At 66.4% G+C, this 55,670-nt stretch carries 50 protein-coding genes and 1 pseudogene (1 of these 51 running past the window's edge); 18 read left to right on the forward strand and 33 right to left on the reverse strand.

All coding sequences use genetic code 11. From position 1 onward, the window contains the following. The coding region (locus DN824_RS22725) for a hypothetical protein (RefSeq protein ID WP_241666722.1) at positions 1 to 113 on the forward strand (113 nt) is incomplete at its 5' end. A gap of 96 nt (positions 114 to 209) precedes the next feature. Here the strand turns inward: DN824_RS22725 and DN824_RS16565 are convergent. Continuing rightward, entirely contained in the window at positions 210 to 1,610 is a 1,401-nt protein-coding gene (locus DN824_RS16565) for an alpha/beta hydrolase (protein ID WP_138409517.1), read from the reverse strand. Between the two features lie 332 nt (positions 1,611 to 1,942). On the opposite strand from DN824_RS16565, the gene DN824_RS16570 reads away from it, so the two are divergent. Together DN824_RS16570 and DN824_RS16575 are read left to right on the forward strand one after the other, a co-directional pair. After that, complete coding sequence (locus DN824_RS16570; RefSeq protein WP_138409518.1) at positions 1,943 to 3,067, forward strand: DUF3182 family protein; 1,125 nt, start codon at positions 1,943 to 1,945, stop codon at positions 3,065 to 3,067. Beyond that, on the forward strand, positions 3,054 to 3,866 hold the full coding sequence (locus tag DN824_RS16575; protein ID WP_138409519.1) for an alpha/beta hydrolase family protein: 813 nt from the start codon (positions 3,054 to 3,056) through the stop codon (positions 3,864 to 3,866). Before DN824_RS16570 ends, DN824_RS16575 begins: the two co-directional genes overlap by 14 nt. Here the strand turns inward: DN824_RS16575 and DN824_RS16580 are convergent, their stop codons facing one another. From DN824_RS16580 to DN824_RS16600, 5 genes and pseudogenes are all read right to left on the reverse strand, one after another. Then, positions 3,867 to 4,898: an ion transporter gene (locus DN824_RS16580; protein ID WP_174236532.1), complete on the reverse strand. Its 1,032-nt coding sequence runs from the start codon at positions 4,896 to 4,898 to the stop codon at positions 3,867 to 3,869. It abuts the gene before it with no gap. Next, the gene (locus DN824_RS16585) at positions 4,891 to 5,481 is read right to left on the reverse strand and encodes a cob(I)yrinic acid a,c-diamide adenosyltransferase (protein WP_138409520.1); all 591 of its coding nucleotides are present in this window, start codon (positions 5,479 to 5,481) and stop codon (positions 4,891 to 4,893) included. The genes DN824_RS16580 and DN824_RS16585 overlap by 8 nt, the downstream gene beginning before the upstream one ends. A gap of 1 nt (position 5,482) precedes the next feature. Further along, entirely contained in the window at positions 5,483 to 7,507 is a 2,025-nt protein-coding gene (locus DN824_RS16590; protein WP_138409521.1) for a sensor histidine kinase, read from the reverse strand. Between the two features lie 41 nt (positions 7,508 to 7,548). Beyond that, positions 7,549 to 8,460 carry a putative 2-dehydropantoate 2-reductase gene (locus DN824_RS16595; RefSeq protein ID WP_138409522.1) on the reverse strand — a complete coding sequence of 304 codons (912 nt, stop codon included), beginning with the start codon at positions 8,458 to 8,460 and terminating at the stop codon, positions 7,549 to 7,551. Positions 8,461 to 8,462: 2 nt separating this feature from the next. Beyond that, a pseudogene (locus DN824_RS16600) lies at positions 8,463 to 9,446 on the reverse strand (GGDEF domain-containing response regulator); the annotation flags it as partial. 147 nt (positions 9,447 to 9,593) lie between these two features. Here DN824_RS16600 and DN824_RS16605 point away from each other — a divergent pair. After that, positions 9,594 to 10,073 (forward strand): YajQ family cyclic di-GMP-binding protein, encoded by a 480-nt coding sequence (locus DN824_RS16605; protein WP_138409524.1) that lies wholly within the window; start codon positions 9,594 to 9,596, stop codon positions 10,071 to 10,073. Positions 10,074 to 10,164: 91 nt separating this feature from the next. After that, positions 10,165 to 10,986: a mechanosensitive ion channel family protein gene (locus tag DN824_RS16610; RefSeq protein ID WP_138409525.1), complete on the forward strand. Its 822-nt coding sequence runs from the start codon at positions 10,165 to 10,167 to the stop codon at positions 10,984 to 10,986. Between the two features lie 44 nt (positions 10,987 to 11,030). On the opposite strand, the gene DN824_RS16615 is transcribed toward DN824_RS16610, so the two are convergent. Together DN824_RS16615 and DN824_RS16620 are read right to left on the reverse strand one after the other, a co-directional pair. Further along, positions 11,031 to 12,731: an AmpG family muropeptide MFS transporter gene (locus DN824_RS16615; protein WP_138409526.1), complete on the reverse strand. Its 1,701-nt coding sequence runs from the start codon at positions 12,729 to 12,731 to the stop codon at positions 11,031 to 11,033. Between the two features lie 42 nt (positions 12,732 to 12,773). Next, a complete protein-coding gene (locus tag DN824_RS16620; RefSeq protein ID WP_138409527.1) occupies positions 12,774 to 13,178 on the reverse strand; it encodes an MGMT family protein in 405 nt (134 codons plus the stop codon). A gap of 82 nt (positions 13,179 to 13,260) precedes the next feature. On the opposite strand from DN824_RS16620, the gene DN824_RS16625 reads away from it, so the two are divergent. The 6 genes from DN824_RS16625 to DN824_RS16650 all read left to right on the forward strand — a co-directional run bounded on the left by DN824_RS16625 (position 13,261) and on the right by DN824_RS16650 (position 18,375). Next, on the forward strand, positions 13,261 to 14,265 hold the full coding sequence (locus tag DN824_RS16625; protein ID WP_138409528.1) for a DUF481 domain-containing protein: 1,005 nt from the start codon (positions 13,261 to 13,263) through the stop codon (positions 14,263 to 14,265). Positions 14,266 to 14,423: 158 nt separating this feature from the next. Beyond that, positions 14,424 to 15,134, forward strand: coding sequence for a HugZ family pyridoxamine 5'-phosphate oxidase (locus DN824_RS16630; RefSeq protein WP_138409529.1), 711 nt, complete (start codon positions 14,424 to 14,426; stop codon positions 15,132 to 15,134). Between the two features lie 116 nt (positions 15,135 to 15,250). Continuing rightward, entirely contained in the window at positions 15,251 to 15,703 is a 453-nt protein-coding gene (locus DN824_RS16635; RefSeq protein WP_138409530.1) for an FxsA family protein, read from the forward strand. A gap of 251 nt (positions 15,704 to 15,954) precedes the next feature. Further along, a complete protein-coding gene (locus DN824_RS16640) occupies positions 15,955 to 16,248 on the forward strand; it encodes a co-chaperone GroES (protein ID WP_138409531.1) in 294 nt (97 codons plus the stop codon). A gap of 48 nt (positions 16,249 to 16,296) precedes the next feature. Then, a complete protein-coding gene (gene groL / locus DN824_RS16645; protein ID WP_138409532.1) occupies positions 16,297 to 17,937 on the forward strand; it encodes a chaperonin GroEL in 1,641 nt (546 codons plus the stop codon). 207 nt (positions 17,938 to 18,144) lie between these two features. After that, the gene (locus tag DN824_RS16650) at positions 18,145 to 18,375 is read left to right on the forward strand and encodes a hypothetical protein (RefSeq protein ID WP_138409533.1); all 231 of its coding nucleotides are present in this window, start codon (positions 18,145 to 18,147) and stop codon (positions 18,373 to 18,375) included. Positions 18,376 to 18,433: 58 nt separating this feature from the next. Here DN824_RS16650 and DN824_RS16655 read toward each other — a convergent pair whose 3' ends face one another. The 10 genes from DN824_RS16655 to DN824_RS16700 form a co-directional block, all read right to left on the reverse strand. Beyond that, positions 18,434 to 21,484 carry a multidrug efflux RND transporter permease subunit gene (locus DN824_RS16655; protein WP_138409534.1) on the reverse strand — a complete coding sequence of 1,017 codons (3,051 nt, stop codon included), beginning with the start codon at positions 21,482 to 21,484 and terminating at the stop codon, positions 18,434 to 18,436. A gap of 18 nt (positions 21,485 to 21,502) precedes the next feature. Next, on the reverse strand, positions 21,503 to 22,630 hold the full coding sequence (locus tag DN824_RS16660; protein WP_138409535.1) for an efflux RND transporter periplasmic adaptor subunit: 1,128 nt from the start codon (positions 22,628 to 22,630) through the stop codon (positions 21,503 to 21,505). A gap of 259 nt (positions 22,631 to 22,889) precedes the next feature. Then, positions 22,890 to 24,515 (reverse strand): methyl-accepting chemotaxis protein, encoded by a 1,626-nt coding sequence (locus tag DN824_RS16665; RefSeq protein WP_138409536.1) that lies wholly within the window; start codon positions 24,513 to 24,515, stop codon positions 22,890 to 22,892. A gap of 128 nt (positions 24,516 to 24,643) precedes the next feature. Next, positions 24,644 to 25,738 (reverse strand): DUF1513 domain-containing protein, encoded by a 1,095-nt coding sequence (locus DN824_RS16670; protein ID WP_138409537.1) that lies wholly within the window; start codon positions 25,736 to 25,738, stop codon positions 24,644 to 24,646. 2 nt (positions 25,739 to 25,740) lie between these two features. After that, complete coding sequence (locus tag DN824_RS16675; protein ID WP_138409538.1) at positions 25,741 to 26,817, reverse strand: imelysin family protein; 1,077 nt, start codon at positions 26,815 to 26,817, stop codon at positions 25,741 to 25,743. 46 nt (positions 26,818 to 26,863) lie between these two features. Continuing rightward, positions 26,864 to 28,279, reverse strand: coding sequence for a di-heme oxidoreductase family protein (locus DN824_RS16680; protein WP_138409539.1), 1,416 nt, complete (start codon positions 28,277 to 28,279; stop codon positions 26,864 to 26,866). 186 nt (positions 28,280 to 28,465) lie between these two features. Beyond that, entirely contained in the window at positions 28,466 to 29,800 is a 1,335-nt protein-coding gene (locus DN824_RS16685; protein WP_138409540.1) for an imelysin family protein, read from the reverse strand. A gap of 250 nt (positions 29,801 to 30,050) precedes the next feature. Next, positions 30,051 to 32,114, reverse strand: a complete 2,064-nt coding sequence (locus tag DN824_RS16690; RefSeq protein ID WP_138409541.1) for a putative bifunctional diguanylate cyclase/phosphodiesterase — start codon at positions 32,112 to 32,114, stop codon at positions 30,051 to 30,053. Between the two features lie 313 nt (positions 32,115 to 32,427). Beyond that, positions 32,428 to 33,009 carry a superoxide dismutase gene (locus DN824_RS16695; RefSeq protein WP_138409542.1) on the reverse strand — a complete coding sequence of 194 codons (582 nt, stop codon included), beginning with the start codon at positions 33,007 to 33,009 and terminating at the stop codon, positions 32,428 to 32,430. A 351-nt stretch (positions 33,010 to 33,360) separates the two neighbouring features. Beyond that, positions 33,361 to 33,966: a LysE/ArgO family amino acid transporter gene (locus DN824_RS16700; protein WP_138409543.1), complete on the reverse strand. Its 606-nt coding sequence runs from the start codon at positions 33,964 to 33,966 to the stop codon at positions 33,361 to 33,363. A gap of 224 nt (positions 33,967 to 34,190) precedes the next feature. On the opposite strand from DN824_RS16700, the gene DN824_RS16705 reads away from it, so the two are divergent. After that, on the forward strand, positions 34,191 to 35,084 hold the full coding sequence (locus DN824_RS16705) for a LysR family transcriptional regulator ArgP (RefSeq protein ID WP_138409544.1): 894 nt from the start codon (positions 34,191 to 34,193) through the stop codon (positions 35,082 to 35,084). 106 nt (positions 35,085 to 35,190) lie between these two features. Continuing rightward, positions 35,191 to 36,087, forward strand: a complete 897-nt coding sequence (locus DN824_RS16710; protein WP_138409545.1) for an ATPase — start codon at positions 35,191 to 35,193, stop codon at positions 36,085 to 36,087. A 131-nt stretch (positions 36,088 to 36,218) separates the two neighbouring features. On the opposite strand, the gene pncB is transcribed toward DN824_RS16710, so the two are convergent. The 3 genes from pncB to DN824_RS16730 all read right to left on the reverse strand — a co-directional run bounded on the left by pncB (position 36,219) and on the right by DN824_RS16730 (position 38,166). After that, complete coding sequence (pncB, locus tag DN824_RS16715) at positions 36,219 to 37,418, reverse strand: nicotinate phosphoribosyltransferase (RefSeq protein ID WP_138409546.1); 1,200 nt, start codon at positions 37,416 to 37,418, stop codon at positions 36,219 to 36,221. Positions 37,419 to 37,767: 349 nt separating this feature from the next. After that, a complete protein-coding gene (locus tag DN824_RS16725; RefSeq protein ID WP_003290130.1) occupies positions 37,768 to 37,938 on the reverse strand; it encodes a con-10 family general stress protein in 171 nt (56 codons plus the stop codon). 57 nt (positions 37,939 to 37,995) lie between these two features. Then, positions 37,996 to 38,166, reverse strand: coding sequence for a con-10 family general stress protein (locus tag DN824_RS16730; RefSeq protein WP_138409548.1), 171 nt, complete (start codon positions 38,164 to 38,166; stop codon positions 37,996 to 37,998). Positions 38,167 to 38,506: 340 nt separating this feature from the next. On the opposite strand from DN824_RS16730, the gene DN824_RS16735 reads away from it, so the two are divergent. Further along, complete coding sequence (locus DN824_RS16735) at positions 38,507 to 38,731, forward strand: DUF2188 domain-containing protein (RefSeq protein ID WP_138409549.1); 225 nt, start codon at positions 38,507 to 38,509, stop codon at positions 38,729 to 38,731. Between the two features lie 15 nt (positions 38,732 to 38,746). Here the strand turns inward: DN824_RS16735 and DN824_RS16740 are convergent, their stop codons facing one another. Further along, positions 38,747 to 40,012: a glycerate kinase type-2 family protein gene (locus tag DN824_RS16740; RefSeq protein ID WP_138409550.1), complete on the reverse strand. Its 1,266-nt coding sequence runs from the start codon at positions 40,010 to 40,012 to the stop codon at positions 38,747 to 38,749. A gap of 248 nt (positions 40,013 to 40,260) precedes the next feature. Here DN824_RS16740 and DN824_RS16745 point away from each other — a divergent pair, with 248 nt between their 5' ends. Next, a complete protein-coding gene (locus tag DN824_RS16745) occupies positions 40,261 to 42,135 on the forward strand; it encodes a type IV pilus assembly protein FimV (RefSeq protein ID WP_138409551.1) in 1,875 nt (624 codons plus the stop codon). Positions 42,136 to 42,164: 29 nt separating this feature from the next. On the opposite strand, the gene DN824_RS16750 is transcribed toward DN824_RS16745, so the two are convergent. Then, on the reverse strand, positions 42,165 to 42,815 hold the full coding sequence (locus tag DN824_RS16750) for a TetR/AcrR family transcriptional regulator (protein ID WP_138409552.1): 651 nt from the start codon (positions 42,813 to 42,815) through the stop codon (positions 42,165 to 42,167). Positions 42,816 to 43,015: 200 nt separating this feature from the next. On the opposite strand from DN824_RS16750, the gene DN824_RS16755 reads away from it, so the two are divergent. Beyond that, positions 43,016 to 43,468, forward strand: a complete 453-nt coding sequence (locus DN824_RS16755; protein ID WP_138409553.1) for a PA2169 family four-helix-bundle protein — start codon at positions 43,016 to 43,018, stop codon at positions 43,466 to 43,468. Between the two features lie 102 nt (positions 43,469 to 43,570). Here DN824_RS16755 and DN824_RS16760 read toward each other — a convergent pair whose 3' ends face one another. The 5 genes from DN824_RS16760 to puuE form a co-directional block, all read right to left on the reverse strand. Further along, positions 43,571 to 44,803 carry a urate hydroxylase PuuD gene (locus tag DN824_RS16760; protein WP_138409554.1) on the reverse strand — a complete coding sequence of 411 codons (1,233 nt, stop codon included), beginning with the start codon at positions 44,801 to 44,803 and terminating at the stop codon, positions 43,571 to 43,573. 50 nt (positions 44,804 to 44,853) lie between these two features. Further along, positions 44,854 to 45,369: an ureidoglycolate lyase gene (locus DN824_RS16765; protein ID WP_138409555.1), complete on the reverse strand. Its 516-nt coding sequence runs from the start codon at positions 45,367 to 45,369 to the stop codon at positions 44,854 to 44,856. Positions 45,370 to 45,449: 80 nt separating this feature from the next. Then, positions 45,450 to 46,445, reverse strand: a complete 996-nt coding sequence (gene alc, locus DN824_RS16770; RefSeq protein WP_138409556.1) for an allantoicase — start codon at positions 46,443 to 46,445, stop codon at positions 45,450 to 45,452. Positions 46,446 to 46,482: 37 nt separating this feature from the next. After that, positions 46,483 to 46,998: a 2-oxo-4-hydroxy-4-carboxy-5-ureidoimidazoline decarboxylase gene (gene uraD / locus DN824_RS16775; RefSeq protein ID WP_138409557.1), complete on the reverse strand. Its 516-nt coding sequence runs from the start codon at positions 46,996 to 46,998 to the stop codon at positions 46,483 to 46,485. Continuing rightward, positions 46,995 to 47,924, reverse strand: a complete 930-nt coding sequence (gene puuE / locus DN824_RS16780; protein ID WP_138409558.1) for an allantoinase PuuE — start codon at positions 47,922 to 47,924, stop codon at positions 46,995 to 46,997. Before puuE ends, uraD begins: the two co-directional genes overlap by 4 nt. 269 nt (positions 47,925 to 48,193) lie before the next feature. On the opposite strand from puuE, the gene uraH reads away from it, so the two are divergent. Further along, entirely contained in the window at positions 48,194 to 48,547 is a 354-nt protein-coding gene (gene uraH / locus DN824_RS16785) for a hydroxyisourate hydrolase (protein ID WP_138409571.1), read from the forward strand. On the opposite strand, the gene DN824_RS16790 is transcribed toward uraH, so the two are convergent. Further along, complete coding sequence (locus DN824_RS16790; protein ID WP_138409559.1) at positions 48,544 to 49,170, reverse strand: LysE family translocator; 627 nt, start codon at positions 49,168 to 49,170, stop codon at positions 48,544 to 48,546. The two genes, uraH and DN824_RS16790, sit on opposite strands and share 4 nt — an antisense overlap. Positions 49,171 to 49,297: 127 nt before the next feature. On the opposite strand from DN824_RS16790, the gene DN824_RS16795 reads away from it, so the two are divergent. After that, a complete protein-coding gene (locus tag DN824_RS16795; RefSeq protein ID WP_138409560.1) occupies positions 49,298 to 50,038 on the forward strand; it encodes a GntR family transcriptional regulator in 741 nt (246 codons plus the stop codon). Positions 50,039 to 50,043: 5 nt separating this feature from the next. Here the strand turns inward: DN824_RS16795 and guaD are convergent, their stop codons facing one another. From guaD to xdhA, 4 genes are all read right to left on the reverse strand, one after another. Next, positions 50,044 to 51,345, reverse strand: coding sequence for a guanine deaminase (gene guaD, locus DN824_RS16800; protein WP_138409561.1), 1,302 nt, complete (start codon positions 51,343 to 51,345; stop codon positions 50,044 to 50,046). A gap of 114 nt (positions 51,346 to 51,459) precedes the next feature. Further along, the gene (gene xdhC / locus DN824_RS16805) at positions 51,460 to 52,293 is read right to left on the reverse strand and encodes a xanthine dehydrogenase accessory protein XdhC (protein ID WP_138409562.1); all 834 of its coding nucleotides are present in this window, start codon (positions 52,291 to 52,293) and stop codon (positions 51,460 to 51,462) included. 179 nt (positions 52,294 to 52,472) lie between these two features. Then, the gene (gene xdhB / locus DN824_RS16810) at positions 52,473 to 54,863 is read right to left on the reverse strand and encodes a xanthine dehydrogenase molybdopterin binding subunit (protein ID WP_138409563.1); all 2,391 of its coding nucleotides are present in this window, start codon (positions 54,861 to 54,863) and stop codon (positions 52,473 to 52,475) included. After that, positions 54,856 to 55,670, reverse strand: partial view of a xanthine dehydrogenase small subunit gene (gene xdhA, locus DN824_RS16815; RefSeq protein ID WP_138409564.1) — the 3' portion only. 640 nt of this gene lie beyond the right edge of the window; the window shows 815 of its 1,455 coding nt (coding positions 641-1,455); its start codon lies off the right edge, out of view; the stop codon is at positions 54,856 to 54,858. Before xdhA ends, xdhB begins: the two co-directional genes overlap by 8 nt.

Raw genomic sequence — 55,670 nt, forward strand, 5'->3', positions numbered from 1 at the left:
CGGGCGACGTCACCACGGTGCCGTACAAGCAGATCGTGATCGCCGTGGGCGAGGGCGCCAAGGCCTCGCTGGGGGCCTTCGATCACCTGATCCGCAGCTCGGTACCGGCCTGACCGGACGCTGCCTGGCAAGGCGCCGGGCGGGATGAAAAGGAAAGGGGCAGACCAGGGTCTGCCCCTTTTTCGTTTCTACGCGGTCGTCAGGCGCCGTCAGCGCGCGTCCTCGCAGGTCGGCAAGCCGGCCCGCATGGCGCCCTCGTTGCGGGTGAAGCGGCAGCCGTAGGCCGGATCGGCCAGGGTCCGGGCGTCGAGCACCTCGTCCCCGGCCGGCTTGACGCCGGTCTGTTCCCAGGTCGTCATCGCCGAGAACGCCTCGACCTGTTCCTGATAGCTGAAGTCGCAATGGCCGGGCGCGCGGATGGCCCGCTGCACCAGAAGCCCGCCGTTGCCATTGGCTTCGGCGCGCTTGCGGTGCAGCTGCATGTGCTTGAACGGCACGTACAGGTCGCCGAGGGTATGGATGCTCACCACCGGCACGTTGAACTCGCCACGGACCACCGGGATCCAGCGCAGGCCGTCGGGCCGCAGGTTGTTGGCCATCGGCAGGCCCAGCACACGCGGAATCGACTTGTTGAAGGCGCGCTCCTCGGCCGACAGCCGCTTGTCGTCGTCGAACTGGTAGATCGTGCCGAGGTTGCCGGTCAGCGAGTCGGCGAGGATGCCGTTGATGGTGCCGTCGCCACCGCCGGTACTCATGACCACGTCCTGATAGGCGGTCCTGAAGCCCTCGGCGAAGATCGGCCGTTCGCCGCCGCTCAACTCCCGTACGATGCCCTCGAGCTTGCGGCCCTGCTCGTTGGGTACGGTCGGATACTGCGTCCACAGATTGGCGATAATCTGCGGCAGCTTCTGCTGGAAGTCGGTGGCCGGGTATCCGCTCGGGCCAAGGCCGGCCAGGTGCTGCGCGGCCCAGGTGAAGTGGAACAGGTATTCGAACTCATAGACGTCGCCGGTCACGCCGCACATCGGCACCGACCCGTCGTAGCGCACGCGGTTGTTGGCGGTGGCGAGGGTTTCGGCTTCCACGGCCGCGGCGGCGACGTGGCCGCCCATGGAGTGGCCGGTAACGTAGCGTTTGCGGGGTTCCGGCTTGCCGGTGAGGGAGGAGAACGCCAGGGCCAGCGCGTTGGTGTCCTCCACCCCGGCGCGCGCATCGTAGTAGTTGGCGCTGTAGCTCGAGGCCGCCCAGGCATATCCGTGCTGCAGCAGCCAGGGGCGCAGCGACGGGTTGGTCACCGTCAGTTCCGCTCCGGTACCCCGGTAGCCGTGGGCATACATCACCAGTATCCCGTTCCAGTTCGGCGGCACCTCGATACGGTACGACGCGCCCTGATGGACACCGTACCAGCGCTCGCTGGGAAGCCCCGGCAGGGCATCGAAGGGCGTGGACACCGGGACGTAGATACGGCTGTCCTGCTCGCGCGTCTCGCTGTGGGCGTAGCGCGGGATGGCCGGCTTGCCCTGGGCCAGGGCCAGCGTCGTGGCGCCGCCCTGCAGCAGCAGACCGGCCAGCGCCAGGGCGCCCGCCTTTGCATGGGTGATCGGTTTCATCTGCAACCTCTCCTGCACTTTTTGTTGTTGTGGTCAGTGCACGCCATGGCGTTCGCCATGCGCTGCCGGCGGGCCAGGGGCGGCCCGTTCCGGTGTCAGCCCGTTAACCGTGGCACAGGGTGGAGGGGCGTCAAGCGGCGAGGCGCCGTACGGCAGCGCTATCACTCGCAACGATGACGCGGGTGCTGCCCAGCCTTAACCAGCGGGTCCGAAAGGGCTGAGCGGATCGTCGCCGGACCGCAGTGGTCTATCGATTATCGCGGCCTTAACGCCTGAGCGATCCGCAGCGCCCGTTGCCCCTGGGCCGAGCCGTTTTTCCGGAGCTAACGACGATGACCCGCGCAGAGACCGCTGGACGTTCACGAGTGGTACGGACCTACACCAATCGCAGCCGTGAGCCAGGCCACGAGCGTTGCGTGCATCAGGCGCTGGCCCGCCGCCTGGCCGATCTGCTGGGCCTCGTCTATGACGGCGACTGCGATCCCGGTCGCGCGGTCGCCGGGGAGGTGTACCTGGTGCCTTCGGGCACGGTGGTGGGCTGTTCCCATGCCGAGCAGCTCGGCCTGCGCGGCGAGCAGGATCTGTTCGGCGGAGTGGTGCCCTGGCCATTCGTGGCGACCAAGGCGATCACCCATCCCCTGGTCTGCCCCGATGCGCAGGCTCCGGACGGCTGGGCGACGGCCTTCGCCGAGCAGGTGCGTGGCGCCACGCTGGAGGGCTTCAGCGTATTCAGCCGTGCCGATGCGCGGCGTGCGGCCGAGCGGCTGCTGGCGCGCGGTCCGCTGCGCAGCAAGCCGGTACGGGCGACCGGTGGGCGGGGGCAGCGGCTGATCGAGTCGCTCCAGGCGCTGGATCAGGTCCTGGCCGAACTCGACGAGCGGGAACTGAACGAGTGCGGACTGGTGCTGGAGGAAAACCTGCAGCAGGTGGCGACCTTCAGCGTCGGTCAGGTGCGGGTCGGCGGCCATGTCGCGAGCTACTACGGCACCCAGCGGCTGACCCCGGACAACACCGGCGAAAGCGTCTATGGCGGCTCCGATCTGGTGGTGGTCGCCGGCCGCTTCGAGGCGCTGCGCGCGCTCGACCTGCTGCCTGAGGTGCGCCTGGCCATCGAGCAGGCGCAGCGATACGACGCCGCGGCATCCGCCTGCTACCCCGGCTTCTTCGCCTCGCGGCGCAACTACGACATCGCCGTCGGCGTCGACGCTCAGGGCCGGCCGCGCTCGGGCGTGCTCGAGCAGTCATGGCGCATCGGCGGCGCCAGCAGCGCCGAGATCGCGGCGTTGGAGGTCTTCGCGCGACCAGGCGGTCCGGCAGCTGTGCGCGCCCGTTCGGTGGAAGTCTTCGGGGAAGGCGCGCAGGTACCGAGCGCCGCGCAGGTGTTGTACCAGGGGCATGACGATGACGTCGGCTTCATCACGAAGTACGTTCTGGTGGAAGAGCATGGCAACCAATAGCGAAACGATTCAAATCGACGTAGACGACCAAACCATCGCCGGGACCTTTCTGACCCTGCCGAACAAGCTGCCCGGCATGCTTTTCGTGCATGGCTGGGGCGGCAGCCAGGAGCGTGACCTGGCGCGGGCCAGGGGCATCGCCGGCCTCGGTTGCATCTGCCTGTCGTTCGACCTGCGTGGCCATGGCCTGACGCTGGAGCAGCAGCAGAGCGTGACCCGCGAGCAGAACCTGGCCGATGTGCTGGCCGCCTATGACCGCCTGGCCGAGCATCCCGCCGTCGACCGCTCCTCGATCGCCGTGGTGGGAACCAGCTACGGAGGCTATCTGGCGGCCATTCTCACGGCCCTGCGGCCGGTCAAGTGGCTGGGCCTGCGGGTGCCGGCGCTCTACCGCGACGAAAACTGGCATACCCCCAAGCGCAAGCTGGACAAGGTCGACCTCGACCGTTACCGGCGCTCGCGCGTGACGCCCGAGGAGAACCGGGCCCTGGCGGCCTGCGCGAATTTTCGGGGCGACGTGCTGATCGTCGAGTCCGAGCACGACGACATCGTGCCCCACGAGACGATCATGAGTTACCGCGCGGCGCTGCGTAACACCCACTCGCTGACGCACCGGATCATCAATGGCGCCGACCATGGCCTGAGCGGGGACGCCTGCCAGCAGGCCTACACCTCGATCCTGGTCAACTGGGCGACCGAGATGCTGATCGGCGGTCGCCTGGGGGGCGCCCAGACCGCCGTGGATGACGTACTCAGCACCCGTAAGCAGAATGCCTCGGCGGACAGCCGGCGGGCCTGATCAGGCTGGTGGCGTCGAAGGCGGGTTGGGCCCCACGAAGCGGCTCCAGCGGCGATCGAAGATCTGCTGCTTGAGGACCTCGATGATGTCCACCAGCAGCTCTTCGAGCGCCATGTCGGTGTTCTCGTCCTGATACAGCCAGGCGTCGAAGAACTGCTCCGACAGCCCGCGGGCCAGCGCCTGGAACTGTGCGCTCTGCATGCCACCGACGGCGCCCTGCAGGAGCCGCGCGGCGATGTCGCTCAGCGCGCCGTCCAGCGTATCGGCCACCTTCCCGCCCATGGGCAGGCGACGCAGGTTGCGCATCTCCGCGTTGTCGGCCAGCGCCTGGTGGATCAGCGTGCTGACATACCCCTCGATCGCGCCACGGTGGTCCCGGTAGCCGGCCTCGACCATGCCTTGCAGGCGCCGCGACAGATCGTCGAGCAGGCGCTCGCGCCGCGGCTTGACCACGTCCCGCAGCAGCCGCTCGGCCAGGTCGTCGCTGGTGCCGATTTCCTGCTGCAGGCGGGTGAAGAGCTTGACCATCACCCGGTCCGACAGCTCCTCGAGCAGCAGCTGATAGTAGCGATTGAAGAACCCGTAGAGCGCCCAGCGGCGCATGTCGATCAGGCCGAGTCGCTGCAGACGGATCGCCAGGATGACGATGCGCAAGGCCCGCAGCCAGCGGAAGCCGCTCAGCGGGATGCAGCCCAGCACGTCGTACCAGTGGGCGAACGGGTAGTAATACCAGCGCGCATAGCGTCGCTCGCCGATCGCGACTGCCCAGCCGAGCAGGACGTCGAGGATGAAGAGGGCGACGAATGCCAGGTCGATGGCGATGAAGCGGGCATGGATCTGGGTGTCGTAGAAGCGGTGCGCGCCCGGCGCCAGGGTGGCGAGCGCGTCGTTGATCGGCGCCAGGGCGAACAGGCTGTCGAACAGGATCAGCCCCAGGTTGATGCACACCAGCAGGACGATGAAGGCTTCCCAGGCCGCATGGAGTCCCTCGCGCTTGCGCATCCTGCGGTCGATCGAGGGGGCTTCAGCCATCCGTGCGCTCCGGTGCGGGCGCCGCCTGCCAGAGCACTTCGGCCAGGTTCTGGCGGCGACCGATCAGCCGTGCGGCGACGAAGAACAGGTCCGAAAGGCGATTGAGGTAGGCGCTCAGCACGGGCCGCAGCGGTTCGCGGGCGTTGAGCAATTGGCAGCGGCGCTCGGCGGTTCGTGCCTGGCAGCGGCACACATGGGCCAGGGCGACCAGCCGCGAACCGGCCGGCAGGATGAAGTTCTCGAGCGGGCCGAGCTCCCGGTTCCAGCGGTCGACGGCCGCTTCCAGGCGGGCGATCTCGGGCTCGCCGAGGGCCTGGTACTCGGGCATCGCCAGTTCGCCTCCGAGGTCGAACAGACGGTGCTGGCAAGGCTCGAGTGCCTCGATCAGCTCGCCGAGGCCCGGCCAGCGATCCCGGCCATCGGCCAGTTCGGCCAGCAGCAGGCCGAGCTGACTGTTCAGCGTGTCCACTTCGCCGATGGCCTCGATGCGCGGGTGATCCTTGCCGACGCGGCGGCCGTCGGCCAGGCCGGTTTCGCCGCCGTCGCCGGTGCGGGTGTAGATCTTCGACAGACGATTGCCCATTTCAGCTTCCTGGTGGTGTTTGCGCCGCGTCGCTGGCCGGGCCGAGCGGCAGGCGCAGGGTGAAGGTGGTGCCTTGTCCCGGGCGGGATTGCACCTCCATCTGGCCCTTGTGATTGTTGGTGATGATGAAATACGAAACGGAAAGCCCCAGCCCGGTTCCCTGGCCGACTTCCTTGGTGGTGAAAAACGGCTCGAAGATCCGCTTGCGGATGTGCTCGGGCATGCCGTTGCCGTTGTCTTCGACCTGGATTTCGGCCCAGGACCCGGCGAGGCGGGTCCGCAGGACGATCTGGCCGTGCTTGCCGTCTTTCTGGTGGATGGCCTGCGCGGCGTTCTTCAGCAGGTTGAGCAGCACCTGCTCCAGTTCGTTGGCGATGCAGCGCACCCGGCCGAGCTCGGGGTCGAAGTCGCGGATGATCTCGATGGAGCGAAAGTCGAAGCCCTCGGCCAGGTCGAAGTCGTTGCCGGCGATCTCCAGTGCCTGGTCGATCAGTGTCGGGAGCGGGCAGTCGGCCAGCTCGCGGTTGCTCATGCGGCTGAAGCTGAGCATGTGGGTGACGATCTTGGCGGCGCGTGCGCCGGCCTGCTGGATGCCGTCGAGCAATTCGGGCACCTCGCGGCGTTCGAGGTAGCGGTTGATCGCCTCGAGCTGTACGCCGGTTTCCTCGGCCGCCTCGCGGTTGCGCTCGAGCTCGGGGGACAGCCGCCTGCGGATGTTCTGGGCGTTGTGCAGGATCGCCCCGAGGGGGTTGTTGATTTCGTGGGCCATGCCGGCCGCCAGGCCGCCGACCGAGAGCATCTTCTCCGACTGCACCATCATTTCTTCCATGCCGATGCGCTCGGTGATGTCGTCGATGCGGATGACCACGCCCCGACCGGCGCCGCCGCTCAGCGGGTAGAAGGTGAGGGCGTAGTGGTGGGGTTCCTCGCCGCGCATCCAGGTGACGCGCTCGACCTTCTCGACCTGGTGCTGCTCGGCGGTGCGGCGGATCTGCGCGAGAAACGGCTTGAGCGGCTCGAAGGCGAGGAACACCGGCAGGTTCAGCGCCTCGGCCAGCGGGGTGCCGGAGAGCACGCTGGCTTCCTTGTTCCACTGGGTGACGTAGAGCTGGTCGTCCAGCGCGATGAGCGCCGATGGCATCGAGTCGATGATGCTGTTGAGGTAGTTCTGGAAGCCGGTGAGCTTGCGCTCGATCTTGCTGCGGACCTGGACCTCCAGTTCCAGCTTGCGGTTGGAAGCGCGTGTCTCCTCGGCGAGCCCCTGGGCATGGTCGAAGGCGGCCTGGGCGTCGTCGCGGGCACGCTTGAGCTGCTGCTCGCGGGCTTCCATGCGCGAGAGCATGGTGTTGAAGGCATCGGCCAGGCGGCCGATCTCGTCGTGGTTCTTCGGCGAGGCGCGCAGCGAGTAGTTCTCTTCGCGGGTCACCTGGCGCGACAGCCGCTCCAGCTCGCGGATCGGCCGGGTGATCAGGCCGCGGATCTGGCGGGCGACGAAGAACCACAGTGCGACGCTGAGCAGCAGGATCACCAGGCTCGCGCTCAGGGTGCCGGTGTAGAAGGCCCCCGGAAGTTCGCTGCTGGCCACCATCAGCAGATGGCCTGGCGGGCCGTCGGGCTGGGGCAGTTCGGTCAGCAGGTTGGCGCGGAACTCGCCGAGCCGCCAGCGATTGAGCTCGTCGAGGTGCTCGGGCAGGCGCAGGCGCTCACCGCGGTGCAGTTGCGCCAGGGCGGTTCCGTCGGGGCTGTAGATCATCGCCGCGCGCAGCGGCTCGTAGCTGTCCAGGCGTTGCAGCAGTTCGCTGGCCGATTGCGGAGAGGCCAGCGCCGTGCGGCTCAGTTCGGGTGAGGAAAACAGGCCGCCCAGGGTATGCATGGCCTGGGGCGCGACGCTTTGCTGCGAAATCCAGTAGGCGGCGCTGATGAAGGCGAGGTTGGCGACCAGCAACACGGCCATCAGCAGGACGAGCAGGGCGACCAGCAGCTTGCGGCCAACCGGGAGATTTTCGAGACGCTGGCGCAGGGTCATGGCATCGGATCGGCAGGGCGTCCCTGCAGGTTAGCGGCGCTTCAGTCCTGGGGCAATCCGCGCGCGGCCAGGTGCTGGCGCAGGCGTCGATGCAGATCGTGCAGCCGGGGCAGCGCGAGACCAAGGCGATCGGCGCTGGCGCAGGCGTGGCCGAGCAGGTAGCCGACTTCCGTACGCCGGTGCTGACGCACGTCCTGATGCATCGAGGAGTAGTTGGCGGCCGTGGCGTCCACCACCTGCCAGACCTGTTCGCGCAGGCCTGTGGCGGCTTCGTTCAGCCCGTTGGCCTGCAGCAGCTGGACGAGCTCGGCGCAGAGCGCGTCGACCTCGGCGTGGTGGTTGCCCAGCTCGCCGTTGCGGCAGTCGTGCAGCACCGTGAGCGGGTTGATGGCGCAATTGAGGGCGAGCTTGCGCCACAATCGCGCCGTGATGTCGGGGGACCAGCAATGGGGAATGCCCGCGTCGTCGAGGTGTTGCAGCCAGTCCGGCTCGGCGCCGCCCTGTGGATCGCCCAGCCAGTTCTGGCCCCGGCCGGCGAACACCACGCGCCAGTCCGCCTCGCGATAGGCGCCCTCGGTGCTGGACGCGAACAGGCAGCGGGCCTGCGGCCAGCGGGCGGCGATCGCCTGTTGCGCACCGAGGCCGTTTTGCAGGAGCACCAGCTCGGCACCCGGTTGCAGCCGATGGGCGACCTGGGCGACCGCCTCTTCGGCGTCGTACGCCTTGCAGGCGACCAGCAGGCGCCGGATCGGCGTGGCGGCGGTGGGCAGCTGGGCGGCGATCGGGTAGACGCTGGCCTGGCCATCCTCGATGAGCGTCAGGCCGCTCGCGGCGCGATAGGCCGCCAGGCGTTCGCTGCTGCGCAGGATCAGTTGCACCGGGACGCCGGCACGTGCCAGGCGAGTGGCCCAGAGACTGCCCAGGCTGCCGGCGCCGAGGACGTGCCAGCTCATGCTCAGGCCGGCTGCGGTTGTGGCAGGCGCTGGGGTGCGATGCGGCCGGTCACGTAGGCGTCGGGCAGCAGGGCGGCGGCGCGGTCCATGATGGCCTGCGGCTCGATCGGCAGGGCCTTGGCGTCGAGCCCGACCAGGCTGATGCCGGCCTTGAGGCTGATGAAGCCTTCGCTGGTCTTGAACGCCTTGAGGTTGAGCCCTTCATGCAGGCGACGGAAGCTGCTCGGCGAGCATTCGTGCAGGTCGTCGAGCAGGGTGATCAGGCCGAAGTGGCTGTCGTCCAGGCGGGTCAGCACGTCCAGTGGCCGTACCAGCTGCTGCAGGCGCCGGGCGACGCCGTGCAGCAGTTCGTTGAAGAAGGCCTCGCCGTAGCGATGGCGCAGCGCGGCGGCTTCCGGCAGGCCGATCATCAGATAGCAGACGGCGCTACCGCGGTATTCGATCTGGCGCAGGCTGTCGTACATCTTCTGGCGCAGGTAGCGGGCGTTGCCGAGGCCGGTCAGCGGGTCGACCAGGTTGCGCTGCTCGAGGCTGGCGATGTTCTCGGTGAGCATGCGCTTTTCCTGCAGCAGGCGCTGCAGCGTGTTGCACAGGCGGTCGGCGGCGAGCACGCGGGGCACCAGTTGCTCGTTCATCGCCGACTTGCTGATGAAGTCATCGACCCCATGGTCGAAGGCCTGGCCGAGCACGTTTTCGCCTTCGCGGCCGGTCAGCAGGATGATGTAGCTGTAGTGATCGGTCATCTCGTCGAGCTGGCGGATGCGGCCGGTCAGTTCGAGCCCGTCGATCTCGGGCATCAGCCAGTCGGCGAGGATCACGCTGGCGGGGCGCTCCTCGAGTTGTTCCAGCGCCCCGAGGGCACTGCTGGCGAAGCGGATATCCTGATAGCCGGCCTGGGTCAGGGCGCGGCCGATCATGGCGCTGGAGAACTTAGCGTCATCGACCACCAGGATGCTGAGTTGAGCGTTGGGCATGGGCAGACTCGAATGGGAAGGGTAAAAGTGACGCAATCGTTTTGCCCGGGCAGCCAGGCGCTGTCATGGCGACCAGTTATAATGACCGCCCATTTGAAACGTCAAGCTGCGCGCCAACCCTTGTTCCAAGGCTGCGCGCCTTTTCTCTGGAGGAACCCCATGCCCTCGTTCGACGTGGTGTCCGAACTGGACAAACATGAAGTGACCAACGCCGTCGATAACGCCGTCAAGGAGCTCGAACGTCGTTACGATCTGCGCGGTAAAGGCAGCTTCGAATTCAAGGAACTCACCGTGCACATGACCGCGGAGGCCGAGTTCCAGTTGGAGCAGATGGTCGAGATCCTCAAGCTCAGCCTGGCCAAGCGCAAGATCGACGTGCAGTGCCTCGAGTTCAAGGATGCCTATCCCTCGGGTAAGACCGTCAAGCAGGACGTAGTACTCCGCGAAGGGATCGACAAGGAACTGGCGAAGAAGATCGTCGGCCACGTCAAGGACACCAAGCTCAAGGTGCAGGCCGCCATCCAGGGCGAGCAGGTGCGCATCACCGGCAAGAAGCGCGATGACCTGCAGGAGGCCATCGCCGCGCTGCGGGCCAAGGATTTCGGCATGCCGCTGCAGTTCAACAACTTCCGCGACTGATTGGCGGGCGCTGCCCGCGCCCGTCCCGCCTCACCGCCGCCGCTCGGCCGATGCCGCCGCGGCGCACGCCTGACTGGAGCGTTTCCCTGCAATGGACATGACTTACCTGATCGACCTTTCCGAAACCTGGTTTCCCCTCGCGCTGCAGTACGGCGCCCAGGTGACCCTGGCGCTGCTGACGCTGGTGATCGGCTGGTGGCTGATCAACGCGCTCAACACCCGGATCGGCGGTTTGCTGCAACGGCGCAGCGTGGACCCGACCCTGCACGGGTTCATCGGCAGCCTCGCCGGCATCCTGCTCAAGGGACTGCTGCTGATCAGCGTGGCCTCGATGGTCGGGGTCGAGACCACCTCCTTCATCGCGATGATCGGTGCCGCCGGCCTGGCGGTCGGCCTGGCGTTGCAGGGCAGCCTGGCGAACTTCGCCGGTGGCGTGCTGATCCTGCTGTTCCGTCCGTTCAAGGTCGGCGACTGGATCGAAGCCCAGGGCGTGGCGGGCACCGTCACCTCGATCCAGATCTTCCACACCACCCTCAGGACGGGCGATGCCAAGACGGTGATCGTGCCCAACGGCAGCCTTTCCAACAGCAACATCACCAATTTTTCCCGGGAGCCGCGGCGGCGCGCGGAGATCAACCTAGGGATCGACTACGGCAGCGACATCAAGCTCGCCCGCCAGGTGTTGCTGGAGATCGCCAGCGAAGACGAGCGGGTGCTCGACGATCCGGCGCCGGCGGTGTTCGTGACCGGGCTGGGCGACAGCGCGGTGAACCTGTCGTTGCGGGTCTGGGTGGCGACACCCGACTTCTGGCCGGTGACCTTCGCCTTCACCGAACTGGCCAAGGAGCGTCTCACCGCCGCGGGCGTGGGCATTCCGTTCCCGCAGCGGGTGGTGCACCTGGTTCAGAGCTAGGCGTTGCGCCTATGAAAAAGCCGGCGCAAGCCGGCTTTTTCATGTCAGACGCGCTCGCTGGCCGGGTCGGCGCCGTTCGGTTCGGCGCCGAGGCGGCTGCGCTTCCACTGCCAGGCGATCAGGATCAGGGTCGGCACGCCCAGCAGGGCGGTGACCAGGAAGAAATCGCTGTAGCCGAGGGTCTCGACCATGACCCCGGAGTAGCCGCCGATCAGCCGCGGCAGCAGCATCATCAGCGAGCTGAGCAGCGCGTACTGGGTGGCCGAGAACTTCAGGTTGGTCAGGCTCGACAGGTAGGCGACGAACGCCGTGGAGGCGAGGCCGGCACTGAAGTTGTCGCAGGAGATGGTGATCACCAGCATCTGCAGGTTGGCGCCCATCCCCGCCAGCACCACGAACATCAGGTTGGTGGCGGCGGAGGCCAGGCCGCCGATGAACAGGATCGGCAGGATGCTGAAGCGCACGATGAGCAGGCCGCCGAAAGCCGCGCCGAGCAGGGTCATCACCAGCCCGAACAGTTTGCTGACGCTGGCGATCTGGTCCTTGGTGAAGCCCTGGTCGATGTAGAAGACGTTGGCCATCACCCCCATCACCGTGTCGGACATCCGGTAGGTGGCGATCAGGCCCAGCAGCAGCAGCGCCTGCCAGCGATAGCGAAGGATGAAGTCGGTGATCGGTGTCAGCACCGGCCCCATGAGGATGCGCCCGGGGCCCGACAGGCAACCCATGCAGATCAGCAGGTACATGGTGCCGCGCGGCCAGTAGCCACCGAAGTAGGACTTGAACATGCCGCCGGTGGCCACCAGCAGGATGATCAGCAGGATCACCGAGACGGCCTGGTGGACGAAATCGAAGTGGGTCGGTCGCTGGCGCGCCTTGGCCTGCGCCAGCATCTGGCGTACCGGTACCAGCAGCGTCAGGCCCACCGGCGACAGGGTGCCGATGATGAACAGGGCATAGAGCGTTGCGCGCGGCCAGGCCTGGGCGATCAGCGCGTTGATCATGGCCGGCACCGAGATCAGCAGCACCAGCAGCAGCCCGACCGCCGCCAGCTGATGGTTGAAACTGTGCCGGGACGGGCTGCTGGGCAGCGGTTGGCCGACGTCCGGCTCGCGGATCACCAGGCTCGTGATCAGTCCGGGGATGATCAGCAACGCGAAGACGATATAGGTGACGGTCCAGGCGCCCTGCTGGTAGTCGACGCGGCTCGAGCCCAGCCACTCGGCGAGGAACAGCGCGCCGGCGCTGGCCAGCAGCATGGCGATGCGATAGCCGGTCATATAGGTGGCGGCGAGGGTGGCCTGAAGCTTGTCCTCGGCGATTTCCAGGCGGTAGGCGTCGATCGCGATGTCCTGGGTCGCCGAGGCGAAGGCGACCGCCACGGCAAGGGCGATCAGCAGGGTGAGGTGGGTCTGCGGGTTGCACAGCGCCATGCCGATCAGGCCGATGGCGATCACCAGCTGCGACAGCACCAGCCAGGAGCGCCGGCGGCCGAGACTGCCGATCCAGGGTAGTCGCCACTGGTCGAGCATCGGCGACCAGACCCACTTGAAGGCATAGGCCAGGCTGATCCAGCTGGCGAACCCGATCGTCTCGCGCGAAACGCCTGCCTCGCGCAGCCAGACCGACAGCGTCGAGAACACGAGGACGGCGGGCAGGCCGGCAGCGAAGCCCAGCAACAGCAGCGCAAGGCTGGCGGGGCTGGCATAGGCGGCGAGGGCGTCGCGCCATGATTCACGGGACATACGGCGGAGATCTGTCATGAATGGGACACGAAGAGGCGCACTCTAACCGCTGTGCTCCGTCGAAAGCCAGCCGTGCCGACGCACGTCCACCCGGTCGTTGACGATGCTCACTCCTTCCGCCCGCAGACGCGCCCGCTGCTCCTGTCCCGAGGGTGTCCCGGCCGGCAGGCTCAGGCGGCCACCCGCGGCGATCACCCGGTGCCACGGCAGGCTGGTGCCCTCGGGCAGTTGCGACAGGGTGCGCCCGACCCAGCGAGCGGCGCGACCCAGTCCGGCCCGCGCCGCCAGCTCGCCGTAACTGACGACCTTGCCCGGAGGAATCTGCGCCATGGTCAGGTAGAGCGCCGCGCGTCGGCGCTGCGGCTCGTCGTCTTCAGGCGGCTTCAAGCTGTGAACGTCATCGATTTTCTGCACATCGTCGTGGTTGCCGTTGAACTTACCGACCATCGGTACTGTCTCTGCTTGCCGAGAATCCGAGCATAGGGATAATGCGTTCCATTTCCAGCCCCGAGCCCTTTTCAGACTTTCTATGCTAACCAGATCCCTGCTCTGCGTAACGCTTGCCGCCCTTTCGTCCCCGTTGCTCGCCGATACCGTATGGTTGAAGAACGGCGACCGTCTCACCGGAAACATCACCCTGCTGGACGGGGGCAAGCTGCTCCTGGAAACGAGCTATGGCGGCTCCATCCCGCTGAGGTGGTCGCAGATATCCACGCTGGAAAGCGACCGCGAGCTGCTCATCAAGCAGGACGACGCCTATGGGCAGATCACCAAGACGATCCAGGCGGGGGAGCCAGGGTACGTGACGCTGGTCAACGGCAACCAACCGGTCACGGTCGAGCTGTCCAGCATCAGCCAGATCATCCAGCCCAAGCCGCTGATCGAGGATTTCACCTGGACGGGCAACGTCGACGTGGCCTTCGACTACAAACGCGCGGAAAACGACAGCGAAGACCATGACGTCGCGCTCAAGACCAGCGCGCGTCACGGGCTCTGGCGTCACAACGCGCAGGCCAAGTACACCCGCGATTCGCGCAACGAGGTGGAAACCGCGGACAACTGGGAGGCCGAATACGCGCTGGACCGCTTCCTCACGGAGCAGTGGTTCTGGCAGGGACGGGTCGATTACAAGCGCGACAACATCGAGGAGATCAGCCGCCAGCGCACCCTCGGTACCGGTCCCGGTTACCAGTTCTGGGACAACGAGCTGGGCGCCTTCTCTCTGGCTTCGCTGTTCAACCGCCGTGACTACGAGTTCGCCGACGGCAGCAGCGACTCCTTCTATGCGGCCACGATCAAGTGGGACTACAACCGCTTCTTCGCCGGCAAGACCTTCGAGCTCTTCACCCACGGCGAAATCGGCAAGCCTCTGGCGAGCGTCGCCGAATACTCGCTCGATGCCCAGGCCGGCCTGCGCTACAAGGTCACCGACTGGGCCTCGCTGAACATTCGTGCCGAGAAGGACATCGTCAGCGGCTCGGACCAGGACCTGGACGAGACCCGCTACCTGATGGGCTTCGGCGTCGGCTGGTAAGGTCGCTCGTCGGAACAGGAAGCCCCGCCTGGTGCGGGGCTTTTTCATATCTGGCGATTGCTCGCCAGCGCCTCGTCCGCGCCGTCGCGCAAGGTCCGCCGCGAGCCGTTATGCTGGGGCTTCCGCTCGATGACGAACCACGTGACAGGAGACCGAACGTGAGCGCCGAGGCCGCAAAGCTTGCCCGACAGTTGTTGCTCAAGGAGTACCGTGGCGTGCTCTCCACCCATTCGAAGGCGATGCCCGGCTTTCCGTTCGGCTCGGTGGTGCCGTACTGCCTGGACGCTCAGGGCCATCCGCTGATCCTCATCAGCCGGATTGCCCAGCACACCCATAACCTCAAGGTGGACGGCCGCTGTTCGCTGCTGGTCGGCGAGCGCGGCGCCGAGGACGTACAGGCGGCGGGTCGGCTGACTCTGCTGGCCACGGCCACGCCACTCGAGACGGCCCAGATCGAGGCGGCCGCCCAGCGCTACTACCGGTATTTCCCCGAGTCGCGCGACTACCACCGCGCCCACGACTTCGATTTCTGGCGCCTGGAGCCGGTGCGCTGGCGCTACATCGGCGGCTTCGGCGCCATTCACTGGCTCGACCAGGTGGCCCTGGCCAACCCCTTCGCCGGCGACGCCGAGACGGGCATGGTCGAGCACATGAACGCCGACCATGGCGCGGCCATCGCCCATTACGTCGAGCTGGCGGGGCTGCCCACCGAGCCGGGCGCCGAACTCGTCGGAATCGACAGCGAGGGCTTCCACCTGCGCATCGGGCGCTCGCTGCACTGGCTGCCCTTCGGCCAGACGTGCGGCAACCCCGGCGCGGTACGGCAGGCGCTGGTGGCGCTTGCGCGCGCGTCGCGATGGCCGGACTGAGGTGCTGGCGCCGGGAATAATCGGTTACAGGCAAATTTGCCCAGCGGGGTTGAATTCATCGGCGCGCGGCGTCACTAACGGAGAATCGGAAGCCGTTCTTCCGCCAAGGAACATCAATGCGCATCTTCTTCTTTCTTTTTCTGCTGTTTCCGCTGGCTGAGCTGGCGCTGCTGATCAAGGTCGGCAGTTCCATCGGTGTGCTGGCAACGCTCCTGCTGCTGGTGGTCAGCGGCATGGCCGGCATCCTGGTGCTGCGCCTCGCCGGCTTCGCCACCGCCTGGCGCGCCCGCGAACGTCTGGCCCGCGGCGAACTGCCCGAGCGCGAAATGCTCCAGGGCCTGATCATGGCGATCGGTGGCGGGCTGCTGATCCTGCCCGGCCTGATCAGCGATGTGATCGGCCTGCTGATTCTCTTCCCGCCGACCCGCAAATTGCTGCTGGGTCGGGTCCAGCGACGCTTCGAGGCACAGGCCCAGCGTCGCCGCGCGTTCGCCGACGACCTTCAGGCGCGCTCCGGTGGCGAGGGGCCCAAGGTCATCGAAGGGGAATGGGAGCGGCGCGATCGCTAAGAACGCGCCGTCGACAGAAGCCGGCATGTGGCGATGCATGCCGGCTTTTCGTTTTTTCGGGCAGAAATTTTTGCCCGAGCCCTTGAAATAAACCTGGCTGCCCGCATGTAGCGGTCACCGTAAGGTCGCTGTCGTTTCGACAGTCAGTCTTCTGCGGCTTGCCCGGCAAGTCGCAACCGGCACCGCCGGCTTTGCTAACCCGCCGATCAGATGGATCGGCATGGAAACCACTCTACTAGGAGAGATCGACAATGAAGCTTCGTCCTCTGCATGACCGCGTCGTCATTCGTCGCAGCGAAGAAGAAACCAAGACCGCAGGCGGCATCGTCCTGCCGGGTTCCGCTGCCGAGAAGCCGAATCGCGGCGAGATCGTTGCCGTGGGTACCGGTCGCGTGCTGGACAACGGCGAAGTTCGTCCGCTGGCCGTCAAGGTTGGTGATCAGGTGGTATTCGGCCCTTACTCGGGTAGCAACACCGTCAAGGTCGATGGCGAAGACCTGCTGGTGATGAGCGAGAACGAAATCCTCGCGGTCGTCGAAGCCTGATTTCGACCCGTCTGCATCACTAAATTTACAGAGTTGAGGGATAAGTAAATGGCAGCTAAAGAAGTCAAATTCGGTGATTCCGCACGCAAGAAGATGCTGGTTGGCGTAAACGTCCTGGCTGACGCGGTCAAGGCGACCCTCGGCCCGAAAGGCCGCAACGTCGTCCTGGAAAAGAGCTTCGGCGCTCCTTCGATCACCAAGGACGGCGTGTCCGTGGCCAAGGAAATCGAGCTCAAGGACAAGTTCGAGAACATGGGCGCCCAGCTGGTCAAGGACGTCGCGTCCAAGGCCAACGACGCTGCCGGTGACGGCACCACCACCGCGACCGTTCTGGCTCAGGCGATCGTCAACGAAGGCCTGAAGGCCGTCGCGGCCGGCATGAACCCGATGGACCTCAAGCGCGGCATCGACAAGGCGACCATCGCCATCGTCGCCGAGCTGAAGAACCTGTCCAAGCCGTGCGCCGACTACAAGGCCATCGCTCAGGTCGGCACCATCTCCGCCAACTCCGACGACTCCATCGGCAAGATCATTGCCGAAGCCATGGAAAAGGTCGGCAAGGAAGGCGTCATCACCGTTGAAGAAGGCTCGGGCCTGGAGAACGAACTGTCGGTCGTCGAAGGCATGCAGTTCGACCGTGGCTACCTGTCCCCCTACTTCATCAACAAGCCGGACACCATGGTCGCCGAGCTGGACAGCCCGCTGCTGCTGCTGGTCGACAAGAAGATCTCCAACATCCGCGAGATGCTGCCGGTCCTCGAAGCCGTCGCCAAGGCTGGCCGTCCGCTGCTGATCGTCGCCGAAGACGTCGAAGGCGAAGCCCTGGCTACCCTGGTGGTCAACAACATGCGCGGCATCGTCAAGGTCGCCGCGGTCAAGGCGCCTGGCTTCGGCGATCGCCGCAAGGCCATGCTGCAGGACATCGCCATCCTCACCGGCGGTACCGTGATTTCCGAAGAAGTCGGCCTGAGCCTGGAAACCACTACCCTGGAGCACCTGGGTAACGCCAAGCGCGTGGTCCTGAACAAGGAAAACACCACCATCATCGACGGTGCCGGCCAGCAGGCCGACATCGAAGCCCGCGTTGCGCAGATCCGCAAGCAGGTCGAAGAAACCACTTCCGACTACGACAAGGAAAAGCTGCAAGAGCGTCTGGCCAAGCTGGCTGGCGGTGTTGCCGTGATCAAGGTCGGTGCCGGTACCGAAGTCGAGATGAAAGAGAAGAAAGCACGCGTCGAAGACGCCCTGCACGCGACCCGTGCAGCCGTCGAAGAAGGCGTGGTGCCTGGCGGTGGCGTTGCCCTGGTGCGCGCCCTGCAGGCCATCTCCGAGCTCAAGGGTGACAACGAAGACCAGAACGTCGGTATCACGCTGCTGCGTCGCGCCGTCGAAGCGCCGCTGCGCCAGATCGTCGCCAACGCCGGTGGCGAGCCGAGCGTGGTGGTCGACAAGGTCAAGCAGGGTTCGGGCAACTTCGGCTTCAACGCTGCGACCGACGAGTACGGCGACATGATCGAGATGGGTATCCTCGACCCGGCCAAGGTCACCCGTACTGCGCTGCAGGCCGCTGCCTCCATCGGCAGCCTGATGATCACCACCGAAGCGATGATCGCCGAAGTGGCTGATGACAAGGCTGCCCCGGCCATGCCGGATATGGGTGGCATGGGCGGTATGGGCGGCATGATGTAAGCCGACCAGTCGTCAGAAAAAACCCCGACTCGTTCGGGGTTTTTTTATTTCCGTGAGCAGGGGGAAAAGGAATCAGGCAGAGTGTCTGCCTCGTTCGCCCGATGTTGCTGGGATGCCCTGGACCACTCGTCGCCGGAGTGGGCAGGTGTGCGAACTCTGGCCTAGTGTTAGATCACTCATCCGTACCGCACATCAAGGGCTTACGTCATGAAGCTTGAAATCGCACGAGGTTTGTTTCTGGTGGGGGCGCTGGGCGTCGCATCGTTATGTGCCGCTGCGTGGCACGAGCCCGATTCGAACGTGGTGAAGAGCAACAACGGCCTGGGTTATTGCCCGGCACCGCCCAGCGTCAGGCTCAAGCAGGCCGAGATGCGGCCGGACCAGGATCTGCTGCTGTTCATGTACAGCCTTTCGCAGGGCATGCGTTCCAGCGGCTGAGCGTTCAACCCGTACCGGTGAGTCGAAGCGCGGCGCCTGTTCAGGCGCCGCGCTTTTTTCATGCGTGTTCCATGGCCCTCGATGGCGCGGTGTCCGGCCTGGCGATCAGCGTGTACACCGCCGGCAGTACGAACAGGGTGAACAGCGTGCCGATCGTCATGCCGGTCGCGATCACCAGGCCTATGTCGAAGCGACTGACCGCACCGGCGCCGCTGGCCAGGATCAGCGGCACCATGCCGAACACCGTGGCGGCGGTGGTCATCAGTACCGGACGCAGGCGAATCGCGGCCGCTTCCTCGACCGCCTGCCGGCGGTCCAGGCCGCGTTCGTGGCGCAGCTGGTTGGCGAACTCGACAATCATGATGCCGTGCTTGCTGATCAGCCCGATGAGCGTGACCAGCCCCACCTGGGTATAGATGTTCATGCTCGAGAGCCCGAGGAACAGCGGAACCAGCGCGCCGCAGACCGACAGCGGCACCGTGACCAGAATCACCAGCGGATCGCGGAAGCTTTCGAACTGCGCGGCCAGCACCAGGAAGATGATGGCCAGTGCCAGGGCGAAGGTCACGTACAGCGCGTTGCCCTCCTGCACGTACTGGCGAGCGGCGCCGGCGTAGTCGAAGGTGAAGCCCTGCGGAGCTTCCTCGGTCGCGATCTGGCGCAGCGTGTCGATCGCCTCGCCCATGCTGACGATGGGGAAGCCCTGGATGGTCGCCGCGTTCAACTGCTGGAACTGCGTGAGCTGGGTCGGCCGCGCCCGATCGTGGACGCTGATCAAGGTCGACAGCGGCAGCATCTCGCCGCGCCCGCTTCGCACGTAGTAGTTGCTCAGCCAGCCGGGATTGTCGCGGTAGGCGCGCTCGACCTGCGCGATCACCTTGTAGCTGCGGCCTTCGATGGTGAAGCGGTTGATCTCGCCTTCGCCGAGCAGGCTGCTGAGGGTGATGCCCAGGTCTTCCATCGACACGCCCATCTGCGCTGCTTTCTGCCGGTCGATGTCGACCACGATTTCCGGCTTGTCGAAGGCCAGGTCGACGTCGAGGAAGGCGAACTTGCCCGATGCTTCGGCACGCTGGCGGATGCGTTCGGTCACCTGCAGCAGGGTTTCGTAGTCGCTGGCGGTGTTGATCACGAACTGGAAGGGCAGGCCTTCCCCGGTGCCGGGCAAAGACGGGAGGTTGAAGGCGAACACCTGCAGCCCGGGGATCGCGTCCAGGCGCTGCTGGACCTCCGGCAGGATCTCCATCTGGCTGCGGTCGCGTTCGTCCCAGGGCTTGAGCAGCAACCCGCCGATGCCGCTCTGGACACCGTTGAAGCCGTTGATCTGGAACCAGGAGTAGTACTCGGGAAAGGTCTTGAACAGCTCCAGGAAACGGTCGGTGTAGGCGTTGAGGTAATCCAGGTTGGCGGTCTGCGGGGCGCTGGCCATCATGAACACGATGCCCTGGTCTTCCTCGGGCGCCAGTTCGCTCTTGGTGAACTTGAGCAGGACCGGGATCAGGCAGAGCACCAGCACCGTGAACACCAGCACGACCGGCCGGGTATCGAGGGTGCCGTGCAGGGCACGCTTGTAGCGATCCTTGAGTCGGTCGAAGAGCACGTCCAGGCGGTGGGCCAGGCCCGACTCGTTGTCCTGCGGGCGCAGCAGCATCGAGCACATCATCGGCGAAAGGGTCAGCGCGACGATGCCGGAAATCAGCACGGCGCCGGCCAGGGTCAGGGCGAACTCCTTGAACAGCGCCCCGGTGATGCCCTGCAGGAAGCCGATCGGGGCATAGACCGCCGCCAGGGTCACCGTCATGGTCACCACTGGCATCGCGATCTCCCGCGCGCCTTCCAGTGCCCCCTGGAACGGCGATTTGCCTTCCTCGATGTGGCGGTGGATGTTCTCCACCACGACGATCGCGTCGTCCACCACCAGACCGATGGCGAGGACCATCGCCAGCAGCGTGAGCAGGTTGATCGAGTAGCCCATCATCTGCATGAAGAACATCACGCCGATCATCGACAGCGGAATGGTCACCAGCGGCACCAGCACCGAGCGAACGGACCCGAGGAACAGGAACACCACGACGATGACGATCAGCACCGCCTCGGCGAGCGTCTTGATCACTTCGTCGATCGAGGCCTGGATGAAGCGGGTGGCGTCGTAGGCGACGGTCACCTTCAGGTTCGGCGGCAGCTGGCTTTCGATCTCCGGCATCACCTTGCGTACTTCCGCGATCACGTCCAGCGGGTTGGCGCTGGGGGTGGCGCGCACGCCGATGTACACCGAGGGAATGCCGTCGAAGGAGCTCACCGCGTTGTAGCTCTCGGCGCCGAGTTCGACCCGGGCCACGTCGCCGAGCAGCACGCGGCTGTCGCCCTCGGTGCGCAGCGGAATCGCGGCGAAGGCTTCCGGCGACTTGAGTTCGGTGCTGGCGTTGATGCTCGTTACCACGTATTCGCCCTTCACCTCGCCGGCGGCGGAGAGGAAGTTGTAGCGGCGCACGGCATCGTTGACGTCGCCGGCGGTCAGCCCGTGGGCCGCGAGCCTCACCGGGTCGAGCCAGAGGCGCATGGCGAAGACCTGGTTGCCGAGGATCTCCGCCGCGGCCATGCCCGGCAGGGTGGCGAGCTTGGGCTGGATCACGCGGGAGAGGTAATCGGTGATCTGCGGGTTGCTCATCGTGTCGCTGTAGAAGCTGATGTACATCAGCGCGGTGGAATCAGCGGCCTGCTTGTTCAGTACCGGGTCTTCGGCGTTCTGCGGCAGCTGGTTCTTCACCGAGTTGGCCTGGCTGAGCAGCTCGGTGTACAGGCGATCGGTGTCCGCGCCGATGCGCGCGTAGACCGAGATCACCGAGGCGTTCTGCTGGCTGACCGAGGTCATGTAGTCCACGCCTTCGGCGCTGGCCAGGCTCTGCTGCAACGGCTGGGTGATGTAGCCCTGGATGGTCTCGGCATTCGCGCCGGGGTAGGCGGTGGTGACGGTGATCAGGGCGCTTTCCATCTGCGGGTACTGGCGCAGCGGCAGGCGGTCGAAGGCCTGGAAGCCCAGCAGCACGATCAGCAGGCTGACCACGCTGGCCAGTACCGGGCGACGGATGAACGGATCGGTAAATGCCATGGCGTCTGTCCTTGGGCCTTATCGGCTGTCCTGGCCGGTGGCCGGCGCAGGCGAGAGGGTCTGCCCGTCGGCGATGACCACATGGGTGCCGTTGTCGAGCTTGAGCTGGCCGGAGGTGACCACCCGCTCGCCGACGGCAAGCCCCTTGCGCACCACCACCAGGCCGTCGCGACGGTCGCCGGTCTCGACGAAGCGCCGCTCGATGACCAGACGAGGCTCGTTGCCGTCTTCGCCGGGCTGCTCTTTCACCAGCAGGACCGAGTTGCCGTACAGGGTGAAGGTGATCGCCGTCTCCGGGATCGCGATTTTCGGCGCCTCTTCCGGCAGCACCACCTGCAGGTTGGCGAACATGCCCGGCAGCAGCCGGCCTTCGGGGTTCTCCAGTTCGGCACGTACCAGGACGTTGCGGGTGGTTTCCTCGACCTTCGGGTTGAGCGCGACGATCTCGCCGTCGAAGCCCTCGCCCGGATAGGCGGCCACTTCGACCCGGACCCGCTGGCCGATGCCGAGCAGAGGCACCTGCTGCTCGGCCAGGTAGAAGTCGACGAACAGGGTGGAGAGGTCCTGCAGCGTGGCCACCGGCGTGCCGGCGGCGATGTAGGCGCCTACGTCCACCTGGCGGATGCCGATGGTGCCGGCAAAGGGCGCGACGATGCGCTTGCGGGCCAGCGATGCGCGCAGCTGCGCGACGGTCGCGTTGGCGCGTTGCAGCTGCGCGTTGAGGCGGTCGAACTCGCTGCGGGCGATGGACTGACGGTCGATCAGGCTGCGGGCGCGCTCGAATTCGATCCGCGCCAGGCCCAGGTCAGCTTCGGCGGCGGCCAGGCTTGCCTGTTCCACCTCGCTGTCGAGGGTCAGGATCGGTTGACCCTTCTCGACCTTCTGCCCCGAGCGGAACTGCAACTGGCTGACCGTCCCGGCCACCTCCACGCTGAGGTCGACCCCCTGCGAGGCCTTCAAGGTGCCGATGGCTGGCAGGCGGTTCTGCCAGTCCAGCTCGCTCGCCCGGACCACCTCGACGCTGACCGGCGGTTTGGGAGCCGTGAATTGCTCGATCTGTTTGCTTATGGAATTGAACTTGAGAGCGGCGAGGATCAGAACGACCAGGATCACCGCGCCCAGCATGATCAGCATGCGGCGCAACATCTTCCGATTTCCTTGGAGGCGTTGGTTGCAGCGATGCGGCGGGCTACGGCGCGTCGTTCATGAAGCCGACGAGAAACCGCTGGGGCGCTTCAACCGGGGTGCTTGTTGTTTGCGGTCCGCGGACCGCCGGGCATTGAGCGGAGCACCTTAGTCCTGCGCCGATGACAAGTCAAAGGCAGCGCTGGCGGGGCCCGGGAGGGCGCGGGCGGCCCGGAGGCGCCCGCGCAGGGACCCCACGTGCGGTGGGGCGGCCGGTGGTTCAGCCGGCCAATCGGCGGGTCACGTCGCTCAGCTGCGCGGAGAGTTCGTGCAGGTTGCGGCTGGCACCCTCGGTGCGCTCGACGTTCTGCTGGTTGGTGGTGGCGATGGCGGTGATTTCGGTGAGGTTGCGCGAGATGTCTTCGGCCACCGATGTCTGTTCCTCGGCGGCGGTCGCGATCTGCCGGTTCATGTCGCGAATCGATTCCACCTCCAGGGTGATGCGCTGCAGCATGCTGCCGGCTTCGGTCACCTGCTCGACGCCCCGTTCGCTGCGGCTCTGGCCGCTCTCGATGGCGCGCACCGCATTCACCGCGCCGGTCTGCACCGTATCGATGATCTGGTGGATTTCGGAGGTGGATTCGGCGGTGCGGCGCGCGAGGGTGCGAACCTCGTCGGCCACCACCGCGAAGCCGCGACCGGCTTCGCCGGCGCGAGCCGCTTCGATGGCTGCGTTCAGGGCCAGCAGGTTCGTCTGGTCGGCGATGCCGCGGATCACTTCGAGCACGGTGCCGATGCGCTCGCTGTCGGCTTCCAGGCGGCGAATCACCTCGGCGGTGGTGCTGATCTCGCCACGCATGTGGGTGATGGTGTCGATGGTCGCCTGCATCACCTTTTCGCCCTGTTGGGCGGACTGGTCGGCGTTGTCTGCCGCCTGCGCCGCTTCGACCGCGTGGCGGGCCACTTCCTGGGCGGTGGCGGACATCTCATGCATCGCGGTGGCCACCTGATCCGTACGCGAGAATTGCTCGCGCGTGCCCTGGGCCATCAGCGTGGCGATGGCGTTGAGTTCGCCGCTGGCGTTGTCCAGGTCCGCGGTGCTGCGCTGCAGGCGGGTGAAGGTGTCGTCCAGGAAGTCACGCAGGATGTTCGCCGCGGCCGCCAGGCGGCCCAGTTCGTCGGTGCGCGTGCTGTCCACGCGGTCGCCGAACTTGCCCTGGCTGAGCCGGGCGATGTGGTCGATCAGCTGGCCGATGGGGACGATCAGGTTGCGGTTGACCAGCCACGCGCTCAGCAGCGCGACGCCGACGCCGGCCAGCACCATGATCAGGGTGCCCAGGCTGACGGCGCGGTCCGCTTGCGCCTCGATTCGTTCGGAGCCGTGCCGCGCCGAGTCATGCAGACGGGCGACCAGCGCGCTGAGCTGCTCGCTGGTGGCGCGGTCGATACCGCGCACCGCGATGTCGCCGGCGACCGGGTCGGCGCCGGCCGCGACGAAGGCATCACGTCCCTTGCGGTAGGCGGCGCCGAGGTTGCGGTGTTCTTCGCCGAGCCTGCGCACCTGCGCGGACAGCTCGGCGTCACCGTCCGAAAGCGCCACCAGCCGGGAAAGGATCGCCTGCACCTGGCGTTCCTTATCCTCGAAGCGTCCCCAGTAGGTGGCCAGGTCTTCGGCTTTCTTGCCGCGCAGCAGGACGTTCTTCCATTCCTGCACCTGGGTCTTGAATTCGAGGTTGGCCTCGTCGACCAGGCGTGACTGTTCCAGTGGTCCGTCCAGCAGGCCCTTGTAGGAGGAAATGCCGGCGGAGAGGAAGCTGAAGCAGGCGAGGGCGATGACCAGCATCAGCAGCAGGCTGCCGCCGATCAGAGTCAACAGTTGGGCGCGCAACGATTTTTGCGGGTGCATGGTACTTCTCGGGTGCGGGTGAGGAGGCAGGCGCTACGAAGGGCGCGAGCGCTTCGGGGGGAGGGGAAGCTGCGGCAGCCCTCCGATATCCCCCTGTGTCGGCGTGAGGGCTGCAAGCTTGAAGGCATTCAGACCAGCCGCAGGTGATTGTCCCAAAGCCCCGAGGGCAGATCCAGGGGCCGGGCGACGATGCGCTCGCCGCGACAGTCGTAGAGGCGGCAGCGGCCCTGGCCGGAAGTGACCACGAAGCCCTGCTCGACCGCCCCGACACCGGCGCAGTCGGCGAGCGTGGCTTCTTCGAGCAGCTCGGCGGTGTCCAGATTCCAGAAGAACACCCGGTTGCCGCGCGGCGCGGTCACCGCCAGCAGGCGCCGTTCGTCGTGGATCGCCAGGCTCGCGGTGTACTGGTTCATCACCAGGCGTTGCGCTTCGCCGAGGGGAAAGGGCTGGAACGGCTGGCCGGGACGCTTGATCGCCAGCAGCGGTGCGCTGTCCATCGGATCGCCTTCGTACTGCTGGCCGGAAACCACCGTGCCGTCGCGGGCCACGGCCAGGTGGCGGACGCTGTTCATCTGCTCGGGCAGCTGCTCCTTGCTGACCAGGGCGCCGTCACGGCGAAGCAGCACCAGGCTGGCCTCCATGGCGTCGAGGTTCATCATTGCGCGGCTGTCGGCCTCGGTGCGGATGCCGCCGTTGGCGATCACCAGGGTTTCGCCATCGGGCATCCACAACAGCTGATGCGGACCCACGCCGTGGGTCGACAGTTCGCCGCTGCGCACCAGGCGCTCGCCCTCGACGCGGTAGACGCCGAGCACGCCGCGTCCCGGCTCGGAGGTATCGTTCTCGGTGGTGTAGAACCACCCGCCGTCCTTGTGGAACACGCCGTGGCCATAGAAGTGGCGATCCGCCGGCGAGGCGAGCACCTGCAGCAGACGGCCGTCGCGCGAATCGATCAGGTAGCTTTCGCGGCTCGGCCGCCTGCCGACGAACACGGCGAGCGGCAGGTGCGGATGGGCATAGATGTCATGGCAACGCTCGGCGACCGGCGTAGCGAACACCTGGGTGCCGTCGAGGCGGAAACCCACAGCGTAGTGGTGCCCCTGACCGTCGTCGCGGGCCGAGAGCAGGATCTTCTGCTCGCCGTGGTGGGCCAGGGTCCAGCCACCGAGCGCGGAAGCCGCGATCAGGGCGCTGCCGAAACCGAGGAAAGCGCGGCGCTTCATGGTCAGTCTCCGTCGTGTGCGTTGAAGCCGATCTGGATACCCAGCGCCTGCGCGAGTTCGCCCTGGTGCAGGCGATGCAGGATGTTGAGGTCGTCGTAGAGCGCATTGAGGGCGTTGCGCCCGGCCTCGTCGGCGAGCAGCTCGTTGAGCGGTTTGTGCGTTTCGGCGAAATGGCGATGGGTGGTGGCGAAGGCGTCGTCGATGCGTTTGGCCAGCCCGGCCTGGTCATCGCCCAGCAGCGCCCTGAGGCCGTCCCTGTCGGCGCCTTCCCAGAGCCGCTGCGCTCCGCTGATGGCGGCTTCGAGGCTGGCCAGCGAGGTGTCGCTGCGCCAGGCTTCGGCCTGGTACGGCTGTGGCTGCCCCTTGTTCTGCCGGCCCAGCGGCGTGCCGAGCTTTTTCTTCAGGGCATCGAGGGCGGTGACGTCCACCCGCAGCAGCTCGGCAATGGCTTCGCTGGGCTCGGCGTAGCGCTCGCTGGGGAACTGCTTGAGCTGGGCGGCCATGCCATCCTTGACCGTCCAGCGTTCGACGATGCCGGCCGAGAGGGTCTGCTGGTGTTCACCGATGGCCATCAGCAGCGGGCAGTAGTGGCTGCGGGTGGCCGCGTCCTGCAGGTCGATGTCCTGGTCGAACAGGACGTACTCGTAGGCGGTCAGCCCCTGGACCACGACGCTGGCGCTCGCCACGTCATCGCGGGTCAGTTGCGGCTTGTTCTTGAGCAGGCCGCCGACCTGACGTGCCACCAGGTTCTTCTTGTCCGGCCAGAACTGCACCTGCCAGGCCAGGTTGCCTTCGCCCATGGGGCCGATCAGCAGCGGCTGCAGGCCGGCCCAGGCCAGTTGTGCATGCACGTAGGCCTGGCGTGCCTCCTCCAGGGTCTCGTTGCCCGCGCAGAAGGCATGGGCGCTGGCGGCCAGACGCCGGTTGGTCTCCGCCCATTCGCGGTAGGCCGGCAGAAGGACGCCATCGGCCACGGCGGCGCTGGTGCGTTCCATCGGCTCCGGCTGGGAACAGCCGACGAGCGCAGCGGCGGCCAGCCAGGCCAGGCACAGGGCGCGAAGGTTACGGTTGCTGTTCATCATGGCTCCTCACGCATGCACAAGACCGGGCGCGACGACCCGGCCATTAGAGAGATTCGAGAAAGGCGATCAGCGCGGCGCGCTGCCGGGCATCGAAGCCCAGCACCTTCTGGCGGGCCGCCTCGGCCTCGCCGCCGTGCCAGAGAATGGCCTCAAGCAGTGAGCGCGCGCGCCCGTCGTGCAGGAACTGGGTGTGTCCGCTGACCGTCTCGGTCAGGCCGATGCCCCACAGCGGCGCGGTGCGCCATTCCCGGCCGGTGGCCTGGAACTCGCCGCGGTTGTCCGCCAGCCCCTCGCCCATGTCGTGCAGCAAGAGGTCGGTATAGGGGCGGATCAGCTGGTTGGCCAACTCCGGTTCGGGCGCATCGGCCGAGGTGGTGAACTGCGGCGTATGGCAGCGCTGGCAGCCGGCCTGGTGGAACAGGCCCTTGCCGGCCAGCACCTGCGGATCATCGACCTTGCGGCGCATCGGCACGGCCAGGTTGCGGGTGTAGAACAGGACGGCGTCGAGGATGTTGTCGCTGACTTCCGGCGCTCCACCGTCGACGGCCTGGCGGCAGTCCACCTGGGCCTCGGTGCAGTCGTCTTGGGGGAAGAGGCGGTTGGTCAGGCCCATGTCGATGGCGAAGGCCTGGGCGTTCTGCTGATCGAGCGTGGGCAGGCCGGCCTTCCAGCCGAAGCGACCCAGCTCCACCTGGCCGGTTGCCTCGTTCCAGACGAGATTGGGGCGGCCGGAGATGCCGTCTCCGTCGCGGTCGTCGGGATCGGCCTGGGCCAGGATGTCGGCCGGTGCGATGGCTTCGAGCAGCCCGAGGCCGATCATCGGTGGGGCGATCCGCGCGGAGAACTCGGTGTCCGGATGGAAGGGGCCGTAGCCGAGCTGGTCGATCTTCAGCTGCGGGGTGCGCAGTTCGACTTCGGTGCCATCGGCGAAGGCCACGGTGGAGTAGGTGTAGTCCACGCGGATTCGCGCTTCGGGCGTCACCCCCGGTATCGACATGTCCTGCAGCTGGGCGCCGTACACCGGATCGGGACGGTTGCCCAGGCGCTCGAGCATCGCCTGTTCGTCGGCGGCGGCCGGCTGCGACACACGCACCAGCATCGAGACCGCGTTCACCGCCTGTGCGTCGGCCGGGTGGCCACGGCCATCCTTGATATGGCAGTTCTGGCAGGCATTGGTGTTGAACAGCGGGCCGAGCCCGTCGCGTGCGGTGGTGGTGGCCGGCGCGATGACCCAGGGGTTGCGGAAGAAGCTGTTGCCGACGCTGAAATCCAGCCGCCGCGTTGGCGCAAGATTGGCCGAGGGCATCGAGAAGGCGTTGTGGTCGCTGCGGTTGACCGTGGTGCTGCCGCCGGAGAGTGCCTCGCCGGTCTCGGCGCTGTCGAAGCGGGGCGCCTGCTCGTCGCAGCCGGCCAACGCCAGTGCCAGGAACAGGAGCGAGCAGCGAAAAAGCGGACGCATCGGGATGCTCGACGATGAAGAGGGCGGCAAGCTTAGCAGGCTAACCGTTATTGAATAAGAGGGATTTGCATTTCCAATAAGGAGCGACCAACGCGCAAGGCCTGCAGAACGAGGCGATGCGCGGGTCCGGCTCCGCTGCGGCGTGGTGCCGCGGTCCGCCCGGGGCCGGGCCCCGGGCGGCGTCGATCAGAACTCGTGATCGGCGGTGTCGGGGTTCAGGTCGCTGATGCCCAGGGCCGCGGCGGCCTGTTCGATGGAGCCGGTCTGCTTGACCAGCGCCGCGATGGCGTCGCGAACCTTTTCCTGACCTTCGGCGTTGTCGGCGGCGATCAGCTGGTCGAAGGCCTCGCCGTTCTCGGCGCTGCTGACCAGGACCTGCAGCTTGGCTTCGGTCTCTTCCAGATCGGCGCGCAGGGTCTTGTCCACGTCGGGGTTGGCTGCGTTGACCAGCGAGGCCAGGCTGGCGCCGGTGAGGGTGCTGCCGTCCACGCGGCGGTACTCGCCGAGGTAAACGTTGCGGATGCCCTTGCCGTTGTAGAAGTGGGAATTGTGGGTGTTGTCGCTGAAGCAATCGTGCTCGTCTTCGGTGGAGTTGGCTTCGAGCGCGACCTTCATGCGTTCGCCCGCCAGTTCACCGAGCGACAGGCTGCCCATGCCGAACAGCATCTTGCGCAGGCCGTTCTCCGGTTGCTCGGATTCGAGGGTCGCGCGGTAGTTCTCCTGGCCCGGCGCCCACTGGTCGACCATTTCCTGGAGGTCGCTGACCAGCAGGTCGGTGGCGACTTTCAGGTAGGTGCGGCGGCGATCGCAGTTGCCGCCGGTGCAGCCGTCGCCTTCGACGTAATCGGTGGCGGGACGTTCGCCGGCGCCCGGCTCGGTGCCGTTGAGGTCCTGGCCCCAGAGCAGGAATTCGATGGCGTGGTAGCCGGTGGCGACGTTGGCTTCGGAGCCGCCCAGTTCGTTCAGGCTGGCGAGCTTCTCGGCGGTGATCTCGTTGACGTCGATGACGTCTTCGCCGACCTGGATCTCGCGGTTGGCGATGATGTTGGCCTGGGCGCCCGGGTTGCCCAGCGCGTGCTGGTAATCGTCGGCGACGTAGTCGATCAGGCCTTCGTCGAGCGGCCAGGCGTTGACCTGACCTTCCCAGTCGTCGACCACGGTGTTGCCGAAGCGGAACACTTCGGTCTGCATGTAGGGAACGCGCGCCGCTACCCAGGCCTCGCGGGCGGCCTGCAGGGTCTCCTCGGTCGGATCGGCGAGCAGGGCGTCGATGGCCTTCTGCAGCTCCACGGCGGTGCTGTGGGCGTCGCTGAACGTCGCATGGGCCAGGTCGGCGTAATGCATGACTACCGCCTTGATCGCCTCCTGGTCCGGCTGCGCCGCTGCCTGGGCCGGCTGGCTTTCGGTGGTGGCCGGCGCTGGTGCAGCCTGGTTGGTGGCTTCCTTTTCATCTCCGCAGCCAGCGAGGGTGATGGCAGCGGCCAACAGGCTGGCAGTAGCCCATGAGGGGGTGCGTAGCATGGCGTGTTCCTTTGCTTCGAAGGGATAGAAAGGTCGGTGAAACGGCCAGGCCCTGCGGTTGAGCCGGCGACGGTGGGTCACTTCGCGTCAACGCCGGCGGCAAGGGCGAGGCAGGCATGACAGGCATGCCCGGCCAGGGAGAGCGGGGTGCTCTGCTGGATGCGAGACATAATGCGAAAGATTTTCATTTTGTGCAAAGGGCGCGGTTGCGTCGGCCCTGCAACCGGCGGCAGGACGCGCCTGGCGTGAATCAGTGCTGCGTCGAGCCGACGGCGGTCCCGGTGGGGCGGGGCTGGTTCAGGTACAGGGTGAACTCGCGGGCCGGCAGTGGCCTGCTGTAGTAGAAGCCCTGGCCCTCATGGCATCCCTGGGCGATCAGGTAGGCTTCCTGTTCGGCGGTCTCGACGCCTTCGGCGATCACCTGCATGTTCAGGCTTCGCGCCAGCTGGACGATGGCGTTGACGATGGTCGCGTCGCCGCCTTCGGGGGTGATGTCCTGGACGAAGCTGCGGTCGATCTTGATCTTGTCCAGCGGCAGGCTCTTGAGGTAGCTCAGGGACGAATAGCCGGTGCCGAAGTCGTCGATGGCGATCAGCGCGCCCGAACGCCTGAGGCTGTGCAGGTTCTGCGCCGCAGCGGAGATGTCCTCCATCAGGCCGGTTTCGGTGACCTCCAATTCCAAGGCTTCGGGGGGCAGCCGGTGCACCTGCATCAGGTTGCTCACCAGCCTGGGCAGCTCGGCGTGGTGCAGCTGGACGGTCGAGAGGTTGACCGCCATGCGCAGGCCCACGAAGCCCTGCTCGTGCCATTCGCGCAGCTGCCGGCAGGCCTGGTCCAGCACCCACTCGCCGATGGCCAGGATGCTGCCGTTCTGCTCGGCCAGCGGAATGAACTGGTCGGGCGGGACCAGGCCGCGCTCCGGGTGCTTCCAGCGCAGCAGCGCCTCGACGCCGTTGACCTGGTTGAGCCGGTAGTCGACCTGGGGCTGGTAGACGAGAAAGAACTGCTCCAACTGCAAGGCTTCGCCCAGGTCCTTGACCAGTTCCCGGCGCTGGCGCATCTCGCTGTCGATGCTGGCGACGTAGAACTGGTAGCGGTTGCGCGAGCGGTTCTTGGCCAGGGTCATGGTCTGCTCGGCCTTCTGCAGCAGTTTTTCCGCACTGTCGCCGTCTTCAGGGAAGAGGGTGATGCCGATGGTGGCGCGGATGCGGATGCTGTGGTTGTCGAGCACGATCGGCGCATCCAGCGCGTCGAGCAGTTGCTGGGCGAGTTCGGCGGCTTCGTAGGGCTGGTCGATCTCGGCCTTGATCATCGCGAACTGATCGCCGCCCAGGCGCGCAAAGGCGCCGATCCGGCCGTTCTGCTCGCGCAGCCGGTCGGCCAGGGCCACCAGCAGGCGGTCGCCCGTCTGGTAGCTGAACTGCTCGTTGATGCCCTTGAAGTCGTCCAGCCCCAGGCACAGCACGGCGACGCAGCGTTGCGTCTGCCTGGCCTCGTCGAGGATCTGGTTGAGCTGGCGCTGCAGCTGGTGGCGGTTCGGCAGGCCGGTGAGGAAGTCGAACTGGGTCATGCGCGCCAGGCTGTTCTCCGCCTCCCGGCGCAGGTTCATGTTCTGATCGATCGAGGCGAGCAGGCCGTTGGCGGTGTTGACCCACAATCCCAGTTCGTTCTGTTCGTGGCCCTTGATCATCGGCAGCTTGTGGTCGCCGGGACGGTCGGGGTTGATTCGCACCAGGCTCTCGACGATGGCCATCAGCGGGCGGGTGAGCAGCCACTGGTAGATGAGGTAGAGCACGAATCCCAGCGCCAGGGCGCGAAGGGTGCCGACGATGAAGATCACCACCGAGTTGTTGACGAACTGCTGGCCGTAGCGCCCGGTATCCAGGGTGATGGACAGCTCCCCGTAGTACTCGTTGTGCGGCGGGCGGCCGACCAGCGGCGTGGTGAATGTCCGCTGCTTGCCGAGCACCGGATCGGTCAGCCAGCGGGTCGGGAGCTGCAGCAGCGGGCGGGTCTTTTGCGCCAGCGGCGCTTCGTCGGGGTGGCCGATGGAGGCGACGCGTATCGATTCATGCTGGAACAGGCCTTCCATCACCTGTGCGCCCATCTCGCGGTCCAGGCTGTAGAGCGCCTGGGTCGAGGGATCGCGGGACATGCGCAGGATGCGCTGGGCCTCGGTGGCGATCACGCTCCGGGTCTTGTAGGCATCGAACAGAATCTGGGCGCAGCTGAGTATCAGCCCGACGGCCAAGGCCGAGAGCAGCACCATGCGCAGGAGTTTTCGTGACAGGCTGCTACGCGATTCCAACTTCACAGATGGTTTCCTTTTCCCCAGGCCCGCTTCATGAGTATTGGTAATACAGCGGCGCTCGTCAAAGCGCCAGCATGGGCCATCGGCCAGTAGGTCGATGAAGCGCGTCGAACGAGCGGAGCGAAGGATGTGGCAATACGCCTTGACGCTCAATAGTTGGCGCCGGCATTCCGTCGATTTGTTCGGCTGAAAAAGGTGCGGTGGACGCTCGAAGAAGGTGGCGGGGTGCCGGAAACGAAAATGCCCGCATCGCTGCGGGCATTTCGTGGCGCTGCATTCCGGAAAACGGTTGCAGCGGCATCCGAGGATGCGGATATCAGCCGGCGAAGTTCTTCGCGACGAAGTCCCAGTTGACCAGGTTCCAGAACGCCTCGACGAACTTCGGACGGGCGTTGCGGTAGTCGATGTAGTAGGCGTGTTCCCAGACATCGCAGGTCAGCAGCGGCTTGGCGCCGTCGGTCATGGGGTTGCCGGCACCACCGGTGCTGGCGAGGCCGACGCTGCCGTCGGGCTTCTTGACCAGCCAGGCCCAGCCGGAGCCGAAGGTGCCGATGGCGGTCTTGGTGAACTCTTCCTTGAACTTGTCGAACGAGCCGAAGGCGGCGTTGATCGCGTCGGCCAGTTCACCGGTCGGCTGACCGCCGCCGTTGGGCGACATGCAGTGCCAGAAGAAGGTGTGGTTCCAGACCTGGGCGGCGTTGTTGAAGATGCCACCGGTGGAGGTCTTGATGATGGTTTCCAGATCCTTGCCTTCGAACTCGGTGCCCGGGATCAGGTTGTTCAGATTGGTCACGTAGGCCTGGTGATGCTTGCCATGGTGAAAGTCCAGGGTCTCGGCGGAAATGTGCGGCTCGAGGGCGTTCTTTTCGTAAGGCAGCGGCGGCAATTCGAAAGCCATGGTGTATCTCCTGCTCAGGTATCGAGGATTGATGCGGCGGGCAAGGGAGGGCGCGTCTACTGCTGCGCCGATGGCGGCGGGCTTGTTGGCGCCCGTTTCCATCGATTCCTTCGCTCGCTGCATGCTTGCGCAGTCTCTGGCCGTTCACGGTCGGCCGAACAGGCGGGCTGGAGCCTTCGCTCCCTGCTCGCGAGCTCCCGATCATAGCACCCGACCGGAGGCTAAACCACGCGACAACTGTGTGGAAAAGCCGGGCCAGGGCGCCCGAAGCCGCGAGCCGGTGCCATCGCAAGATGCGGCTGCGCCTTGCGTGGACCATCGATGGCCGGAGGCGTTCCTCCTGGCGGGTGGTTATTGGGTGATCAACTGATAGGCGATGGCGTACATCATGGTGGCGACGCCCAGATCCAGCAGTCGCCAGGTCAGCGGTTTCGCCAGCCAGGGGGCGAGCCAGGCGCCGCCGAGCGACAGTGTCAGGAACCAGAGCGTCGATGCGCACGCCGCGCCAAGGGCGAAGGCGCCGGGTTCGGGCTGCTGGGCACCGAGCGAGCCGATCAGCACCACCGTGTCGAGGTAGACATGGGGGTTGAGCAGGGTCACGGCCAGCGCCGCCAGCAGGACCGCTCGCCGCGAGCGCGGCGCGACCTCCTGCTGCTGCAGGGCGCTGGGGCGCAGGGCCCGACGCAGGGCGAGGGTGCCGTACCAGAGCAGGAACGCGGTGCCGCCCCAGCGCGCCAGGTTTTCCAGCAGTGTGCTCTGGGCGATCAGCGCCGCCAGGCCGAACACCCCGGCGCAGACCAGCAGGATGTCGCAGACGATGCACAGCGCCGCGACCGGCAGGTGGTGTTCGCGGCGCAGGCTCTGGGCCAGCACGAACGCGTTCTGCGCGCCGATCGCCATGATCAGCCCGGCGGCGATCGCCAGCCCGTTGACGTAGCTCTGCAGCACCGGGCTCATCGGGATCGCTCCGACAGTGCGCGCCGCCCATCGCCGATACGCGCCTCGCGCGCAGGGACGGCCCGGCCGCCAGGGTGCCGTTCGGTCTGCCGCGTGCGCGGCAGTGTCGAGAGTCGTGTTTCGCCCATCATCTTGCGTCAGCCGTTGTGGAAGGTGCTGGCGAGTCTGGTAAGTGGCGCGCTATAAGGGAAACAAATCTTGCTCAACCTGCATAAGGAAAACAGATGTTCGACTACAAGCTGCTGACCGCCCTGGCCGCCGTGGTCGAGCAGGCCGGATTCGAGCGCGCGGCCGCAGCGCTGGGGCTGTCGCAATCGGCCGTCTCGCAGCGCATCAAGATGCTCGAGGCGCGCGTGGGTCAGCCGGTCCTGCTGCGTTCGGCGCCACCCCAGCCCACCGAGCTGGGGCGTCGGCTGCTCAACCATGTGCAGCAGGTGCGGCTGCTCGAGCGCGATCTGCAGGGCCAGGTCCCGGCGCTCGATGAAAGCCGTCTGCCGGAGCGCCTGCGCATCGCGCTCAACGCCGACAGCCTGGCGACTTGGTGGGCCGCTGCGGTGGCGCCGTTCTGCGCCCGTCACCGGGTGGTGATCGACCATGTGGTGGTCGACCAGGCCGTGGGGCTGAAGCGGATGCGTGCCGGCGAAGTCGCCGCCTGTGTCTGTGCCGCCGAGCCGGCGCTGGCCGGCGCGCGCAGCCAGTTCCTCGGCGCGATGCGCTATCGCGCCCTGGCCAGTCCGGCGTTCCTGGCACGGCATTTCGACGGCGCACCGACGGCCGATGTCGTCACCCGCGCGCCGGCGATCGTGTTCGGACCCGACGACCAGCTGCAGCATCGCTACCTGGCGGCGCTGGGCATCACCGATGGCTTCATCCACCACCTGTGTCCCTCGTCCGAAGGCTTCGTGCGGCTGCTGGAAAGTGGCCTGGGCTGGGGCCTGGTGCCCGAGTATCAGGTGCGCGGCGAGCTGGCCCGGGGCGAGCTGGTCGACGTGCTGCCGGGCAGGTACATCGACGTTCCGCTCTATTGGCACTACTGGCGCAACGGCGGTGAGCTGATGGCCGAACTGACGCGCCAGCTGCTCGGCGCGGCGGGCACCTGGCTGGTCGCGGACAGCTAGCCCGGGCGCCCTTGCGGACCTTCGCCGGTGTGCGCCGGTAGCGCTGAAGGCCGGCATGCAACGCGTTATACTGCCGTCATTTTTTCGCCCGCCTCGATGGTGCCCAATGCGTAACGATTTCGATGATGATCTGGATAACATCCCCAGCCTTCGAGCTGATCGCGATCGCGACACGCCCTATCCGGAGCCTGAGCTGGAGCCGGTGGGCAAGCGTCGCTACGAGCGCAGGGACGACGTCCGCGCGCCCCGGCAGAAGCGCAAGTCCGCCGCCACCGGCGCGCTCTGGGCGATGGTGCTGGCCCTGCTGATCGCCCTCGGCGGGCTCGGCTGGTGGAGCTTCCAGCAGATATCCATGCTGGAGATGCAGCTGGTCGCGACCCAGGACAGCTTCGCCCGCATCAGCGAAGACGCCAACGGCCGGCTCCGGGACATTTCCGGCAAGGTGGTCGCGACCGAGTCGAACGTTACCAGCGAGAGCGAGGCGGTGAAGCTGCGTATCAAGCAGCTCGAGCAGCAGGTCGCGACGCTGAGCCAGCAGCAACAGGCGTTCAGCACCGAGCAGAAGAGCGTGACCGGTCTGCAGAGCGGGCAGACCAAGCGTGCCGAGGAGTTGAATGCGCGCCTCGAACAGCTTTCCGGCGAACTGAAGAACCAGCAGGGCGCCCTCGCCAAGCTGGGCGAAGAACTCAAGGCGGTGAGCAGCGAGCAGGCCGGGTTCAAGTCCGCGCTGGCCGGGCAGAGCAAGCTGGAGGCGAGCATCGAAGGCCTGAACAAGCAGGTGGCGGCGCTCAAGCAGCAGGGCGGTCAGCAGGCCAGCCAGACCCAGGCGATCAGCCGGCTGGAGCAGGACCTGCTGGTGCTGCGCAGCGAGCTCGACAACCGTCCCGCGCCCAGCAGCACCAACACCAGCGAGTTCGACGCCTTCCGCGCGCAGATGACCCGTAGCATCAACACGCTGCAGAGCCAGATCGCCAACCTTCAGGGCCAGATCGACGCCCGTTGAGCCCGACCCGGCGCGACGCTGTCGTGCCGGGCCATTGCGCGGCCGGGGCCGCAGCTGCCGCCGCGGTCACTACCGGAGCGGCATCATTCCGATTCAGGGGAGGGCGAGGCGGCTGATCCGCTCGCCTCGGCTCAGGCCTGCGGCACGTTGAAGACGTGGCGCAGGTAGCTGAGGAAGGCTTCGTCGCGGCACATGCTCTTGCCGGGGGAGTCGGAAATCTTCGCCACCGGATAGCCGTTGCAGCCGATCATCTTGATCACGATGTTGGTGGGCTCCACGCCGGGCAGGTCGCAGGTGAGCTGTGTGCCGATGCCGTAGCTGGTCTTGATGCGTCCGTTCAGGGTGCGGTAGATGGACAGCGCGCGCTGGAAGTCGAGCCCGTCGGAGAACACCAGGCTGCGGGTCATCGGGTCGATGTCCAGCCGCTGGTAGTGGGCGATGGCCTTGTTGGCCCACTCGATCGGGTCGCCGGAGTCATGGCGCAGGCCGTCGAAGAGCTTGGCGAAGTACAGATCGAAATCGGCCAGGAAGGCATCCATGGTGATGCAGTCGGTCAGCGCCGTCCCCAGCGCACCGCGGTATTCCTTGACCCAGCATTCCAGGGCGGCGCGCTGGCTGTCGATCAGTCGCGGGCCGAGCTGCTGGTGCGCCATGATCCATTCATGGGCCATGGTGCCCATGGGCTTGATATCCAGAATCCTGGCCAGGTGGACGTTGCTGGTGCCGACGAAGCGGCCCGGGAACCGTTCCTTCATGGTCCGCACGATGCTTTCCTGCACCGCATAGGAAAAGCGCCGCCTCGTACCGAAGTCGGCCACCTTGAAGCCGCGCAGTTCTTCCTCGCTGGCCTCCTGGCGCAGCCAGTCGAATTTTTCCAACAGCCGATCGCGGGCCTGGTCGACGGTGGCGTGCGGGTAGCAGGCGCGGTTGCGCACCTCGCTGACGATCGCCAGCAGGGGCACCTCGAACAGGATGATGTGCAGCCAGGGGCCGCGAAGGCGGATCACCAGTTCGCCGGCCTCGCTCTCGACCTCCACGTAATTCATGTTGAAACGGAACAGCCGCAGGAAGCGGATGAAGTCCGGTTTCATGAAGGGAATGCTTTCGAGGAAGGTCTGCTCGGCGTCGTTGAGCCGCAAATCGGCCAGGGCGCGGACCTGCGCGCGAATCGCTTCCAGATGAGGGGTGAGGTCTTCTCGGGTGCGGCTGCGAAAGGCCCACTCCACCTCGGCGTCGGGGTAGTGGTGCAGGATGGCCTGCATCATCGTCAGCTTGTAGAAGTCGGTATCGAGCAGGCTCTGGATGATGCGGTCGTCGGGAAGGGACGTCATGCTGGCTCCTTGTCATGGAGGGCATGCCTCACGCGCCGCCGATGCCCTCGATTATCTTGCCCGTTCCGCCACAGTTTGCACAGTCGCGGTCCGCTACCCGACCGGTTCCCGCGCAGCGTGGGCAGATGTTCTCCCCGGTACCGGAAGTTCCGGGCTCGGCTTGATCGCCAGGATTGAGAGGGGTGCTGGATAGTGTTCGAAGATGCATGAGAAAGTGCCGCTTCGGAGATAAGGTTATAGCGTGTCGGTTATACGTTATCTTTGGTTGATAGTGCTTCTTTTTATATAACGAGCTTTAAATGAAAATAAGGCAGAGGGCCATGGCCCTCTGCCTTATTATTTCTGGCGATTAGCTGCTGCGGCCACCGCCATGGCTGTTCTGGCCGCCCTTGCGACCGGCTTCGGAGGCCTTCTCGCGGTCATTGGCAAAGTTGCCACCGCTGTTGTGGCCGCCTTTGCGACCGGCTTCGGACGCTTTTTCGCGATCGTTCGCAAAGTTGCCGGGGTTGTTGTTCGCCATGTCATTTCTCCTCTTGGATAGGGACGTTGGGATCAGGGTTGCGAGTACGCCTTCGGCTTAGCTGTTACGGCCGCCGCCGTGGCTGTTCTGGCCGCCTTTCTTGCCGGCTTCGGAGGCCTTCTCGCGGTCGTTCGCGAAGTTGCCGCCGCTGTTGCTGCCGCCTTTCTTGCCGGCTTCGGACGCTTTCTCGCGATCGTTTGCAAAGTTGCCAGGGTTGTTGTTTGCCATTTTCTTTATCTCCTCGGTGGATAGAGAAACTAAAGGGGCTGATACAACTTGCTCCAGCCTTCACGAATTCAGAGGGGCTTGGGTGCAACAGAGTTCACAACCCGTTTCAACGCCGGACGAATGGTTTTCCTTATGCGTCGTAGTGTTATGGCTTAATGAAATTACAAGCGAAACGGTAGTTATTCGGTAACTATCAAAGTGCTATTTCAAGCGAAGCGGTAAATGCCTGTTTAGTTACCTTTATATATGAATGATGGCGCTGCGCACCGGCGGTCTGCGGCGACGAACCGCGTGCCTCGCCATCGCTCTAACGAGGCGTACCCCACACAGGAGAGCCGCCATGCAGCACTACGAGGTCATCAGCCGGGACAGCGATCGCTGGGTCTTGCGCGAGGAGGGCGATGCACGCGCCCTGATCGAAGCGTCCAGTCGCGACGACATCCTGGCCGAGACGCGCGACTACATGAAGCTGCGGACCGCGGTGGTCAAGGTCTACGAGAACGGCCAGGTCGTCGAAGAGCACCACTACCCCCAGGAGCAGAATCCGCGCCAGACCGGGGGATAAGGCGCCCGTTCCGGTTCACCGGGGCAGGACGATGATCGCGCGAAAGTCGTTGACGTTGGTGCGCGTCGGCCCGGTGACCACCAGCGCGTCGAGGCGGGCGAAGTAGCCATAGCCATTGTTGTTGGCCAGTTCGGCGGCGGCATCGAGCCCTAGTGCCTGGCCCTGCGCATGGGTTTGTGGCGTCATGATGGCGCCGGCATTGTCTTCCGAACCGTCGATCCCGTCCGTATCGCCGGCCAGCGCATAAACGCCGTCCAGGCCCGCCAGGTTCTCGGTCAGGCTGAGCAGGAATTCGGCGTTGCGCCCGCCGCGCCCATCGCCGCGAACGGTCACGGTGGTCTCGCCGCCGGACAGGATCACGCAGGGCGCCGCCAACGGTTGCCCGTGCAGCACGATCTGCCGGGCGATGCCGGCGTGGACCTTGGCGACTTCCCGCGATTCGCCCTCAAGGTCTCCGAGTATCAGGGGCGTCAGCCCCGCCTGGCGGGCGAGGGCGGCTGCGGCCTCCAGCGACTGCTGGGGCGTCGCGATCAGCTGGAAGTGGCTTCGCGACAGGTACGGATCGCCCGGCTTGAGCGTCTCCGAACGTCGGTCCTCGAGCCAGGCGCGCACGTTCGGCGGCACCTCGATGGCGTAGCGGGCGAGGATGGCCAGGGCATCGGCGGAGGTCGTCGGGTCCGCGACCGTCGGGCCGGAGGCGATCACCGTGGGCTCGTCGCCCGGTACGTCGGAGATCGCATAGGTATACAGGCTGGCCGGCCAGCAGGCCCGGGCCAGGCGGCCGCCCTTGATGGCCGACAGGTGCTTTCGCACGCAGTTCATCTCGTCGATGGCGGCGCCGCTGCGCAGCAGGGCCTTGTTGATCGCCTGCTTGTCGGCCAGCGTGATGCCTTCGGCCGGCAGGGCCAGCAGCGATGAGCCGCCCCCTGACAGCAGGAAGATCACCTTGTCGGTGTCCTTCAGGCCGCTGACCAGTTCGAGCACGCGGCGGGCGACCCGCTCGCCGGCATCGTCCGGGACCGGGTGCGAGGCCTCGACCACTTCGATCCGGCTGCACGGCGCGCCGTGTCCGTAGCGGGTGACCACCAGCCCGTGGAGCTCACCTTCCCAGCATGCTTCGATGGCCTGTGCCATGGCGGCGGCGGCCTTGCCGGCGCCGATGACGATGGCGCGGCCGCTGCGATCGGCGGGCAGGTGGGGAGCCAGGGTGGTTCGCGGGTGGGCGGCCTCGATGGCGGCGTCGAAGAGTTCGCGAAGCAGGCGGTGCGGGTCGAGGGTCATGGAGGCTCCGAGTCATTGTTATGGCCGCAGGGCGACGGGTGGTGTCCAGCGTTCTGCGATTGTTGCCGATATTAAGAGCGAATGGGCGATGCGATCAGTGGTGGCGATGCGCCAGTCGAAAAGTGGTAAAATGTGAACTGCGTCTCGTCAGGTCCACCGCTGGCGTTGCGTTCGAATCACCGGAATGTCCGCAGTTGTCGATGCCTGGTCCTCAGGTGGCGCCATGACGGCATTGGAGAAAGCTTGATATGGCGCGCTCGATCTCTTCCCTCATCTGTCTGCTGGCCGCACTCGGCGTTCCGTCCGCGGCCTCCGCCCTGGGCATGGGTGAGATCAGGTTGCACTCGGCGCTGCATCAGCCGCTCGAGGCCGAGATCGAGTTGCTCGACGTCCAGGGGCTGGACGCTTCCGACCTCAAGGTGAAGCTGGCCGCGCCGAGCGTGTTCGCCCGTTCGGGTGTCGACTACCCGCAGCACCTGATGGATCTGCGTTTCGCCACCCGGCTGAGTGGCCGCGACGGCAGCATCCGGGTCACCACCTCGGCTCCGGTTCGCGAGCCCTATCTGAACTTCATCGTCGAACTGGTCCGCCCGAACGGGACGCTGCTGCGCGAATATACCGTGCTGCTCGATCCGGTCGAAACCATGGCGGCCTGGGCGCCGCCGACCCAGCCGGTGGCGTCCGTTCGCCCGCCGGCTGAAACGCCACCCGTGGCGCGCGAGCCCGCTGCGCCGGTGTCCCAGGCTGCCCCGGTGGTGCCTGCGGCGTTGCGCGGCCAGCGCTACCAGGTGCAGCCCGGCGACAGCCTCTGGCTCATCGCCCGGCGTCTGGACGTCGGGGGCGGCGCGGCGAGCACCGAGCGCCTGGTTCGCGATATCCATGCGCTCAATCCGCAGGCCTTCGCCGCGGGCGACCAGTCTCGCCTGCTGTCGGGTACCAGCCTGCTGCTGCCCGATCGGATCGAGCTTGGCGAGTCGACGATGGCGGCCGAGCGCTCCGCGCAGCCGGCCGTCACGCAAGCCGTCGACACGACGCCGGCTGCCGATGATCGGATCGAGCAGCTGTGGGCCGAGCAGCGCGAGCTCGACGAGCAGGTGGCGATCGAGCAGGGCGTGCGCGATGACCTGCGTGAGCAGATCCAGGCGTTCCAGACGCGCCTCGATGAGCTGATGAGCCAGGTCGAGGAGCGGGACAGGCAACTGATCCAGCTGACCCAGCAGCTGGTCGAGGCCCGCCGGGCGGCCGCGCCGCCGGTCGTACAGCCCGCTGCGCCAGTGGTCGTGACACCGCCGGCGGCTGCCGATGATCTCCTGGCCGACTGGCGACTCTGGGGCGTGGCTGCCGTCCTGCTGCTGGCGCTGGGCGGTCTGTTCTGGCGTCTGCGCCGCTCGGACGAACCGGAGCCCGAGTCGTTTTCCGCGCCGGCCGGCGCCTGGCCGGCGACGCAGGCCGATGCCCTCGATGAGTCGAGCGAGGTCGACCGGTTCGACGCGCCCGTGGTCCCGCCCGAACAGCCGGTTCCGGCGGCCGAAGCCGTTGCCGCCGCGTCGGAGCCGGTCGCGTCCAGGGCGCTCACGGCCGGCAGCGACGCGCTGGATGCGGCTTGTCTGTACATGGCCTACGGGCGCTACAAGCAGGCCCGCCACACGCTGGAGGCCGCGTTGGCGAACGAGCCGAACCGCAGCGCGATGCGCCTGAAGTTGCTGGAAGTGCTGAGCGAACTGGGTGACGGCCCGGCCTTTGCCCAGGAACTGGCGCGGGCACGCGAGCTGGGGATCGGCGAGGCGCAGCTGCAGGTGATTCCGGCTCCGGTCAGCCTGCCGGCGCTGGACGCGGTGCTCGAGCCGCCGAAGCAGGACAAGGCCGAAGAGACCGAGTACATCGGCCTGGACCTGGACAGCTTTTCGCTGGATGCCGACTGGGACCTGATCAGCCCGTTCAGGCCCTCGGCAGGGAAGCGCAAGGCGGCGGACGAGCCGGTGGAGGAACTCGACTTCAGCTCCAACCTGCGTGAGCTGCCCGAGGTGCTGGAGCTCGACGAGATGACGGAATTCTTCAGTGAAACCGCTCCGGACGAGGCTGACGCCCCGCCGCAGGATGCTCCGGTCGCGCGCCGCGCGTAAGCGCCGGTAGTGACTCGGTCGGGCGTATCTCAGCCAGCCGCACCTCCGCCGGCCACACCTCCGCCGGCCGCACCCTCCTGCACCTCGCAGCCTTTGATCACCATGCGGATGAGGGTGTCGGCCGCCGCTTCGTAGTCGGCGTCGTCCAGCGAGGCCTTGCCGGTGACGCTGGAGATCTGCCAGTCGAAATCGGCATAGGTCTGGGTCGCCGCCCAGATGCTGAAGAGCAGGTGACTGGGGTCGACCTTGGCCATCAGCCCCTCGTCGATCCAGCCCTGAATCCGCGCAATGTTATGGCTCGCCTGGGCGTTCAGCTGCGCGACCCGCTCGGGCGACAGGTGGGGCGCGCCGTGCATGATTTCGTTGGCGAATACCTTGGAAGCACAGGCGTGCTCGCGGGAGATGCGGATCTTGGTGCGGATGTAGGCGCGTAGCACCTCGGCGGGGCGGCCCGGCTGGTTGAACGGGCTGGAGGCCTGCAGCAGCGGCTCGATGATGCTTTCCAGCACCTCGCGGTAGAGCCGCTCCTTCGACTTGAAGTAGTAGTAGACGTTGGGCTTGGGCAGTCCGGCGCGCTGGGCGATGTCGCTGGTCTTGGTCGCGGCGAAGCCCTTTTCCGCGAACTCTTCACTGGCCGCGCGCAGGATCAGTTCCCGGTTGCGTTCGCGAATGCTGCTCATTGGGCGAAGTCCCTGCCTCGGCTGCCGGATCGAAGCGGCATGCTAGCACCGGCCTCTCGGGCCTCTCAAGTGAGCCAAAACGGTGCGCCAGAGAGGCGCATGCCGTCCGGTTCTCTGAACGAAGACGGCCCCGGGCAGTCGACTTAACTGGCAGGCCGCAAACATGGCGGCCGTTAGGTTCGATACCCGAGGAGGAAAAGATGGATACCAAAGATACGATCTCTGTACTCAACGACCTGATCGAAACCAGCAAAGACGGTGAGAAGGGCTTTCGCGAGTGCGCCGAAGACCTGAAGAGCCCGCAGCTCAAGACCACCATGCTCCAGCGCGCCCAGGACTGCGCCAGTGCGGCGGCCGAGCTTCAGCAGCTGGTCCGTTCGCTCGGCGGCGACCCGGAAACCAGCACCAGCATGAGTGGCGACATGCACCGTCGCTGGGTGGACCTGAAGTCCATGCTCACCGGCAAGGACGACGAGGCGATTCTCAACGAGTGCGAGCGTGGCGAAGACGTGGCGCTCAAGAGCTATCGCAAGGCGCTGGAAAAGGACCTGCCGGCCGACGTACGCGCCGTGGTGGAAAAACAGCTGCAGGGCGTGCAGCGCAACCACGATCAGGTCAAGGCGCTGCGTGACGCGGCGCGCGCCGCCAGCTGATCGCGACGGCACGCAAAAAAAACGCCGGCCCTGGGGCCGGCGTTTTTCGTTCCAGGAACGCTTCGGCAAGCGGCCCCCGTGTGTCGACGCCCAACGCGCCCGTCAGTCGATGGGCGCGCCCTGGTCGATCCAGGCGCCGAGCAGGTCGCGTTCCTCCTGGGTCATCTGGGTGATGTTGCCGAGCGGCATGATCTGGCTCGCGACGGACTGGGCGTGGATCTTGGCGGCCTGCTGGCGCATCTGCTCGGGGGTATCGAGCATCACCCCGCCGGGTGCGGCGCTGAACAGCGGGCTGGTCGGATTCGCCGAATGGCAGACGGTGCAGCGCTCATGGATGACCTCGCTCACCTGGGCAAAACCTTGCGCGCCGGGACGGGCGCCCGCTTGGTGCTCGATGCTCTGCCGCTCGGGCGTGGTCGTCGGCAGGTTGGGTGCGCTCTGGCGGTTGGGCGCGCTGACGAAGGCCAGGCTGATCATCCCCACCGCCGCCACCGGCAACGCCCAGGCGAACCGCTGGCTGTTGTGGCGGGTGTTGAAGTAGTGCCGGACCAGCACGGCGAGGACCGAGATCGCCGCCAGGATCAGCCAGTTGTAGCGGCTACCGTAGGTGCTCGGGAAATGGTTGCTGATCATGATGAACAGCACCGGCAGGGTGAAATAGTTGTTGTGGCGCGAGCGCAGCAGCCCCTTGGCGGGCAGCGTCGGATCGGGTTCGCGCTTTTCCTCGATGGCGCGCACCAGCGCACGCTGGGCCGGCATGATGATGCGAAACACGTTGCCGACCATGATGGTGCCGATCAGCGCGCCGACGTGAATGTAGGCCGCGCGCCCGCTGAACAGCTGCGAATAGCCCCAGGCGGCCGCGACGATCAGGCCGAACAGCACGAGCCCGAGCAGGCCGGGGCGCTTGCCCAGCGGCGAGTCGCAGAGCAGGTCGTAAACGAACCAGCCGGCGATCAGGGAGGCGAAGCCGATTGCCACGGCCATCGCCGGGCTCAGGTCGCTGCCCGGCGCGACGAGGTAGAGCGCCGGGTTGAGGTAGTAGACGACGGTCAGCAGGGCCACGCCCGAGAGCCAGGTCGAATAGGCTTCCCATTTGAACCAGTGCAGGGTTTCCGGCATTCGCTCGGGGGCGAGCTTGTACTTTTCCAGGTGATAGATGCCGCCGCCGTGGATCGCCCACAGGTCGCCGGAGAGCCCGTCCCGGGGGGTGGCCCGGTTGAGGTTGTTTTCCAGCCAGACGAAATAGAACGAGGCGCCGATCCAGGCGATACCGACGATCATGTGTATCCAGCGGATCGTCAGGTTCAGCCATTCGGTGAGATGTGCTTCCACGGTTGCTTACCCTTTGCTGCGGCCGCCGCCGCGTGATTCGTGCGACCCGCTCAGTGCGCGCCCTGGTGTTGCGGGTCGAGCCGCATCAGCTGGTCGTCGTCGAAGAAGTGCTCGTCGCAGTTGTTGCCCGCGCCGCTGCGATCGACCACCAGAAAGTCGTCTTCCGGCGCCAGCGCCAGTATCGGGTGGTGCCAGACGCCGAGGTGGTAGTTCACTCCCTGGCTGCCATCGGCGAGGAAGGCGCGTACCTGGTCGGGCTGCGGCAGGTCGCCGGCGGGCGCCACCACCACCAGGAACGGCCTGCCGTGCAGCGGCACGAACGCCTGGCTGCCCAGCGGGTGGCGTTCGAGCATGCGCACCGTCAGCGGCATGGGCAGCGCCTGGGCGCGGAAGATGCTGATGATCGCCCGGTCCTCGGGCCGTGCCGTCTGCACGCTGGCCAGTTGGTGATAACGGCGGGTCGAGCCGTTGTTGATCATGAAGTAGTCGCTGCCGGCGGTTTCGATCACATCGCCGAAAGGGGCGAAGGCGTCCTTGGTCAACGGCTCTATCTGAAGTGTGCGCATGCGGGTGGGGCTCGTTGCAGGATGGGAGGGCAGGCCGCGGAATGGGGCCGTGCCCATCCGCAGCTTGCTGGACGAAGGCCTTACTTAGCCAGCCTGCCGAACAGGCGCAGGCGGCTGACGCCACCGTCGGGGAAGATGTTCAGCCGTACGTGGGTGATCGGGCCGAGGGGTTTGATCTGCTCGGCGAACGCGTGCTCCTGGTGCATCTCGAGCTTCTGGCTCGGTAGCAGCTCGCGCCAGAACAGGCTCTGGGTTTCGATCTGGCTGTCGGTGCCGCCCTTCACATAGGCCGCCTGGATCGAGCAGCTGTCCGGGTAGTTGCCCTTGAAGTGCAGGGTGTCGACGACGATCTTCTCGATTTCGCCCGGGTGCCCGAGGGCGATGATCACCCAGTCGTTGCCCGGTGTGCGGCGGCGTGCGGTTTCCCAGCCGTCGCCCATGTTCACGCCGCGGCCGGGGGTGAGCAGGTTGCTGATGCTGCCGTAGTGCTCGTCGGAACAGGCCAGCGCCCGCCCGCCGTTGAGGGCCGAGGCGAGGTCCAGTGGCTCGCCGGCATCGACCGCCGACCAGTCGCGGTAGGGAATGCCGTACACGCGCAGCCGCGCGATACCGCCGTCCGGGTAGATGTTGAAGCGCAGGTGGGTGTAGGGCTGGCCATCGTCGATGGCGTGGTAGTGATGGCTGTTGCCCTGCAGCTCGACGGCGGGAAGCACCTCGGTCCACTGGGTCTGCTCGTCCGGATCGCCATCCTTGACGAAGCAGGCTTCGAGCGAGGCGGACGGCGGGTAGTTTCCGGTGAAGAAACTGGTGTCGATGTCCACGCCCTTGATCGAGCCCGGGACGCCCAGGCGGATGACCGCATGGTCGTAGCCTTCGAAGCGCTTGCGCCGTGATTCCCAGCCGTCCATCCACTTGCCGTTGTCGTCGAACACGCCTTCCTTCCACACCGGCGCGGTGGGCTGCAGCATGCGGTCGACCGCGGCGAACCAGTCATCGGTGACATGGATGGCCTTGGTACCCAGCCGGGCATCGGCCAGGTTGACGTATTTTTCGAAGGGTGCGGCGTAGGTTTTCATCGGTATCTGCCTTGAAGGGGTGAAGGACCGGTGCAGGTCAGAGCGCCTGCAGACGAAACAGGGCGATCTTGTTGATTTCGGCCAGGGCGCGAGCGAACTCCTGCTCCGGCGTGTTGTGCAGGCGCTGCTCGAAGGCTTCGAGGATCTGGTAACGATCGCTGCCCTTGACCGCCATGATGAAGGGGAAGCCGAAGCGGGCCTTGTAGGCCTCGTTCAGTTCGGTGAAGCGGGCGAACTCTTCGGGGCTGCACTCATGGATGCCGGCACCGGCCTGTTCTGCGGTGGACGCGGCAGTGAGTTCGCCGCGTACGGCGGCCCTGCCGGCGAGATCCGGGTGCGCCTGGATCAGCGCGAGCTGCTCGTCGCGTCCGGCGGCGAGCATCGCCTGGGACATGCGCACATGCATGATCTCGACATCGTCCAGCGTGTCGTCCACGCCCGCGCCGTAGACGGTTTCGGCCACCCAGGGCGAGTGTTCGTAGATGTCGGCGAAGGCGGCGACGAAGGTGTCGCGGTCCATCTGGCTGGGCGTGAGGGTCTTGAATCGGTTCATTGGCCGCGCTCCTGGAACGGGTGGGTGGCATGCCAGTGCCGGGCGATATCCACGCGGCGCGCGAACCAGACCTGCTCGTGCCCCTTGGCATACTCGATGAAGCGCTGCAGCGCGGCCAGCCGCGCCGGACGGCCGAGCAGGCGACAGTGCATGCCGATGGACAGCATTTTCGGCGCGCCTTGCGTACCTTCGGCGTAGAGCACGTCGAAGGCGTCCTTGAGGTATTCGTAGAAATCGTCGCCCTTGTTGAAGCCTTGCACCTGGGTGAAACGCATGTCGTTGGTGTCCAGCGTGTAGGGAATCACCAGGTGCGGGCGTTGCGCGCTGCTCTGCGGGTCCCAGTAGGGCAGGTCGTCGTCGTAGGTGTCCGAGTCGTAGAGAAAACCGCCCTCTTCACGCACCAGGCGGCGGGTGTTCGGGCTGGTGCGGCCGGTGTACCAGCCGAGCGGCCGCTCGCCGGTCAGCTCGGTGAGGATGCGTACGGCTTCGCGCAGGTGCTCGCGTTCCCGGGCCTCATCCATGTACTGGTAGTCGATCCAGCGCAAGCCGTGGCTGCAGATCTCGTGGCCGTCGGCGACCATGGCGCGGATGACGTCCGGATGGCGCTGTGCGGCCATCGCCACGGCAAAGATCGTCAGGGGAATCCGGTGCTTCCTGAACAGCTTCAGCAGGCGCCAGACCCCGGCGCGGCTGCCGTATTCGTAGAGCGACTCCATGCTCATGTTGCGCACGCCCTGCAGCGGCTGCGCGGCGACCATTTCGGAGAGGAAGGCCTCCGATTCGCTGTCGCCATGCAGAACGTTGCGCTCGCCGCCTTCCTCGTAATTGAGCACGAACGACAGCGCGATACGGGCCTCGCCCGGCCAGTGCGGATGGGGCGGGGTGTCGGCATAGCCGATGAGGTCACGGGGGTAATCGGCGCTCACGGTCGGGTCCTTGGTCGGCGATGCGGTGAAAGATTGTATACAAACTCAAAACGCTCTTGTAAACACTGGCTGGCGCGGACAGCGCCGGCGGTTCGTTCGAGTCAGAGGCTCGAATCAGGTCAAGGGCGCGGAATATGCAGCAGGAAACGGGCCAAGCCTCCATGAACTTGTGTACAACTTGCGTAGCGAACTGTCCCATGGCTTGCGGTGGCGTGCTAGGCTCGGCCAAGGATCAGAACGAGGAGGGGGCGCCGCCGGTGCCCGAGGCGATGGGACGTTTGACCACACATGTACTGGATGCGACGCACGGCTGCCCGGGCCGGGCGATCAGGGTCGAGCTCTACCGCGTGGAGGGCGACAGGCTGGAGTTGCTGGCGCAGCGCGAGACCAACGACGACGGCCGTTGCGACGCGCCGCTGCTCGAAGGCGAGGCCTTTCGCACCGGGGTCTATCAGTTGCAGTTCGCTGCTGGGGATTATTACCGGGAGCGCGGCGTCGAGCTGGGTGCGCAGCCGTTTCTCGACGTGGTCGTCCTGCGCTTCGGCATCAGTGCCGAGCAGCCGCACTACCATGTGCCGCTGCTGCTGTCGCCCTACAGTTATTCCACCTACCGCGGCAGCTAGCGGCTCAGGAGCGAGGCCGCGCCGGCGCCCCCGAAGAGTGCAGCGCTGACCCGGTTGAACCAGGCCTGCCCCCGGCCGGTGCGCAGATAGCGCGCCGCGCCCCGGGCGCCCAGGCCGTAGCTGAGCTTGGCCAGCACGTCGATCACCGCCCAGGTCAGGATCATGATCAGCAGCTGGGGCAGGAAGGGCTGCTGCGCGGACAGGAACTGCGGCAGGAAGGCGGCGAAGAAGAGGATGTCCTTGGGATTGCTGGCGCCGAGGCCGAACGCCCGCCAGAACAGCGCGCCCACCCGAGGTGCCGGTAATGCGGTAGTCAGCGTGGGAGCCTGCTGCGCCTGGCGCGACTCACGCCAGCTCTGCCAGGCCAGGTAGAACAGGTAGAGCGCGCCGACGATCTTGAGCACGCCGAACAGACGCTCCGAGGCCAGCAGCAACGCCCCCAGCCCCAGGGCCGAGGCGCAGAGCAGCGAGATCGAGGCGGTGACGCCGCCCAGATAGGCGGGCCAGGAACGGCGCAGGCCGTAGTTCAGGCTGTTGCTGATCATCAGCAGGGACAGCGGCCCCGGGATGAGAATCACCACCAGCGCTGCGCTGGCGAACAGCAGCCAGGTTTCAAGGGTCATGGGGAGGTCCGTAGGGTGGTGGGGAGTCGGCGCCGTGAAGATCGAGCGAGCACGGCGATTATGCGGCTGTATACAATCATTGCAACCGGCCGGCCAGACAGGTCCGGCCCATGAGACATGAAGCCCGATGAGCGAACCGTTGCAACCTCCCGCCCGCGCGCGCGGTGCCCGTAGCCGTACGGAAACCCAGGACGACCGGGTCTATGCGCACATCTTCGATGCGATTCTCGAACAGCGCCTGGCCCCCGGCACGCGCTTGAGCGAAGAGACCCTGGGCGGCATCTTCGGCGTCAGCCGGACGATCATCCGCCGCGCCCTGTCGCGCCTGGCCCACGAGGGCGTGGTACTGCTGCGGCCCAATCGCGGTGCCGTGGTGGCCAGCCCCAGTGTCGAGGAGGCCCGGCAGATTCTTCACGCGCGCCGCCTGGTGGAGCGGGCGATCACTGAACTGGCGGCGACGCATGCCACCGCCGAGCAGCTCGACGGCTTGCGGCGCATGGTCAGCGAGGAACACGAGTGCTTCGCGCGTGGCGATCGCGGGGCCGGCATCCGCCTGTCCGGCGAGTTCCACCTCAAGCTCGCCGAGGCGGCGTGCAACGCACCACTGCTCAGCTTCCAGCGCAGCTTGGTGTCGCAGACCTCGCTGATCATCGCCCAGTACGAGGGACCGAGCCGTTCGCACTGCTCCTACGACGAGCACAGCCGGCTGATCGACGCCATCGCCTCGCGCGATGCCGAGCGGGCCGTGGCGCTGATGATGAGTCACATGGACCATATCGACAGCAAGCTCGAGCTGGACGATGACGGCGGCAGCGGCGACCTGCAGCAGGTCTTCTCCCACGTGATGCAAGGCCGCAAGCCGCGCTGACCGCCCTAGCGGCGGTGGACCGACACGCCGGCGGCGAAGGTTTCACGTACCGCACGGTCGTCGCCGAGCATCATCAGCGCGAAGAGCCTTTCCGGCAGGCTGGTCGCCTGGGCGAGACGGTGGGCGATCAGCGGCGTGGCCTGGTAGTCGAGCACCACGAAGTCGGCGTCCTTGCCCGGTTGCAGGTTGCCGATGTGCTGATCCAGGTAGAGCGCCCGTGCGCCGCCCAGGGTGGCCAGGTACAGCGCCTTGAACGGGTCGAGCTTCTGGCCCTGCAACTGCAGCACCTTGTAGGCCTCGCTGAGGGTGGTCAGCTGGGAAAAGCTGGTGCCCCCGCCCACGTCGGTACCCAGGCCGACCCTTACGCCATGGGCTTCGAGCCTCGCCAGGTCGAGCAGGCCGCTGCCGAGGAACAGGTTGGAGGTGGGGCAGAAGGCGACCGCCGAACCGGCCTCGCCCAGGCGCCGGCATTCGTCGTCGCACAGGTGCAGCCCGTGGGCGAACACCGAACGGGCGCCCACCAGGCCGTGATGGTCGTAGACGTCCAGATAGCCGCGGCGCTCGGGGAACAGTGACCTGACCCATTCGACCTCCTGCCTGTTCTCGGAGATGTGGGTGTGCAGGTACAGGTCGGGGAATTCGCCCAGCAGCCTGCCGGCCAGCGCCAGCTGTTCCGGGGTGCTGGTCGGCGCGAAGCGCGGGGTGACGGCATAGTGCAGGCGACCCTTGCCATGCCAGCGCTCGATCAGCTCGCGGCTGTCGGCATAGCCTGTTTCCGGGGTGTCGGTGAGGTAATCCGGCGCGTTGCGGTCCATCAGCACCTTGCCGGCGATCATCCGCAGGTCGAGCTTCTCGGCCGCTTCGAAGAAGGCATCCACCGACTGCTTGTGCACCGTGCCGAACACCAGCGCGGTGGTGGTGCCGTTGCGCAGCAGCTCCTCGAGAAACAGCTTGGCCTGCTCGCGCGCATGTTCAGGGTCGGCGAAGCGGCCTTCGTTGGGAAAGGTGTAGGTTTCCAGCCAGTCCAGCAGCTGGGTGCCGTAGGAGCCCATCACCCCGACCTGCGGATAGTGGATATGGGTGTCGATGAAGCCCGGGGTGATCAGCGCGTCGGGGTATTCGACGAGCGCCGTGCCGGCCGGCAGGCTGGAGAGCAGATCCTCCGCCGCCCCGAGCCGCGCGACCTTGCCGTCTTCCACCAGCAGCAGGCCGTCCTCGAAGTACTCGTAGGACGCCTCGACACCCACCTCCCGCGGATCGGCGAGGCAGTGCAGAAGGGCGGCGCGAAAGGCTTTGGTGCGGGGCATGGCGTTCTCGTCAGGCAATGGTCGTAGTGGTGTTTGTGGGGAGCGGTCTTGACCGCGATTGGGCGCGGTGCGTGGTATTCGCGGTCGAGACCGCGCCCACGGGTTCGTATGGTTTCAGCTTCGGCGCGAGGCCGGTATGAGCATCGGCAGGGGTCGTTCGCCGTCCTGGGACTTTTCGCCGAAGCGGGCGTTGTAGGTGGCGATGATTTCTCCGGCGATGGACACCGCGATCTCGACCGGCAGCTTGCCCTTGACCTCGGCGATGCCCATCGGACAGCGCATGCGCGCCAGCGCCTCGGGTCGTACGCCGCGATCGCGCAGGCGGTGCTCGAACTTGGCGCGTTTGCTCTTCGAGCCGATCAGGCCGAAATAGGTGAAGTCGTTGCGGGCGAGGATCGCCTCGGTCAGTTCCAGGTCCAGCCGGTGATCGTGGGTCATGACGATGAAGTAGCTGCCGGCGGGCAGGTTCGCCACTTCGTCGACCACCTCGTCGTCGACCCGGCACTCGACCCCCTGTGGGACCTGCGCCGGGAATTCGGCTGCCCGCGAGTCGATCCAGCGCACCCGGCACGGCAGCGCGGCGAGCAGCGGCACCAGGGCGCGGCCGACGTGGCCGGCGCCGAACACGGCGATGTGCGCCTGCGGCTGGCCCATGGGTTCGAACAGCAGCACGGTGGCGCCCCCGCAGCACTGGCCGAGGCTGGCGCCCAGGGAGAAACGCTCCAGGCGGGTTTCGCGCGTGCGCTGTTCCAGCATTTCATGCGCGATCTGCTGCGCCTTGTATTCGAGATGACCGCCGCCGATGGTGTCGTACAGCCGCTCGCGGCTGACCACCATCTTCGAGCCCGCATTGCGCGGCGTGGAGCCGCGCTCTTCGATGATGGTCACCAGCACACAGGGTTCGCCCTTGTGCTGCAGCTCGGCGAGGGCGTCGATCCAGCTGTTCATCTCTGTTCTCCGATGCCCCGAGGCATGCGTTTGCGGTGTCATATTCGCGTTCAAGACCCGTCCGTAGGGTGGAAACCGCGAAGCGTTTCCACCTGTAATCTCTTAGGGGAAACCGCGAAGCGTCTTCCACCAAAGCGATCCTGTCGCGCCGGTGGCGGACAAGCAGAGCGTTGTCCACCCTAGGCCGGGGTCGTTTCCGGTGCTGCGGACTGACTCGCCGCCTGCTTCAACCTGCGCATCTGCTCGACGCCCCAGAGCACCCGTTCCGGCGTCGCCGGCGCGTCGATTTTCGGTTGCACCCGGTAGTCGGCGAGGCTGGCGACGGCGTCCTTGATGGCGCACCACACCGAAATGCCCAGCATGAACGGCGGTTCGCCCACGGCCTTGGAATGGAACACGGTGTCTTCCGGATTCTTGCGGTTTTCCACCAGCTTCACCCGCAGGTCCAGCGGCATGTCGGCCACGGCGGGAATCTTGTAGCTGGCCGGGCCCGCCGTCATCAGCCGGCCCTTGTCGTTCCACACCAGCTCTTCCATGGTCAGCCAGCCCAGCCCCTGGACGAAACCGCCCTCGACCTGGCCGATGTCGATGGCCGGGTTCAGCGAGGCGCCGACATCGTGCAGGATGTCACTGCGCAGCAGCCGGTACTCGCCCGTCAGGGTGTCGATGACCACCTCCGAGCAGGCCGCGCCGTACGCGTAGTAATAGAACGGCCGGCCACGGGCCAGGCTGCGGTCGTAGTGGATCTTGGGCGTGCGATAGAAGCCGGTGGCCGAAAGCGAGACCTGCCCGACGTAGGCTTGCTGGATCAGCTGTTCGAAGCCGATGTACTGGTCGCGCAGGCGCACCTGCCCGTTGCTGAATTCGATGTCTTCCTCGTACAGCTGCCAGTGGCGCGCGGCGAACTCGATCAGCCGCTGCCTGATGGTCTGCGCCGCGTTCTGCGCGGCCTTGCCGTTGAGGTCCGCGCCGCTCGATGCGGCGGTCGGCGAGGTGTTGGGCACCTTGTCGGTGTTGGTCGCGGTGATCTGGATGCGCTCGACCTCGACCTGGAACACTTCCGCCACCACCTGCGCGACCTTGATGTTCAGCCCCTGGCCCATCTCGGTGCCGCCGTGGTTCAGGTGGATGCTGCCGTCGGTGTAGACGTGGATCAGCGCACCGGCCTGGTTGAGGAAGCTCGCGGTGAAGCTGATGCCGAATTTCACCGGCGTGAGCGCCAGGCCCTTCTTCAGGATCGGGCTGGCGGCGTTGAAGGCCCGAATCTCCTCGCGGCGGCGCGCATATTCGGCGCTGGCTTCGAGCTCGGCGGTCATTTCCTCGAGCATGTTGTGCTCGACGGTCTGGTAGTAATGGGTGACGTTGCGCTCGGTCTTGCCGTAGTAGTTGGCCTTGCGCACCTCGAGCGGGTCCTTGCCCAGCTCGCGGGCGATGGCGTCCATGATCTCTTCGATGGCGACCATCCCTTGCGGGCCGCCGAAGCCGCGGTAGGCGGTGTTCGAGGCCGTGTTGGTCTTGCAGCGATGGCCGTGGATGGTGGCATCGCCCAGGTAGTAGGCGTTGTCGGCGTGGAACATGGCGCGGTCGACGATCGAGCCCGAGAGGTCGGCCGAATAGCCGCAGTTGCCGGCCAGGTCGATCTGCACGCCATGCAGGCGCCCGCTGTCGTCGAAGCCGACGTCGTATTCGACATGGAATGGGTGGCGCTTGCCGGTCATCTGCATGTCTTCGTTGCGTGGCAGGCGCATCTTTGTCGGTCGCCCGGTCAGGTGCGCGACCACCGCGCACAGGCACGCCGGGCCGGCGGCCTGGGTTTCCTTGCCGCCGAAGCCGCCCCCCATGCGGCGCATGTCGATGACGATCCTGTTCATCGGCACGCCGAGCACTTCGGCCACCAGCTTCTGCACCTCGGTGGGGTTCTGCGTCGAGGTGTAGACGATCATGCCGCCGTCTTCGGTGGGCATTACCGAGGAAATCTGGGTTTCGAGGTAGAAGTGTTCCTGTCCGCCGATGTGCAGGCTGCCCTGCAGCCGGCGCGGCGCGGTCGCCAGCGCGGCGCTGGAGTCGCCGCGCGCGTGGGTGTGGCTGTCGAGGACGAAGTGCTTCTTGCGCAGCGCTTCCACCACGTCGAGCACCGGCTCCAAGTCCTCGTACTCGATGATCGCGGCCATCGCCGCCTTGCGCGCGGTGTCCAGGCTGTCGGCCGCCACGGCGATCACCGGCTGGCCGACGAACTCGACCTTGCCGTCGGCCAGCAGCGGGTCGCCACCCACCAGCGGGCCGATGTCCAGCTGGCCGGGCACGTCCTGGCTGGTGATGGCGATGGCCACGCCCTCGAAGGCATAGCAGGGCGAGACGTCGATGCGGGTGATGCGCGCGTGGGCGCGCTCGCTCATGCGGGCGTAGACGTGCAGCTGGTTGGGAAATTCGAGGCGGTCGTCGACGTAGATGGCCTCGCCGCTGACGTGCTTGGGCGCGCTGTCGTGGCGCACGCTCTTGCCGACGCCGGTGACCAGATCCTGCCTGAACAGCTCGGCGATCTCTTCCTGGCTTCTGGTAGGGCTATGCATAGGCGGTCACCCGGGTCTCGTAGCTGTGCGGCTGCGCTTCGTGGAAGCATTTGCGCAGCAGGTTCTGGGCCACCAGCAGGCGGTATTCGCGGCTGGCGCGGAAGTCGCTGAGCGGCGTGAAGTCATCGGCCAGGGCCGTGCAGGCGCGCTCGATCGAGTCGATGTCGAATGGCATTCCCCACAGGGCCTGTTCGCACGCCAGGGCGCGCTTGGGGATAGCCGCCATGCCGCCGAAGGCGATCCGGGCCTGGCTGACCCGGCCGTTTTCGAGCGTCAGCGCGAAGGCCGCGCAGACCGCGGAGATGTCGTCGTCCAGGCGCTTGGAGACCTTGTAGGCGCGCAGCGTCTGGCCGGGTCGTGGGCGCGGCACGATGATCTTCTCGATGAATTCGCCGCTCTGGCGTGCGGTCACCCGGTAGTCGATGAAGTAGTCCTCCAGGGCCAGCGTGCGGCGAGCGCTGCCCTGGCGCAGCACCAGTTGCGCGCCCAGGGCGATCAGCAGGGGCGGCGAGTCGCCGATCGGCGAGGCATTGCCGATGTTGCCGCCCAGCGTGCCCTGGTTGCGGATCTGCAGCGAGGCGAAGCGCTGCAGCAGTTCGCCGAAATCGGGGTAGTCGTGGGCCAGTGCTTCGTAGCAGTCGGTCAGCGGGGCGGCGGCGCCGATCTCGATCTGCTCGGCGCCGACCTCGACGGTCTTCATCTCGGCGATGTGGCCGAGGTGGATCATCACCGGCAGGGTGCGGTGCAGCTGGGTCACTTCCAGGGCGAGATCGGTGCCGCCGGCGAGCAGGCGGGCCTCGGGGTTGG

The organism is Stutzerimonas nosocomialis, assembly GCF_005876855.1.
Taxonomy (GTDB): Bacteria; Pseudomonadota; Gammaproteobacteria; order Pseudomonadales; family Pseudomonadaceae; genus Stutzerimonas; species Stutzerimonas nosocomialis.

Excerpts from the sequence above, each read along its gene's own strand:
- DN824_RS16700 (WP_138409543.1), bottom strand. The coding sequence starts at position 33,966 with ATGAGCCCGGTGCTGCAGAGCTACGTCAACGGGCTGGCGATCGCCGCC.
- groL (WP_138409532.1), top strand. The coding sequence starts at position 16,297 with ATGGCAGCTAAAGAAGTCAAATTCGGTGATTCCGCACGCAAGAAGATG.
- DN824_RS16795 (WP_138409560.1), top strand. The coding sequence starts at position 49,298 with ATGAGCGAACCGTTGCAACCTCCCGCCCGCGCGCGCGGTGCCCGTAGC.
- alc (WP_138409556.1), bottom strand. The coding sequence starts at position 46,445 with ATGAAAACCTACGCCGCACCCTTCGAAAAATACGTCAACCTGGCCGAT.
- uraH (WP_138409571.1), top strand. The coding sequence starts at position 48,194 with ATGGGACGTTTGACCACACATGTACTGGATGCGACGCACGGCTGCCCG.
- DN824_RS16585 (WP_138409520.1), bottom strand. The coding sequence starts at position 5,481 with ATGGGCAATCGTCTGTCGAAGATCTACACCCGCACCGGCGACGGCGGC.
- DN824_RS16790 (WP_138409559.1), bottom strand. The coding sequence starts at position 49,170 with ATGACCCTTGAAACCTGGCTGCTGTTCGCCAGCGCAGCGCTGGTGGTG.
- xdhB (WP_138409563.1), bottom strand. The coding sequence starts at position 54,863 with ATGCATAGCCCTACCAGAAGCCAGGAAGAGATCGCCGAGCTGTTCAGG.
- DN824_RS16675 (WP_138409538.1), bottom strand. The coding sequence starts at position 26,817 with ATGAACAGCAACCGTAACCTTCGCGCCCTGTGCCTGGCCTGGCTGGCC.
- DN824_RS16685 (WP_138409540.1), bottom strand. The coding sequence starts at position 29,800 with ATGCTACGCACCCCCTCATGGGCTACTGCCAGCCTGTTGGCCGCTGCC.
- DN824_RS16605 (WP_138409524.1), top strand. The coding sequence starts at position 9,594 with ATGCCCTCGTTCGACGTGGTGTCCGAACTGGACAAACATGAAGTGACC.
- DN824_RS16590 (WP_138409521.1), bottom strand. The coding sequence starts at position 7,507 with ATGACCCTGCGCCAGCGTCTCGAAAATCTCCCGGTTGGCCGCAAGCTG.
- DN824_RS16765 (WP_138409555.1), bottom strand. The coding sequence starts at position 45,369 with ATGCGCACACTTCAGATAGAGCCGTTGACCAAGGACGCCTTCGCCCCT.
- DN824_RS16695 (WP_138409542.1), bottom strand. The coding sequence starts at position 33,009 with ATGGCTTTCGAATTGCCGCCGCTGCCTTACGAAAAGAACGCCCTCGAG.
- DN824_RS16595 (WP_138409522.1), bottom strand. The coding sequence starts at position 8,460 with ATGAGCTGGCACGTCCTCGGCGCCGGCAGCCTGGGCAGTCTCTGGGCC.
- DN824_RS16725 (WP_003290130.1), bottom strand. The coding sequence starts at position 37,938 with ATGGCGAACAACAACCCCGGCAACTTTGCGAACGATCGCGAAAAAGCG.
- guaD (WP_138409561.1), bottom strand. The coding sequence starts at position 51,345 with ATGCCCCGCACCAAAGCCTTTCGCGCCGCCCTTCTGCACTGCCTCGCC.
- DN824_RS16680 (WP_138409539.1), bottom strand. The coding sequence starts at position 28,279 with ATGCGTCCGCTTTTTCGCTGCTCGCTCCTGTTCCTGGCACTGGCGTTG.
- DN824_RS16565 (WP_138409517.1), bottom strand. The coding sequence starts at position 1,610 with ATGAAACCGATCACCCATGCAAAGGCGGGCGCCCTGGCGCTGGCCGGT.
- DN824_RS16730 (WP_138409548.1), bottom strand. The coding sequence starts at position 38,166 with ATGGCAAACAACAACCCTGGCAACTTTGCAAACGATCGCGAGAAAGCG.
- DN824_RS16740 (WP_138409550.1), bottom strand. The coding sequence starts at position 40,012 with ATGACCCTCGACCCGCACCGCCTGCTTCGCGAACTCTTCGACGCCGCC.
- DN824_RS16635 (WP_138409530.1), top strand. The coding sequence starts at position 15,251 with ATGCGCATCTTCTTCTTTCTTTTTCTGCTGTTTCCGCTGGCTGAGCTG.
- DN824_RS16650 (WP_138409533.1), top strand. The coding sequence starts at position 18,145 with ATGAAGCTTGAAATCGCACGAGGTTTGTTTCTGGTGGGGGCGCTGGGC.
- pncB (WP_138409546.1), bottom strand. The coding sequence starts at position 37,418 with ATGACGTCCCTTCCCGACGACCGCATCATCCAGAGCCTGCTCGATACC.
- DN824_RS16660 (WP_138409535.1), bottom strand. The coding sequence starts at position 22,630 with ATGTTGCGCCGCATGCTGATCATGCTGGGCGCGGTGATCCTGGTCGTT.
- DN824_RS16710 (WP_138409545.1), top strand. The coding sequence starts at position 35,191 with ATGCGTAACGATTTCGATGATGATCTGGATAACATCCCCAGCCTTCGA.
- DN824_RS16615 (WP_138409526.1), bottom strand. The coding sequence starts at position 12,731 with ATGTCCCGTGAATCATGGCGCGACGCCCTCGCCGCCTATGCCAGCCCC.
- DN824_RS16665 (WP_138409536.1), bottom strand. The coding sequence starts at position 24,515 with ATGCACCCGCAAAAATCGTTGCGCGCCCAACTGTTGACTCTGATCGGC.
- DN824_RS16625 (WP_138409528.1), top strand. The coding sequence starts at position 13,261 with ATGCTAACCAGATCCCTGCTCTGCGTAACGCTTGCCGCCCTTTCGTCC.
- DN824_RS16745 (WP_138409551.1), top strand. The coding sequence starts at position 40,261 with ATGGCGCGCTCGATCTCTTCCCTCATCTGTCTGCTGGCCGCACTCGGC.
- uraD (WP_138409557.1), bottom strand. The coding sequence starts at position 46,998 with ATGAACCGATTCAAGACCCTCACGCCCAGCCAGATGGACCGCGACACC.
- DN824_RS16755 (WP_138409553.1), top strand. The coding sequence starts at position 43,016 with ATGGATACCAAAGATACGATCTCTGTACTCAACGACCTGATCGAAACC.
- DN824_RS16705 (WP_138409544.1), top strand. The coding sequence starts at position 34,191 with ATGTTCGACTACAAGCTGCTGACCGCCCTGGCCGCCGTGGTCGAGCAG.
- DN824_RS16575 (WP_138409519.1), top strand. The coding sequence starts at position 3,054 with ATGGCAACCAATAGCGAAACGATTCAAATCGACGTAGACGACCAAACC.
- DN824_RS16750 (WP_138409552.1), bottom strand. The coding sequence starts at position 42,815 with ATGAGCAGCATTCGCGAACGCAACCGGGAACTGATCCTGCGCGCGGCC.
- DN824_RS16640 (WP_138409531.1), top strand. The coding sequence starts at position 15,955 with ATGAAGCTTCGTCCTCTGCATGACCGCGTCGTCATTCGTCGCAGCGAA.
- DN824_RS16670 (WP_138409537.1), bottom strand. The coding sequence starts at position 25,738 with ATGAAGCGCCGCGCTTTCCTCGGTTTCGGCAGCGCCCTGATCGCGGCT.
- DN824_RS16735 (WP_138409549.1), top strand. The coding sequence starts at position 38,507 with ATGCAGCACTACGAGGTCATCAGCCGGGACAGCGATCGCTGGGTCTTG.
- DN824_RS16570 (WP_138409518.1), top strand. The coding sequence starts at position 1,943 with ATGACCCGCGCAGAGACCGCTGGACGTTCACGAGTGGTACGGACCTAC.
- DN824_RS16580 (WP_174236532.1), bottom strand. The coding sequence starts at position 4,898 with ATGGCTGAAGCCCCCTCGATCGACCGCAGGATGCGCAAGCGCGAGGGA.
- DN824_RS16620 (WP_138409527.1), bottom strand. The coding sequence starts at position 13,178 with ATGGTCGGTAAGTTCAACGGCAACCACGACGATGTGCAGAAAATCGAT.
- DN824_RS16610 (WP_138409525.1), top strand. The coding sequence starts at position 10,165 with ATGGACATGACTTACCTGATCGACCTTTCCGAAACCTGGTTTCCCCTC.
- DN824_RS16655 (WP_138409534.1), bottom strand. The coding sequence starts at position 21,484 with ATGGCATTTACCGATCCGTTCATCCGTCGCCCGGTACTGGCCAGCGTG.
- xdhC (WP_138409562.1), bottom strand. The coding sequence starts at position 52,293 with ATGAACAGCTGGATCGACGCCCTCGCCGAGCTGCAGCACAAGGGCGAA.